The organism is Nocardiopsis codii (genome assembly GCF_036327455.1).
In the GTDB taxonomy this organism is placed as follows: Bacteria; Actinomycetota; Actinomycetes; order Streptosporangiales; family Streptosporangiaceae; genus Nocardiopsis; species Nocardiopsis codii.
Genome location: NZ_JAUZMY010000013.1, coordinates 1 through 57,671 on the forward strand (window position 1 = coordinate 1; position 57,671 = coordinate 57,671).

44 protein-coding genes, 1 tRNA gene and 2 pseudogenes (1 of these 47 running past the window's edge) are annotated in these 57,671 nt (G+C 70.6%); 9 read left to right on the top strand and 38 right to left on the bottom strand.

What is annotated here, in order from left to right; translation table 11 throughout:
- Positions 1–127, top strand: a pseudogene (locus Q8791_RS14515) (IS481 family transposase); the annotation flags it as partial.
- Here Q8791_RS14515 and der read toward each other — a convergent pair.
- The 16 genes and pseudogenes from der to uvrB all read right to left on the bottom strand — a co-directional run.
- A pseudogene (gene der / locus Q8791_RS14520) lies at positions 124–1,566 on the bottom strand (ribosome biogenesis GTPase Der); the annotation flags it as partial. The pseudogenes Q8791_RS14515 and der sit on opposite strands and share 4 nt — an antisense overlap.
- 282 nt (positions 1,567–1,848) lie before the next feature.
- On the bottom strand, positions 1,849–2,565 hold the full coding sequence (gene cmk / locus Q8791_RS14525) for a (d)CMP kinase (RefSeq protein ID WP_330092226.1): 717 nt from the start codon (positions 2,563–2,565) through the stop codon (positions 1,849–1,851).
- A gap of 246 nt (positions 2,566–2,811) precedes the next feature.
- Complete coding sequence (locus tag Q8791_RS14530; RefSeq protein WP_330092227.1) at positions 2,812–4,047, bottom strand: prephenate dehydrogenase; 1,236 nt, start codon at positions 4,045–4,047, stop codon at positions 2,812–2,814.
- 68 nt (positions 4,048–4,115) lie between these two features.
- Positions 4,116–4,478: a chorismate mutase gene (aroH, locus tag Q8791_RS14535; protein WP_330092370.1), complete on the bottom strand. Its 363-nt coding sequence runs from the start codon at positions 4,476–4,478 to the stop codon at positions 4,116–4,118.
- Positions 4,479–4,599: 121 nt separating this feature from the next.
- Entirely contained in the window at positions 4,600–6,822 is a 2,223-nt protein-coding gene (locus tag Q8791_RS14540) for a pseudouridine synthase (protein ID WP_330092228.1), read from the bottom strand.
- Entirely contained in the window at positions 6,809–7,399 is a 591-nt protein-coding gene (gene scpB, locus Q8791_RS14545) for an SMC-Scp complex subunit ScpB (protein WP_330092229.1), read from the bottom strand. Before scpB ends, Q8791_RS14540 begins: the two co-directional genes overlap by 14 nt.
- On the bottom strand, positions 7,396–8,241 hold the full coding sequence (locus tag Q8791_RS14550; RefSeq protein WP_330092230.1) for a segregation and condensation protein A: 846 nt from the start codon (positions 8,239–8,241) through the stop codon (positions 7,396–7,398). Before Q8791_RS14550 ends, scpB begins: the two co-directional genes overlap by 4 nt.
- A 130-nt stretch (positions 8,242–8,371) precedes the next feature.
- Entirely contained in the window at positions 8,372–8,758 is a 387-nt protein-coding gene (locus Q8791_RS14555) for a hypothetical protein (RefSeq protein WP_330092231.1), read from the bottom strand.
- Positions 8,755–9,714, bottom strand: a complete 960-nt coding sequence (locus tag Q8791_RS14560; protein WP_330092232.1) for a ParA family protein — start codon at positions 9,712–9,714, stop codon at positions 8,755–8,757. Before Q8791_RS14560 ends, Q8791_RS14555 begins: the two co-directional genes overlap by 4 nt.
- A gap of 251 nt (positions 9,715–9,965) precedes the next feature.
- Entirely contained in the window at positions 9,966–10,946 is a 981-nt protein-coding gene (locus Q8791_RS14565) for a tyrosine recombinase (RefSeq protein WP_330092233.1), read from the bottom strand.
- A gap of 147 nt (positions 10,947–11,093) precedes the next feature.
- A complete protein-coding gene (locus Q8791_RS14570) occupies positions 11,094–11,762 on the bottom strand; it encodes an NUDIX hydrolase (protein WP_330092234.1) in 669 nt (222 codons plus the stop codon).
- A gap of 40 nt (positions 11,763–11,802) precedes the next feature.
- Entirely contained in the window at positions 11,803–13,443 is a 1,641-nt protein-coding gene (locus tag Q8791_RS14575; RefSeq protein ID WP_330092235.1) for a CTP synthase, read from the bottom strand.
- 436 nt (positions 13,444–13,879) lie between these two features.
- Entirely contained in the window at positions 13,880–14,803 is a 924-nt protein-coding gene (locus tag Q8791_RS14580; protein ID WP_330092236.1) for a hydroxymethylglutaryl-CoA lyase, read from the bottom strand.
- 95 nt (positions 14,804–14,898) lie between these two features.
- The gene (locus Q8791_RS14585; protein WP_330092237.1) at positions 14,899–15,894 is read right to left on the bottom strand and encodes a GNAT family N-acetyltransferase; all 996 of its coding nucleotides are present in this window, start codon (positions 15,892–15,894) and stop codon (positions 14,899–14,901) included.
- A 391-nt stretch (positions 15,895–16,285) separates the two neighbouring features.
- Positions 16,286–16,744, bottom strand: a complete 459-nt coding sequence (locus tag Q8791_RS14590; protein ID WP_330092238.1) for a DUF3060 domain-containing protein — start codon at positions 16,742–16,744, stop codon at positions 16,286–16,288.
- Between the two features lie 193 nt (positions 16,745–16,937).
- On the bottom strand, positions 16,938–19,034 hold the full coding sequence (gene uvrB, locus Q8791_RS14595; protein WP_330092239.1) for an excinuclease ABC subunit UvrB: 2,097 nt from the start codon (positions 19,032–19,034) through the stop codon (positions 16,938–16,940).
- A gap of 163 nt (positions 19,035–19,197) precedes the next feature.
- Here uvrB and Q8791_RS14600 point away from each other — a divergent pair, with 163 nt between their 5' ends.
- A complete protein-coding gene (locus tag Q8791_RS14600; protein ID WP_330092240.1) occupies positions 19,198–20,307 on the top strand; it encodes a hypothetical protein in 1,110 nt (369 codons plus the stop codon).
- Positions 20,308–20,476: 169 nt separating this feature from the next.
- On the opposite strand, the gene coaE is transcribed toward Q8791_RS14600, so the two are convergent.
- The 5 genes from coaE to polA form a co-directional block, all read right to left on the bottom strand.
- The gene (gene coaE / locus Q8791_RS14605; RefSeq protein ID WP_330092241.1) at positions 20,477–21,091 is read right to left on the bottom strand and encodes a dephospho-CoA kinase; all 615 of its coding nucleotides are present in this window, start codon (positions 21,089–21,091) and stop codon (positions 20,477–20,479) included.
- 64 nt (positions 21,092–21,155) lie between these two features.
- Positions 21,156–21,668, bottom strand: a complete 513-nt coding sequence (locus Q8791_RS14610; protein WP_330092242.1) for a GNAT family N-acetyltransferase — start codon at positions 21,666–21,668, stop codon at positions 21,156–21,158.
- A gap of 266 nt (positions 21,669–21,934) precedes the next feature.
- Positions 21,935–23,431 carry a 30S ribosomal protein S1 gene (gene rpsA / locus Q8791_RS14615; protein WP_330092243.1) on the bottom strand — a complete coding sequence of 499 codons (1,497 nt, stop codon included), beginning with the start codon at positions 23,429–23,431 and terminating at the stop codon, positions 21,935–21,937.
- A 439-nt stretch (positions 23,432–23,870) separates the two neighbouring features.
- Positions 23,871–24,338 (bottom strand): alternative ribosome rescue aminoacyl-tRNA hydrolase ArfB, encoded by a 468-nt coding sequence (arfB, locus tag Q8791_RS14620; protein ID WP_330092244.1) that lies wholly within the window; start codon positions 24,336–24,338, stop codon positions 23,871–23,873.
- 40 nt (positions 24,339–24,378) lie between these two features.
- The gene (polA, locus tag Q8791_RS14625; RefSeq protein ID WP_330092245.1) at positions 24,379–27,195 is read right to left on the bottom strand and encodes a DNA polymerase I; all 2,817 of its coding nucleotides are present in this window, start codon (positions 27,193–27,195) and stop codon (positions 24,379–24,381) included.
- Between the two features lie 118 nt (positions 27,196–27,313).
- On the opposite strand from polA, the gene Q8791_RS14630 reads away from it, so the two are divergent.
- Both Q8791_RS14630 and Q8791_RS14635 read left to right on the top strand, forming a co-directional pair.
- A complete protein-coding gene (locus Q8791_RS14630; RefSeq protein ID WP_330092246.1) occupies positions 27,314–27,742 on the top strand; it encodes a PaaI family thioesterase in 429 nt (142 codons plus the stop codon).
- A gap of 500 nt (positions 27,743–28,242) precedes the next feature.
- The gene (locus Q8791_RS14635) at positions 28,243–29,490 is read left to right on the top strand and encodes an ABC transporter substrate-binding protein (protein ID WP_330092247.1); all 1,248 of its coding nucleotides are present in this window, start codon (positions 28,243–28,245) and stop codon (positions 29,488–29,490) included.
- A gap of 293 nt (positions 29,491–29,783) precedes the next feature.
- On the opposite strand, the gene Q8791_RS14640 is transcribed toward Q8791_RS14635, so the two are convergent.
- The 5 genes from Q8791_RS14640 to Q8791_RS14660 form a co-directional block, all read right to left on the bottom strand.
- Positions 29,784–30,641 (bottom strand): ABC transporter ATP-binding protein, encoded by an 858-nt coding sequence (locus Q8791_RS14640; protein WP_330092248.1) that lies wholly within the window; start codon positions 30,639–30,641, stop codon positions 29,784–29,786.
- Positions 30,638–31,507, bottom strand: a complete 870-nt coding sequence (locus tag Q8791_RS14645) for an ABC transporter ATP-binding protein (protein ID WP_330092249.1) — start codon at positions 31,505–31,507, stop codon at positions 30,638–30,640. The genes Q8791_RS14640 and Q8791_RS14645 overlap by 4 nt, the downstream gene beginning before the upstream one ends.
- Positions 31,497–32,486, bottom strand: a complete 990-nt coding sequence (locus Q8791_RS14650) for a branched-chain amino acid ABC transporter permease (RefSeq protein ID WP_330092250.1) — start codon at positions 32,484–32,486, stop codon at positions 31,497–31,499. The genes Q8791_RS14645 and Q8791_RS14650 overlap by 11 nt, the downstream gene beginning before the upstream one ends.
- A gap of 12 nt (positions 32,487–32,498) precedes the next feature.
- Positions 32,499–34,058 carry a branched-chain amino acid ABC transporter permease gene (locus tag Q8791_RS14655; protein ID WP_330092251.1) on the bottom strand — a complete coding sequence of 520 codons (1,560 nt, stop codon included), beginning with the start codon at positions 34,056–34,058 and terminating at the stop codon, positions 32,499–32,501.
- 330 nt (positions 34,059–34,388) lie between these two features.
- Positions 34,389–34,952, bottom strand: a complete 564-nt coding sequence (locus tag Q8791_RS14660) for an ANTAR domain-containing response regulator (protein WP_330092371.1) — start codon at positions 34,950–34,952, stop codon at positions 34,389–34,391.
- 156 nt (positions 34,953–35,108) lie between these two features.
- Between Q8791_RS14660 and Q8791_RS14665 the strand changes: the two genes are divergently transcribed.
- From Q8791_RS14665 to Q8791_RS14675, 3 genes are all read left to right on the top strand, one after another.
- Positions 35,109–35,185 (top strand) — tRNA-Leu (locus Q8791_RS14665).
- A 96-nt stretch (positions 35,186–35,281) separates the two neighbouring features.
- The gene (locus Q8791_RS14670) at positions 35,282–36,082 is read left to right on the top strand and encodes a helix-turn-helix domain-containing protein (protein WP_330092252.1); all 801 of its coding nucleotides are present in this window, start codon (positions 35,282–35,284) and stop codon (positions 36,080–36,082) included.
- Between the two features lie 209 nt (positions 36,083–36,291).
- Positions 36,292–37,251, top strand: coding sequence for a DUF1266 domain-containing protein (locus Q8791_RS14675; protein WP_330092372.1), 960 nt, complete (start codon positions 36,292–36,294; stop codon positions 37,249–37,251).
- Positions 37,252–37,375: 124 nt separating this feature from the next.
- Here the strand turns inward: Q8791_RS14675 and pyk are convergent, their stop codons facing one another.
- Positions 37,376–38,809, bottom strand: a complete 1,434-nt coding sequence (gene pyk / locus Q8791_RS14680) for a pyruvate kinase (protein ID WP_330092253.1) — start codon at positions 38,807–38,809, stop codon at positions 37,376–37,378.
- A gap of 167 nt (positions 38,810–38,976) precedes the next feature.
- Here pyk and Q8791_RS14685 point away from each other — a divergent pair, with 167 nt between their 5' ends.
- Positions 38,977–39,684 (top strand): maleylpyruvate isomerase N-terminal domain-containing protein, encoded by a 708-nt coding sequence (locus Q8791_RS14685; RefSeq protein ID WP_330092254.1) that lies wholly within the window; start codon positions 38,977–38,979, stop codon positions 39,682–39,684.
- A gap of 258 nt (positions 39,685–39,942) precedes the next feature.
- Here the strand turns inward: Q8791_RS14685 and Q8791_RS14690 are convergent, their stop codons facing one another.
- From Q8791_RS14690 to gltB, 5 genes are all read right to left on the bottom strand, one after another.
- The gene (locus Q8791_RS14690) at positions 39,943–41,223 is read right to left on the bottom strand and encodes an MFS transporter (RefSeq protein WP_330092255.1); all 1,281 of its coding nucleotides are present in this window, start codon (positions 41,221–41,223) and stop codon (positions 39,943–39,945) included.
- Positions 41,224–41,348: 125 nt separating this feature from the next.
- Positions 41,349–42,248, bottom strand: a complete 900-nt coding sequence (locus Q8791_RS14695) for a prenyltransferase (RefSeq protein WP_330092373.1) — start codon at positions 42,246–42,248, stop codon at positions 41,349–41,351.
- 74 nt (positions 42,249–42,322) lie between these two features.
- Positions 42,323–42,706 carry a DUF2784 domain-containing protein gene (locus tag Q8791_RS14700; protein ID WP_330092256.1) on the bottom strand — a complete coding sequence of 128 codons (384 nt, stop codon included), beginning with the start codon at positions 42,704–42,706 and terminating at the stop codon, positions 42,323–42,325.
- A gap of 367 nt (positions 42,707–43,073) precedes the next feature.
- Positions 43,074–44,546 (bottom strand): glutamate synthase subunit beta, encoded by a 1,473-nt coding sequence (locus Q8791_RS14705; protein WP_330092257.1) that lies wholly within the window; start codon positions 44,544–44,546, stop codon positions 43,074–43,076.
- Between the two features lie 32 nt (positions 44,547–44,578).
- Entirely contained in the window at positions 44,579–49,135 is a 4,557-nt protein-coding gene (gltB, locus tag Q8791_RS14710; protein WP_330092258.1) for a glutamate synthase large subunit, read from the bottom strand.
- A gap of 574 nt (positions 49,136–49,709) precedes the next feature.
- On the opposite strand from gltB, the gene Q8791_RS14715 reads away from it, so the two are divergent.
- Positions 49,710–51,563, top strand: coding sequence for a bis-aminopropyl spermidine synthase family protein (locus tag Q8791_RS14715; protein WP_330092259.1), 1,854 nt, complete (start codon positions 49,710–49,712; stop codon positions 51,561–51,563).
- A 175-nt stretch (positions 51,564–51,738) separates the two neighbouring features.
- Here the strand turns inward: Q8791_RS14715 and Q8791_RS14720 are convergent, their stop codons facing one another.
- The 6 genes from Q8791_RS14720 to trpA form a co-directional block, all read right to left on the bottom strand.
- Positions 51,739–52,776, bottom strand: a complete 1,038-nt coding sequence (locus Q8791_RS14720) for a hypothetical protein (protein WP_330092260.1) — start codon at positions 52,774–52,776, stop codon at positions 51,739–51,741.
- 156 nt (positions 52,777–52,932) lie between these two features.
- A complete protein-coding gene (locus tag Q8791_RS14725) occupies positions 52,933–54,171 on the bottom strand; it encodes a hypothetical protein (RefSeq protein WP_330092261.1) in 1,239 nt (412 codons plus the stop codon).
- Between the two features lie 96 nt (positions 54,172–54,267).
- Entirely contained in the window at positions 54,268–55,380 is a 1,113-nt protein-coding gene (gene lgt, locus Q8791_RS14730) for a prolipoprotein diacylglyceryl transferase (protein WP_330092374.1), read from the bottom strand.
- A 55-nt stretch (positions 55,381–55,435) separates the two neighbouring features.
- Entirely contained in the window at positions 55,436–56,416 is a 981-nt protein-coding gene (locus Q8791_RS14735) for a DsbA family protein (protein WP_330092262.1), read from the bottom strand.
- Between the two features lie 52 nt (positions 56,417–56,468).
- Positions 56,469–56,990 (bottom strand): MauE/DoxX family redox-associated membrane protein, encoded by a 522-nt coding sequence (locus tag Q8791_RS14740; protein ID WP_330092263.1) that lies wholly within the window; start codon positions 56,988–56,990, stop codon positions 56,469–56,471.
- A 380-nt stretch (positions 56,991–57,370) separates the two neighbouring features.
- Positions 57,371–57,671: the end of a tryptophan synthase subunit alpha gene (trpA, locus tag Q8791_RS14745; RefSeq protein ID WP_330092264.1), read on the bottom strand. It continues 512 nt past the right edge of the window; the window shows 301 of its 813 coding nt (coding positions 513–813); the start codon falls outside the window, past its right edge; it ends in the stop codon at positions 57,371–57,373.

Below are 57,671 nucleotides of genomic sequence, written 5' to 3' on the forward strand. Positions count from 1 at the left end.
GTCCGAGGCCGAAAAGCGGGAGGCGTTCACCGAATGGCTGCACCACTACAATCACCACCGGTTCCACACCGCCATAGGCGGCCCTCCCGCCTCCCGCGTCACCAACCTCTCAGGTCAATACACCTAGCGCCGCCGGTGCTTGCGGTCCGGGCGCACGCTGCCCTTGGAGGCGCGGCCCGGGACGACGCCCTTCTTCTCTCGGATGCGCATGCTGATGTGCACCGGGGACCCGTCGAAGCCGAAGTCCTCCCGCAGGCGGCGCTCGATGAAGCGGCGGTAGTTGTCCTCCAGGAACCCGGTGGTGAAGAGGACGAAGTGCGGCGGGCGCGAACCCGCCTGCGTCGCGAACAGGATCTTGGGCTGCTTTCCGCCGCGCACCGGCGGCGGGGTCGCGGCCACGAGGTCCTTGAGCCAGTTGTTCAGCTGCCCGGTCGAGATGCGCTGGTTCCAGCCCGCGAGGCTGGTCTCGATCGCCGGGACGAGCCGCTCCATGTGGCGGCCGGTCTTCGCCGAGACGTTCACGCGCGGCGCCCAGGAGACGCGCGCCAGCTGGCGGTCGATCTCCTTCTCCAGGTAGTTCCGGCGCTCCTCGTCGAGGATGTCCCACTTGTTGAACGCCAGGACCAGGCCGCGCCCGGCCTCCACGACCTGCTCCACGACGCGGATGTCCTGCTCGGCGAGCGGCTCGCTGACGTCCATGAGGACCACGGCGATCTCGGCCCGCTCCAGGGCGGTGCCCGTGCGCATGGTGGCGTAGTAGTCGGCGCCCTGGAGGGCGCGGAACCGGCGGCGGATACCGGCGGTGTCGATGAACTTCCACGTCTTGCCGCCGAGGTCGATCATCTCGTCGACCGCGTCGCGGGTTGTGCCCGCCACGGAGTCCACGACCACACGGTCCTCGCCCGCGAGGCGGTTGAGCAGGCTGGACTTGCCCACGTTCGGGCGTCCGAGCAGGGCGATGCGGGGCGGACCGTCCTCGCCCTCCTCCTCGGCGTCGCCGACGGGCTGCTCGGGGAACGCCTCCACGACCGCGTCCAGCAGGTCGCCGGTGCCGCGCCCGTGCAGGGCGCTGATCGGGTACGGCTGGTCGACGCCCAGCTGCCACAGGGCGAGGGCGTCGGCCTCCTGCATGTTGCCGTCGACCTTGTTGGCGGCCAGGATCACGGGGCGCTTCGTGGCACGCAGCACCCGGGTGACGGCGGCGTCGGCGTCGGTGACGCCCACCGTGGCGTCCACCACGAACAGGATCACGTCGGCGGTCTGCGCGGCGTACTCCGCCTGACGGGCCACCATGGCGGCCAACCCGCTGACGCTGGTCTCCCAGCCGCCGGTGTCGACGAGCGTGAACTTGGCGTTCTGCCACTCGGCGTCGTAGGCCACCCGGTCACGGGTCACACCCGGCACGTCCTCCACCACGGCCTCACGGCGGCCGATGATGCGGTTGACCAGGCTGGACTTGCCCACGTTGGGGCGTCCGACCACGGCCACCACGGGGACGGCTGCGGGTTCCGCACCGTCCGCCCCCTCGAAGCCGACGTCGGAGATGTCGAAGTCACTCATGTACTGCTCCCGGTTCTGGGTCCCCGCGCGCCCAGGATGCGTGCCGCGAGGATGGGAATGGTCGACCCGCCCCCGGTGTCCCGGGGCCTACGGGTCAGCGCGGACGCCGACGGCGTCCGCGTACTGGCCACGGAGGGGGAAACCCTCCGTGGATGTCCGTGTGTTCCCCCGAAGGGGTTGTTCGCGGCCTGTGTGGCCGGTGTCACCGCGCGGGAGCCCCGCGCCGTGCGCCTGGTCCGCCCCCCGGTGAGGGAGCCGAACCCGCGCCCGGGACGGGCCCGGACCGGATCACTCCTGGGACGACCCCGCCTGGCGGTCGCGGACCTCGTCGGCCAGCTTGACGACGAGGGCGACGACCTCGTCCAGGGTCAGCCCGGTGGTGTCGAGCTCGGTGGCGTCGGCGGTCTGCGTCAGCGGCGAGTGGGTCCGGCTGGAGTCCAGCTTGTCGCGCCGGGCCAGGTCGGCCTGGGTGGCGGCGACGTCGCTGCTCCGGACCTCCCTGCTGCGACGCTGGGCGCGTGCCTCGGGGCTCGCTGTCAGGAACAGCTTGACCGGGGCGTCGGGGGCGACCACGGTCGTGATGTCACGACCCTCGACCACGATACCCGTGCTCTCGGCTCTCGCGGCGGCGATGACCTCACGCTGCGTGCGGACCAGCAGCTCACGGGCCTCCGGCACCGCCGAGACCGCGCTGACACTGCCCGTGACGTCCTTGCCGCGGATCTCGGCCGCCACGTCGCGGCCGTCCACGGAGACCGTGGGGGCCTTGGGGTCGGTGCCCATGGTGATCACGGGGCGCTCGACGGCGGCGGCGACCGCCGCGGGGTCGTCGACGTCCACACCGTTGTCGAGCATCCACCAGGTCAGCGCGCGGTACATCGCGCCGGTGTCGAGGTAACGCAGATCCCGCGCCTTGGCCACGCCCCGGGAGGTGCTCGACTTGCCCGACCCGGAGGGACCGTCGATCGCGATGACGATGCCCTCGGTGCTGCCCTGCGCGCTCACTGCCGTTGACTCCTGGTGACGTTCACTTGTGCCGACGCCCCAGCGTACCCGTGGCCGCGGGCTGCTCTTGACTGGAATCGGCCGGTTCGGGCCCTCCGCGACCGGTCGGCGCCGCGGCGAACCGGTCGCGGCGGTGCGCAGGGCGCCCACCCGGACGGGAGCCGGGCCGCGGCCCTCGCACCCGCGTGCGGGACCGGTCCCGCACGCGGCGTCCAGGAGACGACCGCGTCGGCTCCAGGACGGGCGTCAGGCTCCGGGGTGGACCGACCAGCCGTCGGCGGCGAGCGCCCGCACGAACGCGTCCACGGCCTCGGGCAGCACGTGCAGCTGCGCCACGCCCAGGGGCAGCCCCGGGGTGTGCTCGATGCGCACGTCCTCGATGTTGACCCCCGCGGCGGCAGCGGAGGCGAACAGACGGCCCAGGGTGCCGGGTTCGTCGGGGATCACCACCGGGATTACCGTGTACTCGGGCAGCCGCACCGTTCCGTGCTTGCCGGGGATGCGCCCGTGCCCCGCCCGGCCCCGCTCCAGGAGGTCGCGCACCGGAGCGAGGACCTCCGCTCCGACGGGCGGGCGGCCCGCCCCCTCCGTGCCCGGCACCGGGGCGGCGCCCCCCGCGACCGCCGTGTTCGCGTCCGATCCGCCCGTGCCCGCCTCCTCCGCCGCCCCGCGCAAGGCGTCGGCGGTCGCGGCGAGGTCGGCGGCCACCGCGTACAGCACGTCCGCGACCGGGGCCGCGTTGTGCGTGAGGATCTCCGTCCACATGGCGGGGTCGCCCCCCGCCACCCGGGTGACGTCGCGCACGCCCTGCCCCGCCAGGGTCAGGGCGGCGGCGTCGCCGGACACCAGCCGCGCGGCCACCGCCGACGCCGCCACGTGGGGTGCGTGCGAGACCAGCGCCACGGCACGGTCGTGCACCCCGGCGTCCAGCACCAGCGGATCCGCGCCGCACAGGCGTGCGACCTCCGCCACCGCCGCGACGGTCTCCGGGTCGGCCTTGCCCGTGGGGCACAGCGCCCACGAACGCCCCAGGAACAGGTCGGCGCGGGCCGCGCCCGGTCCCTGCTTCTCCCGGCCTCCCATCGGGTGCCCGGGGACGAACGTGGCCATGTCGCAGCCCAGCCGCTCGGCCTCGGCGAGCACGCTCGCCTTCACGCTCGCCACGTCCGTGTACACGTGGGCCAGCCCCCGGTCCTGGGCGCGGCGCAGTACCGCCGGGACGACCGCGGGCGGGGCCGCGACGACCGCGACGTCGGCGGGTGCGGCCGACGGGTCCGCGGACTCGTCCAGGGGCCGCCCGGCGCCCAGGTCGCAGGCCAGCCGCAGGGACGAGGGGTCTGGGTCCGAGAGCGTGACGTCGACGTCGCGGGCCCTCAGCGCGAGGGCGATGGACGTCCCGATCAGCCCGGTCCCGATCACCGTGACCCGGCGTACCGCGTGCCGGTGCTCCCCGCCCCCGGCTCTACCGCTGGTGTTGCCCACTTCTCCCCCGCCTCCGGTGTGCACTGATCCCCCAAGCCTACGACCTGGACCGGGACACGGAGCGCCGCCTACTGCGCGATGTCCAACCGCAGGGCCTGGGCGCCGCGCAGGTACACGTGCTGCAATTCGGAGCGCGGACGGTCCGTCTCCACGTGCGCCATGAGCCGCACCACGCGCGGCAGGGCGTGCGGGACGGAGATCTCGGCCGCGCAGATGAGCGGGACGTCGGTGAAACCGATCTTGCGCGCCGCCAGAGCCGGGAACTCGCTCGTCAGATCGGGGGTTGCGGTGAAGAGCACACTGATCACGTCGTCGGTCTGCAGGGCGTTGCGCCGCATCACCTCCGCGACCAGTTCGGCCGTGGCCTCCAGCACCTGCTCGCGTTCGTCCGCGTCTACCTGCACCGCACCGCGGATGGCCCGTACCGCCACGTTCGATCCCGCCTTGTCGTCGTACTCGTCGTTCACCGGGCCGCTCCCGGAACGGGAACGGCGGCCGCCGCCCGGAGGATCCCGGGGCGACGACCGCCGTCAACTGTATCTACAGCCGTCCCTACAGACCGGCCGCGGAGTAGAGCTCGCTGACCTCGCGAGAGGTCAGGGCCCGCATCGTGCCCAGTTTGAGGGTGTTGAGGTCGATCGGTCCGACCTGGGTGCGCGCGAGGTCGGCGACCGGGTGGCCGACGGCCTCCATGAGGCGGCGCACGATGTGCTTGCGGCCCTCGTGCAGCCGGATCTCGACGAGCGCCTTGGGGGGCTCGTTCTCGACCACGCGGAAGGAGTCGACCTCGACCGGGCCGTCCTCCAGCTCGACGCCCTTCTGGACCTCGCGCACGACGCGGTGCGGGACCGGACCGGGCACCTTCGCGATGTAGGTCTTGACGACCTTGTAGCGCGGGTGGGTGAGCCGGTTGGCGAGCTCGCCGTCGTTGGTCAGCAGGATGAGACCCTCGGTCTCGGTGTCCAGCCGGCCGACGTGGAAGATCCGCTCCTCGGTCTGACCGGTGTAGTCGGCCAGGGTGGGGCGGCCCTCCGGGTCCCACATGGTGCTGACGACGCCGCGCGGCTTGTTGAGCGCGAAGTACAGCTTGTCCGGGGCGGTGACGACCCGCATGTTGTCCACGCGGATCTCGGACGCCTCGGGGTTGACCCTGGCCCCGAACCTGCGCACGACCTGGCCGTCCACGCTGACGCGTCCGGCGGCGATCATCTCCTCGCTGGCGCGCCGGCTGGCGACACCGGCGGCGGCGAGCGCCTTCTGGAGGCGGATGCCGCCCTCCACGTCGGTGTAGGTGTCGCGGCCCTCCTCGGCGCGGTCCTCGTCCTTGGGGTCGAAGTCGGCGCGCAGGGCGTTGAGTCGCTCGCGTGCCGCCTTCGACAGCTGGCTCTCGCTCTTGGGCCCGCCCGGCGTGCCCTCGCGCCCGCCCTGGGCACGGCGCTCGTCGCGCGCGCGGCTGGCGCGGTCGCCGTGGGAACGGCTGTCGCCGCGCCCCCGGTCGTCGCGTCCACCGCGGTAGCCGCCGGAGCGGTTGTCGTCACGGCCGCCGCGGAAATCGCGGCGGTCGCCCGAACCCCGGCTGTCGCGGTCGCCGCCGAAGGAGCGACGGTCACTCGAACCCTGGCTTCCACGGTCGTCACGGCCGCCGCCCGGCCCGCGTCCGCCCCGCTCGAAGCGTCCGCCGCCGCGCTGGTCGTCACGGCCCCGGTAACCGCCGCGGTCGCCCGCGCCCCGGTTGTCGCGGTCGCCGCCGAAGGAGCGACGGTCACCCGAACCCTGGCTTCCACGGTCGTCACGACCCCGGTAGCCACCCGAACGGTTGTCGCCGGAGCGGTTGTCGCGGTCGCCCCGGAACTCACGGCGGTCGCCGCCGCCCCGGTTGTCGCGGTCGCCGCCGAAGGAGCGGCGCTCGCCCGAACCCTGACCACCGCGGTAGCCGCCGCGGTCGCCCTGGTGACCACCGGAACGGTGGTCGTCACGGCCGCCGCGGAACTCACGGCGGTCGTTCGAGCCCTGCCCGGCGGAGCGGTTGTCGCGGTCGCCCCGGTAGCCACCGGAGCGGTTGTCGCGGTCGCCTCCGAACGAACGGCCGGGCCCCCGGTTGTCGCGGTCGCCGCCGAAGGAGCGACGGTCACCCGAACCCTGGCTCCCACGGTCGTCACGACCCCGGTAGCCACCCGAACGGTTGTCGCCGGAGCGGTTGTCGCGGTCGCCCCGGAACTCACGCCTGTCACCGGCGCCGCGGTCGTCACGGCCCCCGCGGTATCCACCGCGGTCACCCTGGTAACCACCGGAACGGTTGTCGCGCTCGCCCCGGACACCACCGCGGTCGCCACCGGAACGGTTGTCGTCGCGGCCGCCGCGGTATCCGCCGCCCCGGTTGTCGCGGTCGCCGCCGAAGGAGCGGCGCTCGCCCGAACCCTGACCACCGCGGTAGCCGCCGCGGTCGCCCTGGGACCCTCCGCGGTCGTCCCGGCCGCCCCGGTACCCGCCGCGGTTGTCGCGGTCTGCGCCGAACGAACGGCCCGCGCCTCGGTTGTCGCGGTCTGCGCCGCGGTCGTCACGTCCCCGGTATCCGCCGCGGTCGCCGCCGGAGCGGTTGTCGCGGTCTCCGTAGGAACGTCGGTCGTCGCGGCCACGGGGGCCGCGGTCGTCACGCTGACCGCCTCGGGGGCGGTCGTCGCGGCGGCCGTGGCCACCGCGGTTGTCGTAGTCGCCGCGCTCACCGCGCGGGGCGTCGTCCCGCGCACCGCGGGAACTTTCGTTAGGTGTGCTCACCGGTGTCGTCTAGACCTTCGATGTCGTCGGGGAGGAACGGCGCCAGATCAGGCAGCTCGTCGAGGCCTCGTAGGCCCAACCGTTCCAGGAAATAGGAGGTGGTCCGATACAGCTGCGCACCGGACTCTGCGTCATGCCCGGCCTCTTCGATCAGGCCCCTCAGTACGAGGGTACGCATAACTCCGTCACAGTTGACACCGCGTACTGCGGAGACCCTGCCACGGGAGACCGGCTGTCGGTAGGCCACCACCGCCATCGTCTCCAGTGCGGCCTGTGTGAGCCGCACCTCCTGCCCCTCCTGGAGGAAGTGCTCGACGACGTCGGCGCATTCGGGGCGCGTGTACACACGCCACCCGTCGGCCACCGCCCTCAGGTCGAAACCCCGCCCCTGCTCGGTGTATTCCCGTGAGAGGTCCTCCAGGGCAGCGGAGACGACCGTGACGGGCACCTCCAGCGCCTTGGCCAGCTCGTACTCCGACACCGGCTGGTCGACCACCATCAGCACGGCCTCCAGGTCGCGCCGCAGGGTGGGCGGGGCGGAGATCTCAGCCACCCCGATCGTGTCCTCGCTGGTCACTCCGGCTCCTCCCCCGGCTTCACCGGGTCCGTCTCGTCGTACTCGCTCTCCAGCTCGACCCGGTCCTCGCCGCCGGTCCAGGTGACCAGCAGCTCCCCCAGGGGGTCGGGCTGGTCGAAGCCCACGCTGGACGCCCGGTACAGCTCCAGCAGGGCCAGGAACCGGGCGATGACCTCGAAGGTACCGGTGCAGGCCGCTGTGAGCTCGGCGAACGTCAGGCGCCCGTGCTCGCGCAGTTCGGCGACCATCAGCTCGCCCTGCTCCTTGACGGAGGTCTTGGTCTGGTGGATGTGGGTGACGGGCACGCTCGGGGGTTCCCTCGGCGTGAACACCAGTCCGGCCAGTGCCGCGAACTCCTGCGGACCCAGACGGAACAGCACCTCGGGCCGGAGCGCCGCGAACTGCTCCTCCAGGGGGACGGCGCGCGCGTAGCGGCGCCCCTGGGAGGCCAGCCGGGCGCGCATGAACGAGGCGACCTCCTTGTAGGCCCGGTACTGGAGCAACCGGGCGAACAACAGGTCGCGGGCCTCCAGCAGGGCCAGGTCCGCCTCGTCCTCGACGTCGCCGCGCGGCAGCAGCCGGGCCGCCTTCAGGTCCAGCAGGGTCGCCGCGACCAGCAGGAAGTTGCTGGCCTGGTCCAGGTCCCAGTCGTCGCCGAACGTGCGGATGTGCGCGATGAACTCGTCGGTGACCTTCGACAGCGACACCTCGGTGATGTCCATCTTGTGCTTGGAGATCAGCCCGAGGAGCAGGTCGAAGGGACCCTCGAAGTTGTCCAGGTGCACCTGGAAGGCGTTCTCGTCCACCTCTGCGGTGTCCGCCGGGCTCCGTTCAGCCCGCATGGCCTCGGCCCCACGTCGTCTCACTCATACGCACAAGGGTGTCACCGGCCGGAACCCACCGGTGACACCCGTACCCTCCCGTCGTCGAACCGGTACCCCCTCCGGTACCGGTACGCGCGCCGGCCGCCGCTCAGCCCTCGGTCAGACGGCGTACCAGCATGCTGGACTGGCCGTTCTCCTCGAAGTCGGCCAGCAGCACCGCGACGGCCTCACGGACCAGGCGGCCGCGGTCGGCCGACAGCCCGTGCTCCGCCCTCAGCGAGAGCCGCGTCTGCTCCAGGGCCAGCAGTTCGGGCCCGGAGACGTAGACGGTGATCTTCTCGTCGTGGCGCTGCCGCCCGCTCGGTTTGGGTGCTCCGAGCACCTTGGCGCCGGACGAGCCCCCCGACGTGCGACGCGGCGGCGTCTCGTTCCTTCTGCCCTGCTCCGGTGCCGTGTACTGGCGTTCGGTCTCTTCCGGCACCTCTTCGGTGCCGCTGGGACGGAAGAAGAGCTCGTCCGCCCCGGGTAGGGTCACGCGCCGTGACCGCTGAGAGGCCACCTAGCCAGCACCTCCTTGGCCAGGTCCCGATAGGCGTTGGCGCCGGCCGAGGTCGAGTCGAACCTGGTGATGGGCTCGCCCGCCACGGTGGCGTCCGGGAAACGCACGGTGCGGTTGATGACCGTGCCGTAGACCTTGTCACCGAACCCGTCGATGATCGTGGACAGCACCTCGCGCGCGTGGAGCGTGCGAGGGTCGTACATGGTGCCCAGGAACCCGTCGATGACGAGGTCCTCGTTGAGCCGCTCCTGGACCTTCTGGATGGTGTCCATGAGCAGTGCCACACCGCGCAGCGCGAAGAACTCGCACTCCAGCGGCACGATGACGCCGTCGGCGGCGGTGAGCGCGTTGACGGTGAGCAGACCCAGCGAGGGCTGGCAGTCGATCAGCACGACGTCGTAGTCGTTGATCACCGGGCGCAGCGCGCGGCCGAGCATCTGCTCGCGCGCCACCTCGCCCACCAGCTGCACCTCGGCCGCCGACAGGTCGATGTTGCTCGGGATCAGGTCCAGTCCGTCGATGTCCGTCTTGAGCAGGACGTCCTCGACCGTCACGTCCCGCTGCATGAGCAGGTTGTAGACGGTCAGGTCCAGCTCGCGCGGGTCGAGCCGGCCGAGTCCGACGGACAGGGCGCCCTGCGGGTCGAAGTCGACCAGCAGGACGCGTCGGCCGTACTCGGCGATGGCCGCACCGAGGTTGATGGTGGTGGTGGTCTTACCGACCCCGCCCTTTTGGTTACAGAGTGCTACAATCCGTGCCGGGCCGTGTTCGTCCAACGGCTCTGGCTCCGGATACTTGCGTTCCGGTCTCTTGCTGTGCAGGTCGGCCCCCGTGTTGCGTGTCGTCCCCCAGGGGTTGGTCACCGGGTCGGCGAGTACCTCCTCGCCGACGGGTGCGGTGTTCGCAGCCACGTCGTCCTCCGCCCAGTTCACAACCCTTGACCTCCCCTACGGGCCGACCGGGCCCGAAGGTGCCACACCCCCTGCGCCCGGCGGCCGTCGGAAACTCAATATGTCGACAGCAACGTACCTCTGTGCGGCGACTCTAGATCGCCGACACGGCGCACTTCAACGAAACGTATGCGTAGAATCCCACGCCTTCGGCTCCGGGGGAAATCGAACGGGAGAACCCCGTTGTTCCACTTCTCCCGCAGGGCAGGCCTTTCCGCCGCCGTTCGGCCACGTCAGCGCCGCGCCCGCGGATGACTCGACGCGTACACCTCACGCAGCCTCTCCACTGTCACAAGTGTGTAGATCTGGGTGGTGGTGACCGAACTGTGCCCCAGCAACTCCTGTACGACGCGGATATCGGCACCGCCGTCGAGGAGGTGTGTGGCGAAGGAGTGCCGCAGGGTGTGCGGTGAGACCCCTTCGACCCCGGCGCGCGTCGCGACCGCCGCCAGCACCCCCCAACCGCCCTGCCGGGTCAGCCTCCCCCCGCGGGCGTTGAGGAACAGCGCCGGACCGCCCCGGCCGGAGGCCGCCACGGAGGGCCTGGCCCGCACCAGGTACGCGGACAGCGCCCGCCGCGCGTAGGAGCCCAGGGGCACCACCCGTTCCCTGCCGCCCTTGCCGCGGAACCGCACCAGGCCGACGGCGTCGTCCCCGTCCACGGCGTCCACCACGTCGTCCACGTCCAGCCCGACCGCCTCGGAGATACGCGCGCCGGTCCCGTACAGGACCTCCAGCAGGGCGCGGTCGCGCAGGGCGAGCAGGGCGGAGCGGTCCCCGGCGGACGGGGCCCCCTCGGGACCGGAGGGGCCCGTGGGGGTGCCGGAGCCGGAGGGGCCCGCAGCGGCCAGGATGCGCTCCACCGCGTCCAGCGGCACCGCCTTGGGCAGCCGCATCGGCGGCGCCGGCGGGGACACGTCCACCGCCGGGTCGACCACGGCCCACCCCTCGCGCACGGCGAACCGGTGCAGGCCCCGCACCGCGGCCAGGGCCCGCCCGGCCGACGCCGCGCCGAGCGGCGGATGCCCGCCCTCCCCCTCCCTCAGTGCGCGCAGGAAACCGCCCACCTGGGCGGGGCCGACGCCCTCCAGGGAGGCGACCCCGGCGCACTCCAGGTGTTCGGAGTACCTGCGCAGGTCGCGGCGGTAGGCCAGCAGGGTGTTGGCGGCCAGGGCGCGCTCGGCGCTGAGGTGGTCCAGGAACGCCGTGCACACGTCCGCCAGCGGTCCCGTGTCGGAGGGCGCCGCCGGGGCGCCCTCCGTCCCGCGTGCGCCGGAGGACGCCTCCGACCCCCGGGACGAGGACGGTGCGGAAGACCCGGGTCGCGCGGGCGGGGCGGTGTCCGGTTCGTCGCCCACGGGTCAGCCGGCGGGGAGTTCGCGCAGGGACGCGAAGCCGTCGGCGGAGGCGGCGTGCGCGGCGAGGACGCCGATGACGGTCGGGCCGTTGTGCAGGCGACCCTCCATGACCAGGCGCACCGCCTCCCCCAGGGGGACCCACTCCGCGGCCAGGTCGGTCTCCTCGTGCTCCCGCACGAAGTCGATCTCCTCGGGCGGGACCTCGGACAAACCCCGGGCCAGGAACACGTGGATGCGCTCGTCGGAGAACCCCGGGCTGGGGAAGAAGTCGGGCAGTTTGTACCAGCGCTCGGCGCGCAGCCCCGCCTCCTCGACCAGCTCCCGCCTGGCGGTGGGGAGCGGTCCCTCGCCCTCCACGTCGATCATGCCGGCGGGCATCTCCCACAGGGTCTGCCGGACGGGGTGCCGGTACTGGCGCAGCAGCAGCACCCGGCCGTCGTCGTCCAGGGCCAGGACCGCGGCGGCCCCCGGGTGCTGCATGTAGTCGCGGGCCGCGACGCTGGTGCCCACGCCCCCGGCCCCGGGCATCTCCACCCAGTCGGTGCGCATCGCGACCTTGGCACTGCGGTAGCGCACCTCGGACCGGTCCACCGGCCACGACTCGGGGGCGTCCGCGACCTTCGCGTCCGCCCCCGTGGTCTCGTGCTCGGCCGGGTGGGTGTCACTGGGCATGGGATCGCCTCTCAGGATCGTGCCCCGCCCGGTCCGGCGGTCAGGAGACCTTGTGCTCCAGAGCCGCCGAGACCAGCCCGCGGAAGAGCGGGTTGGCCCTGGTCGGGCGGGAACGCAGCTCCGGGTGCGCCTGCGTCGCGACGAAGAACGGGTGCGCGTCCCGGGGCAGTTCGACGTACTCCACCAGCTTGCCATCAGGGGAGAGCCCGGAGAACACCAGACCCGCCTCCTCCAGCCGGGGGCGGTACGCGTTGTTGACCTCGAAGCGGTGGCGGTGCCGCTCGGAGGCCTGCTCGGCGCCGTCGTAGAGGCCGCGGACCACGGTGTCCTCGCCCAGGGCGGCCGGGTACATGCCCAGGCGCATGGTGCCGCCCATGTCCCGCTCCCCGGCCACGACGTCGGTCTGGTCGGCCATCGTCGCGATGACCGGGTCGACCGCCTTGTCGTCGAACTCGGTGCTGTTGGCGCCCTCCAGCCCCAGCACGTTGCGCGCGTACTCGATGACCATCGCCTGGAGGCCCAGGCAGATGCCCAGCAGCGGCACCCCGTTCTCGCGGGCGTAGCGGATGGCGCCGAGCTTGCCCTCGATGCCGCGCACGCCGAAGCCGCCGGGGATGAGAACGCCGTCGGCGCCGTCGAGCTCGGAGGCCGCACCCGAGGGGCTGGCGCAGTTGTCGCTGGCCACCCAGCGCAGGTTGACGCGGGTGTCGGTGGCGAACCCGCCCGCGCGCAGCGCCTCGCTGACGGACAGGTAGGCGTCGGGCAGGTCGATGTACTTGCCGACCAGCGCGATGGTGACCTCGTGCCCGGGCTGGTGGACGCGGCGCAGCAGCTCGTCCCACTCGGTCCAGTCGACGTCCCGGAAGGGCATGCCCAGGCGGCGGACGACGTAGGCGTCCAGGCCCTCGCGGTGCAGGACCTTGGGGATGTCGTAGATGGAGGGGGCGTCGGGGGTGGAGACCACACCGGCCTCGTCCACGTCGCACATGAGGCTGATCTTGGACTTGAGGCTCTGCGTGATGGGGCGGTCCGACCGGCACACGATGGCGTCGGGCTGGATGCCGATGCTGCGCAGCGCCGCCACCGAGTGCTGGGTGGGCTTGGTCTTCATCTCCTTGGCCGGGCCGAGGAAGGGGATGAGGGAGACGTGCAGGAAGAAGCAGTTCTCCCGGCCGATCTCGTGGCGGATCTGGCGGACCGCCTCCAGGAAGGGCTGCGACTCGATGTCGCCGACCGTGCCGCCGATCTCGGTGATGACGATGTCGACGTCGGGGGCGTCCATCGCGTAGATGCGCGCCTTGATCTCGTTGGTGATGTGCGGGATGACCTGCACGGTGTCACCGAGGTAGGCGCCCTGGCGCTCCTTGGCGATGACGCTGGAGTAGATCTGTCCGGTGGTGACGTTGGCCGTCGCGGACAGGTCGACGTCGAGGAAGCGCTCGTAGTGGCCGACGTCCAGGTCGGTCTCGGCCCCGTCGTCGGTGACGAAGACCTCTCCGTGCTGGAAGGGGTTCATGGTCCCCGGGTCGACGTTGAGGTAGGGGTCCAGCTTCTGCATGGTGACCCGCAGGCCGCGCGACTTCAGGAGTCGTCCCAGGCTGGAGGCGGTGAGGCCCTTGCCAAGACTGGAGGCGACGCCGCCAGTAACGAAAAGGTGCTTGGTACTCGCGGCGGATGCCAAAGTGTTGCTCCCGTGGGTTGAGTGGCTACGGCGGGCTCGGGACGAGCTGAGCGGCCGTGCGGCGGTCCGGTCGCGGGCGTTGGGATCTTCGCTCAGGCAGCCGGACTCCACGGGGCACCAGGATAACAGGCCCCCCGTCTGCACTCACCTGGGAACGCCCGGCCCCGCACCGGTGTTCCCGGGCCCCACCAGCGCGCATCCCCTGCACGGAAGGGGCTTCGCGCCACGTCACGGCCTCCGCACCCCCTGTCCCCGGGCCGGAAAAATCATCTGATCCGACCCGGGGCGGGTGCTTGGGCGGCAGCCCACGCGCCCCTCGCGGCGACGAACACCACACCCGGGAGCGACCCGGGCCACGGGCCGGGACCAGGCACCAGCCCTCCCCGGCCGGCCCGCTCAGGACGGGCCGGGGCGACTCGGGGGCAGGGACGGCGGGTCAGGCCGGGAAGCCCCCGGCGCGTCCCAGGTAGGCGGGCGGCTGCTTGCCCAGGCGCTCCCCCATCCACTCCCCCAGCGCGGCCGCCTCCGACAGGCTCACGCCCGTGTGCAGGCCGCTGCGGTGCAGCATGTACAGCAGGTCCTCGGTGGCGATGTTGCCCGTCGCGGCGGGCGCGAACGGGCACCCGCCGAACCCTCCCAGGCTGGAGTCCAGCACGCGCACCCCCTGGTCCACGGCCGCGAGGGCGTTCGCGTAGCCCGTGTTGCGGGTGTTGTGGAAGTGGCAGCGCAGGGCGCGGCCGTCCGCGACCTCGGCGACCCGGCCCAACAGGTCCGTCACCTGGCGGGGCACACCCACACCGATCGTGTCGGCCAGGGCGATCTCCACGGCGGCCGTGTCGGCGATCCGGCGGACGACCTCCACCACCCGCTCCGGCTCCACCTCACCGTCGAACGGGCAGCCGAACGCGGTCGAGACGGTGACGCTCAGCGGGATCCCCGTCCCCGCCAGCGCCGCGTCGATACCGGCGAGGGCGTCCAGCATCTCGTCCACCGTGCAGCCCTGGTTGCGGACGCAGAACCCGTCCGTGGCGGGCACCGCCACGTTGACCTCCGACACCCCGGCGGCCACAGCGCGGTCCAAACCGCGCCGGTTGAGCACCAGCCCGATGTGGGAGACCCCCGGCGCGCGCCGCACGCCCGCCATGATCTCCTCGGCACCGGCCATCTGCGGGACGCGCTTGGGGTTGACGAAGCTGACCGCCTCGATCCGCCTCGCCCCGGCGGCGGCGGCACGGTCGATCAGGTCGATCCGGTCCTCGACCGACAGCGTCGTCGCCTCGTTCTGGAGGCCGTCGCGCGGCCCCACCTCGACGATCTCGACGTGCTCCGCACCCTCGGGCCCACGGTCGTCCGTGCTCATCGTCCCCGCCTCTCCACGCCCCGTCGCGTTCTGCGCCCAGGCTAGTGGAGCCCGGCCCGCCACCCCGGAGCCGGGGTGGCCCGCGCCCGCCCTGGTCAGCGCAGGGCGAGCGCCGGACGGACCTCCCAGGTCGTCCACACGGGGCGGTACCCCATCCGGTGCCAGAACGGACCGGACAGCGGGTTCATCGCCGCGTAGTTCAGCACGGACACACCCACGCCGTGGCTGTCCAGGGCCTGGTGCGCCTGCCCCACCAGGGCGGTGCCGATCCCGTTGCCGCGCTCGTCCGCGCTCACCACCCCGTAGCCGATGTGCGCGATCGGCCGGGCGTTCACCAGCGGCTTGGCCCAACGGGAGCGCTCGGGCGGCGACACCCACAGCAGCCCGACGGCCCGGCCGCGGCGCTCCGCCAGCCAGATCCACGAACGCGAGCGGTTGAGCGCACGCGCGGCCACCTCACGGGTCTGCTCGGCGGTGTCCGGTTGCAGGAACACCCCGCCGAAGTGCTGCTCGTACCGGTGCTCCTCCATCAGCAGGCCGACCACCTGGGTGAGGTCGCTGCGGTCCGCCAGCCGTATCGTCACGTCGCGCGGGGGCAGCGACGGGGGGACTCCGCGCCGACGCTGCCGGGCGGCCAGCACGGTGTAGGGCTGGAGGCCGTGGCGCTGCAACGGGATGATCCCGCACACGTCACGGGCGGGCCAGCTCACCAGTGCCGCCGACTCCGAGCCGGTGCCGGTCGGCAGGTCCTCCAACTGGTCGCGCCAGCTGGTCAGCAGCGAGTCCAGGGCGCGGCCGGGGTCGGGGCCTCCCACGATGGGGGTGAGCCAGTGCTGGTCGGGCACGCCCCAGATCCGGCCGACCTCGCCGGGCTGGTACCAGGTGTAGTGCATGGTGCCCGCCGCGACCGTGCGTCCGTCCTCGTCGCTGACGGTCAGAAGCGGGTAGGAACCCGGAGCGAAGCTGACGGGTTCGGGCAGCAGCGGGTCCGCGGCCGCCCAGCGCTGCGCGGCCGACTGCACCAACGGGTCCAGGCCGACGTCGCCTCCGGGCGACTCATCGTGCCGCACCCGCGCGACATAACCGCTCATCCACCCCTCCCCTAGCGGGTCCTCACGTCAAGCGCGCGTCCCCTGACCGGTCGGCCGAACGGTGCGCGGCGCCGCCCGTGGCCGTCGTGCCGCACCGACGGGACCGGATTCACCGCGGGCGGAACGAAACGACCGTACCGCCTCAGAACCGAACGGGAGAACGAAACCGTGAACCGCCACCGAAAATTCACTCCGTGCGGCCGCACCCGCCCGAAACTTTCGTCCCCGCCCCGCGCGGGGGGCGAGTGGACGCGCACCACGGTAACGGATCGAAGGTCACTCTCGGATGCCGGGGCGGTCAACGCACCGACACGGAATCCGTCCGCACCGTCACCGGCACCCGGCCGAGGGGCGGAAGACCGCGCGGGCCGGCCGCCTCCACCGCCCCGGGTCACTCGTCGGCGGAGCCGCCCTCGGTGACGGTGGTGTTGCGACCGTGGTTGATCACCTCGGGGTCGCCCGAGGCGAAGGAGACGGTGTTGTCCACCCCGACCAGCACGATCTTGTCCGCGGAGCCCACGTCCACGGTCGACCCCCGGCCGGTGGCGCGCACCAGGCCGCAGTCCCCGTCCAGGACCACGACCGCGTCGTCGGCGGAGACGACGACCTCGCGGTCCCCGCACTCCTCGCTGACCTGGGCGCCGTCGTCCACGATGATGAGGACGTCGTCGTTGATGACGTTGTGCTCGGGGACCACGGCCTCCTGGGCGGCCCCCTCGGGGGTCGGGGCGCCCTGGGGCTCGTCCGGCCCGTCCTGCCCGAAGGCCAGTCCACAGCCGGTGAGCAGGGCGGTGGACAGGGATGCTGACACCAGCGCACCGCCAGCCCCCAGCAGATACCGAACCCTCATGCGTCCCCCACAGCCGAATACCCGGCAATTACGACATACGTCCTGGGCAAGGCCAAGAGTATGTCACGCGGAGGTAACTACGCGACCTCATCGTATTCCAAACGTGCCCCTTCCGAGACGGTGAGGGGTGCTTCGGATGGAGCCTCCCGCCGCCGAAACCCCTGACCACCAGGGGTCGGACACCGCCTTCAACTCACTTCACACCAGCCGCGTCCATCCCGCGAAGCTCCCTCTTCAACTCACCGATCTCGTCCCGCAACCGGGCCGCGAGCTCGAAGTGCAGGTCCGTGGCCGCCTGGTGCATCTGCGTGCCCAACTGGTCGATCAACGCCGCCAGCTCCGCACGCGGCATCGACGACACGTCCGCGCGCTCACCCAGCGCGGGCACCGGAGCCCGGCCCCCCTGGGGACCGCTGGAACGGTACCCCGTGGCCATCAGCTCCTCGGTGTCCACGTCCTCACGGTTCAACGAGTCCAGGATGTCGGCGATCTGCTTGCGCAGCGGGGTCGGATCGATCCCGTGCTCGGCGTTGTACGCCAACTGCTTCTCCCGACGCCGGTCGGTCTCGTCCAGAGCCGCCCGCATGGAGTCCGTCACGTTGTCCGCGTACATGTGCACCTGGCCGTCGACGTTGCGCGCCGCACGACCGATGGTCTGGATCAGCGACGTCTCCGAACGCAGGAAACCCTCCTTGTCCGCGTCCAGGATCGCCACCAGCGACACCTCCGGCAGGTCCAGGCCCTCCCGCAGCAGGTTGATGCCCACCAGCACGTCGAACTCCCCGACCCGCAGCTCCCTCAGCAGCTCCACCCGGCGCAGCGTGTCCACCTCGCTGTGCAGGTACCGCACCCGGATGCCCAACTCCGCGAAGTAGTCGGTGAGGTCCTCCGCCATCTTCTTCGTCAGGGTGGTCACCAGCACCCGCTCCTGGCGCTCGGCCCGCACCCGGATCTCGTGGACCAGATCGTCGATCTGCCCCTCCGTGGGCTTGACCAGCACCTGCGGGTCCACCAGCCCGGTCGGGCGGATGACCTGCTCCACCACGTCGCCGGCGCTCTGCCGCAGCTCGTAGCGGCCCGGCGTCGCCGACAGGTAGACGCTCTGACCGATCCGCCCGGTGAACTCCTCCCACTTCAGCGGCCGGTTGTCCATGGCCGACGGAAGCCGGAAACCGTGGTCGACCAGCGTGCGCTTGCGCGCGGCGTCCCCCTCGTACATCGCCCCGATCTGCGGAACGGTCACGTGCGACTCGTCCAGCACCAGCAGGAAGTCCTCAGGGAAGTAGTCCAGCAGCGTGTTGGGCGCGCTCCCCGGCTCACGGCCGTCGAAGTGCCGCGAGTAGTTCTCGATACCCGAGCAGGTGCCCAGCTGCCGCATCATCTCCAGGTCGTGGGTGGTGCGCATGCGCAGCCGCTGCGCCTCCAGCAGCTTGCCCTGACCCTCCAGCTCGGCCAGGCGCTCCGCCAGCTCCGCCTCGATCGTGGCGATCGCCCGCTCGGTGCGCTCCTCACCCGCCACGTAGTGCGACGCCGGGAAGATGAACATCTCCTGGCTCTCCCCCAGCACCTCACCGGTGAGCGGGTGCAGCGTCAGGAGCCTCTCGACCTCGTCACCGAACATCTCGATGCGGATCGCCAGCTCCTCGTACACCGGGATGATCTCGATGGTGTCCCCGCGCACCCGGAACGTGCCCCGCGTGAACGCGGCGTCGTTGCGCGAGTACTGCATCTCCACCAGCCGGCGCAGCAGCTGGTCGCGGTCGACCTCCATGCCGACCGACAGCTGCGCCATCCGGTCCACGTACTCCTGCGGGGTGCCCAGGCCGTAGATGCACGACACCGACGCCACCACGATCGTGTCCCGGCGGGTGAGCAGCGAGTTGGTCGCCGAGTGGCGCAGCCGCTCCACCTCGTCGTTGATCGAGGAGTCCTTCTCGATGTAGGTGTCGCTCTGGGGGACGTACGCCTCGGGCTGGTAGTAGTCGTAGTACGAGACGAAGTACTCGACCGCGTTGTCGGGCAGCATCTGACGGAGCTCGTTGGCGAACTGCGCCGCCAGGGTCTTGTTGGGCTGCATCACCAGGGTCGGCCGCTGGAGCTGCTCCACGGTCCACGCCACCGTCGCCGTCTTACCCGTACCGGTCGCGCCGAGCAGGACCGTGTGCTGGTCCCCCTCACGCACCCTCCTGGTGATCTCCGCGATCGCCCCCGGCTGGTCCCCCGCGGGTGTCATGTCCGAGATGACCTCGAACGGTGCCTCACTGCGCTTGATGCCGCTGACCGGTCGCACGTCGCCCTCTTCTCCCGCTCCTACCGGTGGGGCGCTCCCGCGCCGCGCCACCCCTGTCCCCTCACCCCTAACGCTACAGACCGCCCATGACATCCCTGGGCGGCCCGGAGGCCGGGGATACCATCGGAGCCAGCGCCCTGCGCCCCGAGACGAGGTGCCAGTCGTGTCCCACCCCTCCAGACCCACCTTCGACCCCGGCCTCCCACCGCGCACGGTCGCGCGCCTGAGGGCCCGTCCCGAGAAACTCCTCCCCTCCTCCGCCGGACCGCCCGGCCGGCCCACCTGGAGGCAGCTCGCCCTCCTCACCGCCACCGGGTGCACCTCCCTGTCCGCCGTCGCCCTGCTCACCCCCGCCCTCGGGACCGCCCTCCTCGCCCTGCTCTGCCTGGGCACGACGATGACCGTCCTGGGGCTGGTCTCCCTCAGGAGCTCCTTCGCCGACGACTGGGCCGACCTGGTCGTGCACTCCTTCTGGGCCCTGCCCGTCTCGGCGGCCGGGGTCCTCCTCGCCCGTGTGCTCCTCGAACAGCCCCTCGGACCGCTCCACGCCCTCGTCCCCGGCGACCCCGCCACCGCCGCCCTCTACCTGGCCGCCGCGGCCGGAGGCGCCGGCGCCATCATGCGCCCGGGCATGGCGGCCCGCCTGGCCGCCGAACACCACGACCGCTACGCCCTGCCCGGGGACTTCGGCCGCCCCTACAGCTACGCCACCCGCCACGAGGAGCCCGAGGCCCACCTCCTCGCCCGCGTCCAGCGGGCGACGGACCGGGTGGAGGAGGCCGCCCGCGTGCTCGGCGGCTCCTTCGACGCCGACCACACCCTCCCCCTGCTCAGGGAGGAGGAATGGCGGCTGTCCCAGGAGCTGCTGCGGCTGCGCTCCCTGCGCAGGGAACTGGTGCAGCGCACACGCGAGGCCGTGTCCCCACAGGTCACCAAGGCGCTCCAACCGCAGAAGGAGGCGGTCGAACGCGCGCACCGGTCGATCGACGCCCGCATCGGGGTGCTGACCGCCTACGGGGAGCGCGTCCACGCCGCGGTCACCGCCCACCGCGAGTGGGAGCAGTGCCAGGCGATCGCCGACCGGGCCGGGGCCTACGCCGACCTGGCGCTGTCCTCCTCCAGGGACACGATGCACACCGAGGAACTCGACGACAGCCTGCTCAGCGTCGAGGCCGCCCGATCCGTCCGCGAGGAACTGGTCCGCGAGGCCGTCGACGCGGGCTCCTCCCTGACCGAGACCCTCCACCGGGGCGGGAAGGACGACACCCCCTGAGCCGCGCCCGCGGTGCGGACGCCCGGAGCGCCGCCCCGCGGGCCGACCCGGACCGCGGCCCCCGCGGCACGACGGCACGCGGCCCCGATGAGCTCCGGCGCCCGAACCGCCACGGGTCCGGGGCCACGGCGGAGTGGCGGGCGTGCCCGGGGCCCTGGCGGTCGCCGGGCTACCGGTCGCCGCGTCGGACGCGCGCGAGGAGGTCCTCCCACAGCCGGGCGACCCGCTCGCGCAGCTCCTCCGGGGTGCCGGAGTTGTCGACCACCAGGTCCGCGGCGGCCAGCCGCGCGTCCCGGTCGGCCTGCGCCCGGATCCGCGCCCGCACCTGCTCGCGCGGCACACCCCGGTTCTCGGCGACCCGCTCCACCCGCACCCCGTCGGGGGCGTCCACCACCACGACCACGTCGTAGAGGGGGCCCAGACCGTTCTCCACCAGCAGCGGGACGTCGTAGACGACGACCTCCACCCCGGACGCCACCGCCTCCTCCATCAGCTCGGCGCTGCGCCGGGCCACCAGCGGGTGCACGATCGCGTTCAACGCGGCCAGCCTGTCCCCGTCGGCGAAGACGACCTCGCCCAGCCTCGGCCGGTCCAACCCTCCGTCCGGGGCCAGCACCTCCTCCCCGAACTCCGCGACGACCGCGGCCAGCCCCGGCGTCCCCGGCTCGACCACCTCCCGGGCGATCGCGTCGGCGTCGACGACGGCAGCACCGTAGGCGGCCAGTGCGGACGAGACCGTGCTCTTGCCCGAGCCGATCCCTCCGGTCAGTCCCACTTTCAGCATGCTCCGAACCCTAGACGTCCCGTCCCGCCCCGCCGCGGCAGGCCCCTCGGAGACGGCCGGCCCCTCACCCCCGCGCGCCCACCGCGCCGGACCGCACGCCCGGGACGACCTCCTTGCGCATGTGCACCATCACGAGGTGCTCGGCCACACGCTCCCGCGAGGTCTCCGCGTACCCGCGCTCGCGGTAGAGGCGCTGCTCCCCGGCGCTCTGGGCGCCGGTGGACAGGGTGAGGGACGTCAGCCCCGGGTGACGGGCCCGCAGTTCCTCCTCGACCCGGGTGAGCAGCGCCCGCGCGATGCCCCGCCGGCGCTGGTCGGGGGCGACCGCCAGACGCACGACGACGGCGTTGGTCCCGGCGACCGCGGCACGGACCGCCCCGACGATCCGGGTCCCGTCCACGGCTTTGAGGACCAGGGCGTCCTCCTGTGCGAGGACCCGGCCGATCCGCTCCAGGCTCTCGGTGAGCGGGAGGACGAACGGGTCGCCGTAGGTCTGCGCCTCGTCGACGAACGCCGCCCGCTGGAGGGTGAAGACCTCACCGGCGTCCGCGGGGGTGGCCGGGTGGATGTCGAACACGTCGTCTCCTCACACGCCCCGCGCACCGGGGCACGCCACCGACCCTAGCCCGGCGCCGCCGGGGCGGCCGGTGTTCCGCGCGGGCCCGGCGCAAGCCGGGGTCGTGGTGAGAGGGGAGGCCGCGGTTCCGCCGGGTACCCGGCGGAACCGCACCGGAACGCGTCAGGGCCCTGTGACGGACCCGACGGGCCCCGGGCACGACGAAGGGCCGCCCCCACCGGGGACGGCCCTTCACCGCTGTCAGAGGATCCTAGAGGACCACCTGGTTAGGCCTCGCCACCCGCGAGCTTCTCGCGGAGAGCGGCCAGAGCCTCGTCAGAGGCCAGGGCGCCGCTGTTGGAGGACTCGGAGCCGGACGAGCCGGCGCTCGGGGCGCCACCGTCCGTGTACTCCTCTTCCTCCTCCGGGGCGGGCGCGTTCGCAGCGTCGGCCTCGGCCGCACGGGCCTCCTCGACCTGCTTGCGGTGCGCCTCGAAGCGGGACTGCGCCTCGGCGTAGCTGCGCTCCCACTCGTCCCTCTGAGCCTCGAAGCCCTCCAGCCATTCGCCGGAGTCCGCGTCGAAGCCCTCGGGGTACTTGTAGTTGCCCTGCTCGTCGTAGTCCGCCGCCATGCCGTACAGGGTGGGGTCGAAGTCCACCTGGTCGGGCGAGACGCTCTCGTTGGCCTGCTTCAGCGAGAGGCTGATGCGACGACGGTCGAGGTCGATGTCGATGATCTTGACGAAGATCTCGGTGCCGACCTGGACGACCTGCTCCGGCACCTCGACGTGGCGCTCGGCCAGCTCGGAGATGTGGACCAGGCCCTCGATGCCCTCTTCGACGCGCACGAACGCACCGAACGGAACCAGCTTGGTGACCTTGCCGGGAACGACCTGGCCGATCTGGTGGGTCCGGGCGAACTGCTGCCACGGGTCTTCCTGGGTCGCCTTGAGCGACAGGGAGACGCGCTCGCGCTCCATGTCCACGTCGAGAACCTCGACGGTGACCTCCTGGCCGACCTCGACAACCTCGCTCGGGTGGTCGATGTGCTTCCAGGAGAGCTCGGAGACGTGCACCAGGCCGTCGACGCCGCCCAGGTCCACGAACGCACCGAAGTTGACGATCGAGGAGACGACGCCCTTGCGGATCTGACCCTTCTGGAGGGTGTTGAGGAACGTCTGGCGAACCTCGGACTGGGTCTGCTCCAGCCAGGCGCGACGGGACAGGACCACGTTGTTGCGGTTCTTGTCCAGCTCGATGATCTTCGCCTCGAGCTCGCGGCCGACGTACGGCTGCAGGTCGCGCACACGGCGCATCTCGACGAGGGACGCCGGCAGGAAGCCCCGCAGGCCGATGTCGAGGATGAGACCGCCCTTGACGACCTCGATGACGGTGCCGGTGACGACGCCGTCCTCTTCCTTGATCTTCTCGATCGTGCCCCAGGCGCGCTCGTACTGGGCGCGCTTCTTGGACAGGATCAGTCGACCTTCCTTGTCCTCCTTCTGGAGAACGAGGGCTTCGACCTGGTCGCCGACAGCAACGACCTCACCGGGGTCGACGTCGTGCTTGATCGACAGTTCCCGGGAGGGGATCACACCCTCGGTCTTGTAGCCGATGTCGAGCAAGACCTCGTCTCGATCGACCTTCACGATGGTGCCCTCGACAATGTCACCGTCGTTGAAGTACTTGATGGTCTCGTCGATCGCCGCGAGGAAGGCTTCCTCGGACCCGATGTCGTTGACCGCTACCTGGGGTGTCGAGGTGGCCTCGGTGCTGCTCGTCATTTGTGGGTGGACTCCGGATACGGACAGATTCAGAAAATGGGCATGCCGCGGGTTCGAGCCCGTCGATCCGTCATCCAGAGGCAGAAAGCAAGGTCTCGACGGAACCGAATCCGTCGGTGAACACCAGCCGTCTGGTTCCAGAGTGGTGACCGGAGCGGTGCGACACCTCAGCCCCCTACTCGGAGACGGCAGCCGCCCGCACGAACCCACAACGGTCCCGCCAGAATATGAGACAAGGGCGTCCTGGTCAATCGGAACCCCGGGCCGCCAACCCGGCGAAGGGCACAATGGCCGCAACTTACCCGAGCATGCCGGTCAAGATCAACTGGACGGTACACCCACGTCCGCACGGGCGCACCGCCCCCCGCGGGGAGCTGTGCGGACATCCCCGGGACACCTGTCGGACACCCGCGAAAAAAGTTCCAGACGCCGGTTCCGGTCAGTCCGAAGAGGGCCGAGAGCGCGTCCGTTTGACGTCACCGCGGCGCCGCTTGGCGTCCAACCGGCGCTGCTTGGCCCGCCGCCCCGGCTTGGTCGCCCGCCGCCCGCGCGCGGGCGGCGACGTCGCCTCGGCCAACAGCGACTCCATCCGCTCCCGCGCCTCGGCACGGTTGCGGACCTGCGACCGGTGCGTCTGCACCGTCACCGTCAGCACCCCGCCCACCAGGCGCCCCCGCAGCCGCTCCAGGGCACGCTCGCGCCGCACCTCGCCCAGCACCTCACAGGCCGCCACGTCCAGGGACAGCGACACCCGGGTGTCGGAGGTGTTGACATGCTGCCCGCCCGGCCCCGAGGACCGCGAGAACCGCCACACCAGGGCGTCCGCGGGAACCGTGACCGATCCCACGGTCAACCCGCCACCCTCGGCCGCCCCGCTCCGCACCGCCACCGTCCCCGCCTCCCACATCCCTCACGGCGGCCCCGGACCGGGGCCGCCGGAACACCGCTCAGTGCGCGGCGTCGTGCCAGTTCTGCCCGCTGCCGACAGAGACGCCCAGCGGGACACGCAGAGCATAGGCCGAGCCCATCTCGTGCGTCACGAGGTTTTCGACCTCCTCGCGCTCCCCCGGGGCGACCTCCACCACGAGCTCGTCGTGCACCTGGAGGAGTACCCGCGAGGACAGCCCCCGATCGGTGATCGCCGCGTCCACCTGGAGCATCGCCACCTTGATGATGTCGGCGGCCGACCCCTGGATCGGGGCGTTGAGCGCCATCCGCTCCGCCATCTCCCGCCGCTGCCTGTTGTCGCTCGTCAGGTCCGGCAGATAGCGGCGCCGCCCCAGGATCGTCTCCGTGTACCCGACACGGCGCGCCTCCTCCACCACCGCGTTGAGGTAGTCGCGCACCCCGCCGAACTCCGCGAAGTAGTCCTCCATCAACCGCTTGGCCTCGTCCGGGGCGATCCCCAGCTGCTGGGACAGGCCGTAGGCGCTCAACCCGTAGGCGAGGCCGTAGCTCATCGCCTTGATCTTGGAACGCGCCTCCCCGTCGACCTCCTCGACCCCCACACCGAACACCTGCGAGGCCATCTGCGCGTGGAAGTCGTAACCGCTGTTGAACGCTTCGATGAGCGCCTTCTCACCCGACAGGTGCGCCATGATCCGCAGCTCGATCTGGCTGTAGTCCGCCGTCAACAGCTCGTCGAACCCCTCGCCCACCACGAACGCCCGCCGGATACGCCGGCCCACGTCCGTGCGCACCGGGATGTTCTGGAGGTTCGGATCCGTCGAACTGAGCCGCCCCGTCGCCGCCACCGTCTGGTTGAACGTGGTGTGGATGCGCTCGTCGTCGGCGATCGTCTTGATCAGGCCCTCGACCGTCGTCCGCAGCTTGGTCTGGTCCCGGTGGTGCAGCAGCACCCCCGGAAGCTCGTGGTCGGTCTGCGTCGCCAGCCACGCCAGCGCGTCCGCGTCGGTCGTGTACCCCGTCTTGATCTTCTTGGTCCGCGGCAGGCCCAGATCCTCGAACAGGACCTGCTGGAGCTGCTTGGGCGACCCCAGGTTGAACTCCCGGCCGACCACCTCGTGCGCCTTCTCCACCGCACCCCGCGCCTCGGACGCGAACTCGCCCTGAAGCCCCTCCAGGTACTCGCGGTCCGCCGCGATCCCCGCCCGCTCCAACCGCGCCAGCACGTCCACCAGCGGCAGCTCCACGTCGGCCAGCAGGTGCGTCCCGCCCCGCTTGTCCAACTCCGCCGCCAGGACACCGGCCAGGTCGCGGGTGGCCGCCGCGCGCACCGCCAGCAGGTGCTGGCGGCCCGAACCCGCGCCACCGTCCCCGCCCAGGTCCAGGGACAGCTGGTCCCCCGCGGTGTCCTCCTCCAACTCCCGGCCCAGGTACTTGCGGCACAGGTCCGCCAGGTCGAACCGGCGCTGCCCCGGCTGCACCAGGTACGCGGCCAGAGCCGTGTCGCTCACCACCCCGCCCAGCGTCCACCCGTGCGCGCCGAGCGCCAACAGGGCGCCCTTGTACTCGTGCACCGCCTTGGGGCGGCCAGGATCGGCCAGGAACCCGGCCAGCGCCTCGGTGTCGGCCGGGTCCAGCGCCGTCGGGTCCACGAACACCGCCGCACCGGACGGCACGCAGATCGCCAGCGCGTCCACCCGGCCCGTCCCCCGCCCCCAGGCCGCGTCCAGCGCGAGCCCCGCCGGGGCCTGCGCCGTGAGCGTGTCGTCGGTGGGCGTGTCAGCGGCGGCGTGCTCCCCCAGCCACGCAGCCAACTCCCCCGTACCGGCCACCGTCACGTCCACCGAGAACCCCTCGGAGACACCGTCCCCGCCCTCGCCCGGGCCGCCGCCCTCATCGATCCGCAGAACCGCGTACAGGCGCTCACGCAGGTTGGAGGCGAACTCCAGATTGTCGAAGAGGGCGTCGATCCCCGGCCTGTCGACCGCGCCCAGCACCAGCGAGGCGACGTCCGCGCCCAACTCCACGTCCGTGGCGAGCAGGTTCAGGCGCTGGTTGCGCAGAACGTCGTCCATGTGGTCGCGGAAGTTCTGCCCCGCCTTGCCGCCGATCTCGTCCGCGTGGGCGATCAGCTCGTCCAGGGACCCGTACTTGGCGATCCACTTGGCCGCCGTCTTGGGCCCCACCCCCGGCACGCCCGGCAGGTTGTCCGCCTTCTCACCCACCAGCGCGGCCAGGTCGCGGTAGCGCTCCGGGGAGACCGCGTACTTCTCCTCGACCGCCGCCGGGTCCATCCGCCGCAGGTCGGACAGGCTCTTGCCCGGGTACAGGACCGTGCAGGAGTCGGTGACCAGCTGGAACGCGTCACGGTCACCGGAGGCGATCAGCACCTCCATCCCGGCCTCACCGCCCTGGCGGGCCAGGGTGGCGATGACGTCGTCGGCCTCGAACCCCGGCACCGACAGGTTGGCGACACCGATCAGCCGCATCAGGTCCTGGGTGAGGGGCACCTGGGACGGGAACTCGGGCGGGGTCTCGGACCGCCCCCCCTTGTACTCCTCGTACTGTTCGTGGCGGAACGTCGGGCCCGACAGGTCCCACGCCACGGCGACGTGGGTGGGCTCCTCGTCCCTCAACAACTTGACCAGCATCGACGCGAAACCGTAGACGGCGTTGGTCGACTGCCCGGTACTCGTGCCGAACTTGTCCACGGGCAGCGCGAAGAACGCCCGGAAGGCCATCGAGTGGCCGTCGAGGAGAAGGAGGCGGGGGCGCCCACCGCCACCGGCGGAGGCGGAACTGCCCGCCCCGGCGCTGGCCTGGGATGTCTGGTCGGGGGTCTCTCGATTCGTCACCACAGACGAATCCTAGGATGCGGAGCGGACACTTCGCGGCCACCGCCGTGAGGACCCGCCCCCGGACCGGAGGGATTCGCCCCGACCGGGCTCGTTTAGACCGAATCGGAAGGCACACATCATGACGACGGACTCCGAGGCGCTGCGCCGCATGCTCGACACCGGCGCCCTCGCCGGCGGCCTGGACCAGACCATGGGCATCGAGGTCACCGAGGTCTCCGCCAAACGCGTGGTGGGCCGCATGCCGGTCGAGGGCAACGTCCAGCCGTTCGGCCTGCTCCACGGCGGCGCGTCCTGCGTCCTCGCCGAGTCCCTGGGCTCCATCGGCTCCACGATCCACGCCCAGCGGTTCGGCCGGATCGCCGTCGGCATCGAGATCAACGCCACCCACCACCGCTCTGCCACCGAGGGGCACGTCACCGGCGTGGCCACCCCCGTCCACCTCGGCCGCACCCTGGCCACATGGGACATCACCATCACCGACGACAAGGGCCGCAAGGTGTGCACCGCCCGGCTCACCTGCATGCTCCGCGACATGCCCAAGGAGTAGCGGCCGAACGGACGGCGGAAACTGCGGATACCCAGCCGACGGAGTACGCACCGCGAACACGTGCGCGCCCGCGCCAACGGCGCCCACGACACCGCGGCGCATAACGGCCAAGGGTTTTCTCCAATTCAGTAAGGACCACTTCAGGCCACCGCCCGGAACTCCTGTGACATTCCCCCAGCCCGACCGCAAGCCTTGACGGTCGGGCTCCGTCATGCCTGGTCATCGCGACAGAATGCTTTCTTCCGTGTGCGTACAGCTGCCGACCGTCCAACCGGAAGCACTGAGATCCCCGCGATGACTACAGAGCCATAACAGCATGACGGCGAGTCGGCACCAACGCCCGAAATGTTCTTTCCGCGGTAGAACATCCATGATTAAGCTCCGCTAACGCTCCTGATTAAGTCATGCCACACACCGCGGGCATCAGGGCGCACACGCAACAACGGCACCGCTGCGACACGCGACGCGTGCATCGCCGGTTGAACGGAGCGACCACCATCATGGCAAGCAAGAAGGTCCTAGGCCTCACCGCCGCAACCGCGGCCCTGGTACTCGGGCTGACCGCGTGTGGCAGCGACGGCGGAGGCGGCGACGACGCCAGCGGCGGCGGCGAGGAGTTCACCTTCGGCGTCCTCTACCCGCAGACCGGCAGCCTCGCCTTCCTCGGCCCGCCCCAGATCACCGCGGCCCAGTACGCCGTCCAGGAGATCAACGACGCCGGCGGCATCCTCGGCACCGAGGTCCCCGCCATCGTCGAGGCCGACGAGGCCGGCGACAACGCCCAGGCCAACGAAGCCGCCAACGCCCTGGTCGCCGACGAGGTCAACGCCGTCATCGGCGCCGCCGCCTCCGGCATGACCCAGGCGACCTACGACACCATCACCGGTGCCGAGATCGTCCAGTGCTCCGGCTCCAACACCGCCGCCGAGCTCAGCGACATCGAGGACGGCGGCTACTACTTCCGCACCGCGCCCAGCGACGCCCTCTCCTCCATCGTGATGGCCCGCACCATCGCCGACGCCGGCCACCAGAACGTCGCCATCGTCTCCCGAGGCGACGACTACGGCCGCGGCTACGCCGACGGCCTCCAGACCGAACTGGAGAACCTCGGCGCCCAGGTCACCGTCAACGAGACCTACGACCCCGAGGCGACCACCTTCGACTCCGTCGTCAACGCGGTCAGCGGGGACGAGCCCGACGCCGTCGCGCTCATCGCCTTCGAGGAGGGCGCGCAGGTCATCGCCCAGCTCCTGGAGTCCGGCATCGGGGGCGACCAGCTCTTCATCACCGACGGCCTCAACGACACCGGCCTCGGCGAGACCGTGAACGCGGACGACCCCGACAGCGTCAACGGCATCACCGGCGTGGCGCCCAGCGCGGACAACCCCGAGTTCACCGAGGGCCTGACCGCCTTCAACGAGGACCTGGACGTCTTCCAGTTCGCCCCGCAGGTCTACGACTGCGTCACCGCCATCGCCCTGGCCGCCGAGGCCGCCGACAGCGTGGCCCCGTCCGACTACGTGGCCGAGCTGCCCAACATCAGCCGCCCCGAGGGCACCGAGTGCGGCAGCTTCGAAGAGTGCCGCGACCTCCTCGCCGACGGTGAGGAGATCAACTACCAGGGCGTCAGCGGCAACATCGACTTCGACGACAACGGCGACCCGACCGCCGCCACCTTCGAGATCTTCCACTTCGGAGACGACGGCCACGAGATCCTCGCCTACGAGGAGCACTCCGTCGAGGGCTAACCCCCACAGTGGCGACACCGCACGGTGACCCGCCCCCGACGACCGGCACCACGAAGGCGCCCCGGGAACCACCCGGGGCGCCTTTCCCGTTCCCCCCACACGCCCCCCAGCACCCCGCACAGGCGCCCACACACCCGGCCCCGCCACCTCCCGCCGGCGCACACCCACCGGCCCCTCCGGAGCAGCGCCCACCCCCACGGCGCCACCCGACCCACCACCCCCGGCCCCGCACAACCCCCGCACACGACGAAGGGGCGGAGCCACCAGGCCCCGCCCCCACACCACAACCCCGGTCAGCCCTTCGCGAGCGTCCCCAGGTACAGCTCGATCACGTTCGGATCGTTCAACAGATCCCCACCCGAACCCGTGTACGCGTTACGGCCCTGGTCCAGGACATAACCCCGATCACAGATCTGCAGGCACCGGCGGGCGTTCTGCTCCACCATGACCACCGAGACACCCGTCTCGTTGACCTCCTTCACCCGCTGGAACACCTCCTCCTGGTAGATCGGGGACAGACCCGCCGTCGGCTCGTCCAACAACAGCACCGACGGGTTCATCATCAACGCACGACCCATCGCCACCATCTGGCGCTCACCACCGGACAGCGAACCCGCCTTGGCCTTACGCCGCTCCCCCAACAACGGGAACAGGTCAGCCACCACCCCGAACCGCTCCGCGAACGAACGGGGCCGCAGATACGCCCCCATCTGGAGGTTCTCCTCGATACTCAACGACGGGAACACGTTCTGCGTCTGCGGCACATACCCCACACCGCGCTCCACCAGACTGTGCGCCGGCAGACCCGCGATACTCGCACCCCGCAGCGTCAGACCGCCCTCACGCACCGGAATCAACCCGAAGATCGTCTTGATCAGCGTCGACTTACCAGCACCGTTCGGACCGATGATCGCCACGACCTCACCCTCGGTGAGAGTCAGGGTGCACCCGTTCAGGATGTTCACCCCCGGCACATAACCCGCCACCAGATCCCGGGCCAACAGCAGGTAGTCCTCCGGACCACCCACCTCCACGGCCTCCGCCCTCGCCTGCTCCAGGACCTCCTCACGGTGCTCCTGGGCCACGGCCGCCTCCTCGGCCTCCGCCGGCACCTCGTCCGGACCCGGCCTCAGATCACCGTTCTCAGTCATTCGTCACTCCCCTGGGCCTCGACCGTCTCCTCCTGGGCACCCAGGTAGGCGTCGATCACCTGCTGGTTGGCGCGGATGTCCGAGGGACGGCCCTCAGCGATCACCTGCCCCTGCGCGAGCACCACGATCCAATCGCTGATGCCCATGATCACGTCCATGTCGTGCTCGACGAACAACACGGTCTTGCCCTCGTCGCGCAACGCCGTGATATGCCCCAACAACGACTGCACCAACGCCGGGTTCACACCCGCCATCGGCTCGTCCAACATGATCATGCTCGGATCCGTCATCAGCGAGCGCGCCATCTCCAACAGCTTCCGCTGACCACCGGACAGCGAACCCGCCATGTCGTCACGCTTGTCGATGAGCTTGAAACGCTCCAGCAGATCCAGCGCACGCGCCGTGTTCACCCGCTCCTGCCCCTGCCACACAGGACGCAGGAACGCACCGGCCATCCGCTCACCGAACTGACCCGGCGCACCCAACAACATGTTGTCCAACACCGTCATACGGGTCAGCGCCTTGGTCAACTGGAACGTGCGCACCATCCCCGCACGCGCCACCTGGTGCCCGCGCTTGCCGTTGATCGCCCGACCCTCGAACGTCCACCGGCCCTTGTCCACCCGGTCGAACCCGGTCAACAGGTTGAACAGCGTCGACTTACCCGCACCGTTCGGACCGATCAACGCCGTGATCGTCCCCCGCTGCACCTCCACATGCCCGACGTCCACAGCGGTCAGACCGCCGAACGAACGACGCACACCATCAGCCACCAGGATGGGATCCGACTTCACCGAACCCGGAACCGGCTCCGCGCCGACCATCCGGTCGACACCCGCGCCGACGTTCGCCTCGTCACTTGACATTGACCAACATCTCCTTACGGTCGCCGATGATGCCCTGCGGCCGGAACACGATCAGCACCACCAGCATCAACCCGGCGAAAGCCAGCTGAATCGCACCGTAGTCCGGGCTGTCCAGGAACGGCAGCCACCCCAGAGCACCCATGCCCTGGAGCACACCGTCCGTGAAGGTCATCAGGAACCAGAACGCCATCGCACCCAGGATCGGCCCGAACACACGCCCGGCACCACCCAGCAACAGGATCACCCACAGGAAGAACGTCACCTGCGGCTTGAACTGGTCCGGCTGGATCGACGCCTGGTACACCGCCAGCATGCAACCCGCCAGCGAACCGATCAGACCACCCAGCACCAGCGCCTGCATCTTGTACGCGAACACGTTCTTGCCCAGGCTGCGAACCGCGTCCTCGTCCTCACGGATGCCCTTGATCACACGACCCCACGGGCTGTGCATCAACATCCACGTCAGACCGGCCATCACAGCCACCAGACCCCACGTCACCACCAGAACCCACAGGTGGTTGCCGTTGTAGGCCAACAGACCGAACCCGTACCGCTCACCCGCCTCGAACGGGTTCAGCGTCCGGAAATCCGCCGACAGGTTCTGCAGACCGAACGCACCACCGGTCAACGGCTCCGCGAAACCCGCCCGGTACACCAGACGGATCACCTCCGCCGCCGCGATCGTCGTGATCGACAGATAGTCCGCCCGCAACCTCAACGTGGGAATACCCAACAGCAACGCCAACACGAGCGCGCACAACAGGCCCACACCGAAACCGGCGGCCAGCGGAAGATCGAACACCGCCACACTGATCCCGACGCCGTACGCGCCCACCAGCATGAAACCGACCTGACCGAAGTTCAGCAGGCCCGTGTAACCGAAATGAATATTGAGACCGATGGCGGCGAGCGCGTAGATCGCCGCGATCGGACCGAACGCCGAACGGGTTGATTCGGCGAGGATCGAAAGGATGTCCATCGTCTACCTCTCCTAGCCGACCCGCTCGCGCCGACCGAGCAGGCCCTGAGGCCTGACCAGCAGCATGAGGATCATCAGGGCCAGAGCCCACGCTTGCATGAGCTGGGACGGGAACCACAGGGTGGACAGCATCGCCACCAGGCCGACGGCCAGACCACCGACCATCGCGCCGTACGCCGTGCCGAGACCGCCCAGAATGACCGCGGCGAACATCAGCAACAGCAGGCGGAAGCCCATCTCGTACTCGACCACCTGGTTGAGCCCGTAGAGCACACCGCCCAGGGCCGCCAGACCACCGCCGAGACCCCACACGTACAGGGTCACCCGGTCCACGTTGATACCCGACGACTCCGCCAGGTCCCGGTTGTCCGACACAGCGCGCATCGCCTTGCCGATCCGGGTGAACTGCAACAGGCACGCCACCGCCACCAGCACCGCGATCGCCACACCCATGATCACCAGATCACGCGGCGCCATCGCCACCGGACCGAACTGGACCAGCTCCTGGATCTGGTAACCCGCGTAACGGTTACGACCCGCACCGAAGATCACCAGGATCACGTGGCGCAGAATCAGGGCAAGACCGATCGACACGATGAACATCTGGATCAACGCCACGTTCCGGTGCCGCAACGGACGCCAGATGTACCGCTCCATCGTCCCGCCCAGGACAGCGCCCATCACCACGGCGATCCCGGCGGCCAACCACAGCGGCACCTGCCACTGGATCGAGTCGCCCATGACCCCCAGCGTCGTCGCCAGCGCGATACCGCCGAAGATCGCCACCCACTGGGCGACGATCAACGTCGTCCGGGGAAGCCTGCTCTCCAACAACCCGCCGATCAGGACCGCGATCCCGATACCGGCGAAGATCGCCAACAGGGAGTTGCCCAACCCCGCCGCACCCGTGCTGAACAGCAACGCGACCATCGCACCGAAGGTCACCATGTCACCGTGCGCGAAGTTGATCATCTTCGTCGTACCGAAGATCAACGACAGGCCGATCGCGGAGATCGCGATCACCAGGCCGAAGAGGATCCCCGACACGGTCAACTGGAGGAACTTCGCACCGAAGGAGTTGCCACCGCCCGTCGTCGGCGCGATCGCCCCGTCCTCCCCCGCGGCCTCGCCGCCGGAGTCGTCGGACGCGTCGTCCGAGGGGGTCGCCGAGGCGCCGCCCTCATCGGCGCCCACGCCCTCCAGTGCCACGATGAGGGGACGTCGATCGTCGGCCTCGACGTCGACCTCGGTCTCGCCGTCGACGACGATGCCCTCTCGTACGACGAACTCGCTGGGGACGGACTCCTGGTCCACCACTACGCGGTAGGTACCCGGTTCGGGTAGCTCCACTTCCCACATTCCATCAGAGTCGGTCTCCGCCGCCCCGATCTCGTCCTCACCGTCGTAGACCGTGATCCCGATGCCTTCGACACCTTGATCGCGGTTGTCCGGGTTGAGGATCCGACCGTGCAGCGCTTCACCGCCCTGTTCGTCTGCCGCTGCCACTGGCCCGGGGATCACCAGGATGGCGGTGATCAGGGCGAGCAACACGGTCACGAGACGTGTGCGCACGCGCGCTCCTTGCGCATCTGAGGGTGGCGGCACCAAATGTGAGCATTCGGCACCGCTTGTCCTTTGCTGTTCGGTGCGGCGAGTTTAGCCCGGTTTAGGCTGATCATTCAGCACGGCTAAAGCCACGTGACCCAACCGTCACCCCATTGTGCGCAAACGAGATCCAACTGGTACTCACTACCCATTGACGGTGACCATTCGCCTCGTTTCCGACCCCCGGCGCACCGCTCCCCACCTGCTCCCCGCCCGCAACACCCCCGGAACGACGCCGGGGCCGCACCCGGTCGGGTGCGGCCCCAGTTCAGCGTCGTGGGGGTCGGCCTGGTCGGCCTACTGCCCCCCGAGGGTCTCGACGACCGTCTCGGCGACCTTCCTCATGGTCAGTCTCCGGTCCATCGAATTCTTCTGGATCCACCGGAACGCCTCGGGCTCACTCATCCCATGGCGGCTCTGGAGAAGCCCCTTGGCCTGCTCGACCAGCTTGCGGGTCTCAAGACGGTCCTGGAGGTTGCCGACCTCCGACTCCAGCGCCGCCAGTTCGGCGTAGCGGGAGGTGGCCATCTCGATCGCCGGCACGAGATCGGACTTGTTGAAGGGCTTGACCAGGTAGGCCATGGCCCCGGCGTCCCGTGCGCGCTCCACCAGCTCACGCTGGGAGAAGGCGGTCAGGATGACAACCGGGGCGATGCGCTCCCCGGCGATGCGCTCGGCGGCGGAAAGGCCGTCGAGCACCGGCATCTTGATGTCGGTGATCACCAGGTCGGGTTTGAGCTCCCGGGCAAGCCGGATAGCGGTCTCCCCGTCCCCGGCCTCGCCGACGACGGCGTAACCGTCCTCTTCCAGCATCTCCTTGAGGTCCAGGCGGATCAGGGCCTCATCTTCCGCGATCACCACACGGCTCTGCGTCCTCGTCACGTACACGAGGTTACAGAGATCCGCTAGGATGCTGAGCGTCGGGACCGGCATGCGCGCCAATCGTGACACCACCGTTGGCCGAGCATCACCCTCCGGCCTGGAAAACTTCAGAGTATGTCTTGATCAATACTCAGAGCCCTGGTATTCCAATCGGCAGAGAACGCGAGCTCAAACCTCGTACAGTGTGGGTTCGAGTCCCACCCAGGGCACCACAGCCACCCCCACGGGTGGCCTTCTTGCTCTCGGGGGTGCTTTCACAGACACCTCCAGAAGGTCGAATGTCACACGCGTGAGCAAGCATTCACGCTATGTACTCATCACACGTCCGCCAGTCGGCGGTATCCATGCTCGACTCCGGCATCTCCTACAGCGAGGTCTGTCGCCGTACAGGCATCAACCGGTCAACGCTCCGTTCCTGGGAGCGGAATCGTTCCCTCATCGAGAAGTACCGGGACAACGGTGACTGCCCCCGCTGCGAACCCATTCCCCGCCCACCCGCCCAAGCCGGTCCATACAGCTACCTACTGGGGCTCTATCTCGGCGACGGTGCAATCAACCTCGCGGGCGACCGGAGCAGGAACGTGTGGCGGCTGCGGATCTACTGTTCCGACTGCTGGCCGGGGCTCATCCGTGAGTGCGAGGCCAACATGGCGAAGGTGCTCCCCGGTCACAAGATCGGGCGGATCAACTGTGTCGGGTGCACCGAGGTCTACGGCGACTGGAAACACTGGCCGTGCCTGTTCCCCCAATTCGGCCCCGGCAAGAAGCATGAGCGACCTATCGTCCTGGAGCGCTGGCAGCAGGCGATCGTGGACGAGCACCCCGAGGCGTTCGTACGGGGCCTGATCCACTCGGACGGGTGCCGGATCGACAACAAGGTACGCAGGCGAGTGGGCGATGAGTGGAAGTACTACACGTATCCCCGCTACCAGTTCTCCAATGCGTCCGGGGACATCGTCGACCTGCTCACCCGTGCCCTGGATCGTCTCCAGATTCCTTGGAAGGGTCATGTCAGCCCCCGACCTCCGAGGCAGGACAAGATCGTCGTATCGGCGTCGACGCGGGCCGCCGTGGCGCGGATGGACGAGTTCGTCGGGGCCAAGTACTGAGGTGCGGCCAGGCGGGCCAGAACCTGCATAGCTACCCGGCCAGTACGACCCTAAATAGGCCTTTTGTCACTTGATCCCGGGGCAAGGCGGGCCGAACCGGTCACATCACGGCCACAACCTGAGTACAACCCGTGGGTTCGGTCGCCCCAGCGACCGCTCGTCCCCGATCCTTGAAGATCAGGGACGAGTTCTCAGGAGAGGAGCAGCAGGTGCTGACCGCTGTGGCCGGAATCGTCGGCGCACTGGTTATCGGCGCCTGGGTCGTGGTGGCCTGGGGTTCCCAACGCCGCCAGCCGTGGCTGCTGACCCCGTTCGCGCTGCTCGTCGTCCTGCTCGTGGCCGTCGGAGAACCCGGCTGGTCCTTCCTGCCCGTGGCCGCCCTGGTCGCCGGTTCCTTCGCGGAGCTGGTCATCGGCGCCCGGGAGTCCCCGACCGTCCGCACCAAGGCCCCGGACGCGCCGCTGAGCACGGAGCGGTGGGCCGCCGCCGTGGCCGCTCCGTTCCGGGTGGCGCTCGCCGAGCCCTGGGACGTGGTCGCCCGTCCGTCCCTGCGGGGCCGGTACCGGCGGCTGCTCGAACGCCAGTGGCAGGTGACCGACCGCGAGTCGCTCCTGGCCGCGGTGGACGGGCTCCTGGACGAGCTGCACACGAGTCCGACGCTGGACCTGGTGGTGGACCTGGGCGGCGGGATCGCGCGGTCCCGGTTCCCCCAGGGCGAGGGCGGCCAGGTGACGGGCGAGCACGTTGTGCTGACCCCGGAGCAGGTGTCCCGGTTGCGGGCGGTCACGGAGGCCGGTGAGGCCGACGAGACGGTGATCATCGGCGCGTACCAGTGGTGGCGGTCCGTCCATGTCATCCGGCTGGTGTGCGGGGGTGCGACCTTGGACTGGCTGAGCCCGGTGGAGACGCAGACCCTGTTGCGGCGGGTGGCGTCCGACCTCCAGCGCCGGTACTCGTCGTGGCAGCAGCTGTCGACGGCCTTCCACGCGGGGTATCTGCTGTGGCAGGACAAGGGTGTGGAGGGCGACCACGGCGGTACGGACCGGGTGTGGGCGGCGTTGGGGCTGCTCACGGAGGAGGTTCGGAGTCCGTGGAACCTGTTGCCGTGGGACATGCCGTTGGAGCGGGTCATTCCCGAGGGTGGGCTGGCGGCCAACCAGGAGCCGTAGGGGCCCGGATGCACGTCGGCCGCACCTGGTCCTGACCCGGTGGTCGGCGCGGCTCATACGCCGTTCCTCCGGGCCGGACCTGATGCGGCACGTCAGCGGGCGCCTGTCGTCGGGCGCCTGGGTCCTACGGGGTTCCGAGCGCGACGGCGTCGCCGAGGCGGTGGACGCGCAGGGAGTTGGTGGAACCGGTGGTTCCGGGCGGGCTGCCGGCGACGATGACGACCTTGTCGCCCTTGGTGTAGTCGCCGAGCTGGAGGAGTTCGGCTTCGACCTGGCGGATCATGTCGTCGGTGTTGTCGACCCAGGGCACCAGGTTGGTCTCCACTCCCCAGGTGAGGGAGAGGGTTCCGCGGGTGGAGTTCTCTGTGGTGAACGCCATGAGCGGGATGGGTGACCGGTAGCGGGCCAGGCGTCGGGCGGTTTCGCCGGACATGGTGAAGGCGACGAGGGCCTTGGCTCCGATGGTGGCGCCGATCTCGGCGGCGGCGCGTGCGATGGCTCCGCCTGTGGTCTCGGGTACCCGGTTGAGGATGTGCGAGGCGCGCAGGGATTCCTGTTCTGCGGCGCTGACGATGCGTGCCATCGTCTCGACGGTCTCGATGGGGTACTTGCCGACGCTGGTCTCGCCGGAGAGCATGACGGCGTCGGCGCCGTCGAGGACGGCGTTGGCGACGTCGGAGGCCTCGGCGCGGGTGGGCCGGGGTGATCCGATCATGGATTCGAGCATCTGGGTGGCGACGATGACCGGTTTGGCCTTGTCGCGGCAGCGTTCGACGGCGCGTTTTTGCACCATGGGGACGTTTTCGAGGGGGAGTTCGACGCCGAGGTCGCCGCGGGCGACCATGACTCCGTCGAAGACCTCGATGATGTCCTGGAGGCGTTCGACCGCTTGGGGCTTCTCGATCTTGGCGATGAGGGGGACGGTGATGCCCTCTTCGTCCATGATGCGGTGGCATTCCTCGGCGTCCGCGGGGCTGCGGACGAAGGAGAGGGCGACCATGTCGACGCCCTGGTGGAGGGCCCAGCGGAGGTCTTCTTCGTCTTTTTCGGTGAGTGCGGGGACGCTGACGGAGACGCCGGGGAGGTTGAGTCCCTTGTGGTTGGAGACCGTTCCGCCGTAGATGACGCGTGTGTGGACGTCCGTGCTGGTGGTCTTGGTGCATTCGAGGACGACGCGGCCGTCGTCGATGAGGACGCGGTCTCCGGGGCGTACGTCTCCGGGGAGTCCCTTGTAGGTGGTGGAGACGCGTGTGGCGTCGCCGGGGACGTCGTCGATGGTGACGGTGAACTCGTCTCCGGCTTCGAGTTCGACCGGTCCGTCGGGGAAGGTGCCGACGCGGATCTTGGGTCCTTGGAGGTCGGCGAGGACGCCGACTGCTCGTTGTGCTGACTCAGCGGCTTCGCGCAGGTTGGCGAGGCTGGCGCTGTGGTCGTCGTGGGTTCCGTGGCTGAGGTTGATGCGGGCGACGTCGAGTCCGGCGTCGACGAGCTTGCGGAGTACTTCCGTGCTCGACGTGGCCGGACCGAGGGTCGCGACGATTTTTGCTCGACGTGTCACGCCTATCACTTTAGAGCGTCTGGGGGATGCAGTGGTCTAAACCAGGTTGCGAATGGACGTATCTCAGGCTGCGGGAAGACGAACTGGGGCGTTGCACGAACCGGGTTGCGGTTGGTGTGGGGGCTTTCTGTAGGTTGCGGGTGCCGGTCGGGATTTTGGGAGGTTCTGTGTTCTCGCGTGATGTGGTGCTGGGTGCGTTGGCGGTCGAGGTGGCGTTGTTGGACGCGGTGTTGGGGGGGTTGTCGGAGGAGGAGGCGGTGGTGGCGACGCGGTGTGTGCCGTGGGATGTGGCGGCGTTGGCGGTGCACACGGTGGGGTCGGTGTTGCAGGTGGAGCCGATGTTGGTTGGTGAACGTCCGGTGACGGGTGGGGCGTTGGTTTCTGTTGGGGGGTATTACCGGCCGGAGGTGCGGTTTTCGGCGGAGGTGGATGCGCGGCGGGTGGGTTCGGCGGTGGAGGCGGCGGCGCGGCGGGTGGATGCGGGTGAGCCGGGGAGGGTGTTGCGGGGGCGTTGGTCGGGGTTGGTGGCGCGGTTGGCTGCTGAGCCGGTGGATCGGGTGGTGGTGACGCGGCACGGGGATCGGATGCTGTTGTCGGATTTTCTGGTGACGCGGGTGGTGGAGGTGTCGTTGCACGGGTTGGATCTGGCGGATGCGTTGGGTCGGGAGCCGTGGCTGTGCGGTGGGGCTCTGGATGTGGTGCGGGGGTTGTTGTTCGGGGAGGCGGATCCGGTGGTGGTGGAAGGGCTTGTGCCGGGTGCGTTGTCGGGTCGGTCGGAGGGGGTGGCGGCGGTGCGTGCGGTGACGGGGCGCGGGGGTGTTGTGGATCGGGGGGTGTGGGAGGCGGCGGGGGTGCGGTTTCTGGCGTTGGGGTAGGTCGTGGTGTTCGGGGTGTGTGGTGGCCTGCCGTGGTGTTGGGGGCGCGGGGTTGCTGCGCGTGGTCTGGTGGCCGGTGGTGTGGTCTGTGTTCTCCGGGCCCGGGGCGCGGGCTTGTGGGGTGCGGGTTGTGCTTCGATCGCTGGTCGGACGCCGGGGCGGGGGCCCTGTGGGCGCCCGTGTCTCCCGTGGTCGGCGATAAGGCCCGTCCGGGCGGGCGGGTCTGGGGTGTAGCGGCCCTGGGCGGTGTGGCGGGTGTCAGTGGGCGGGGTCGGCGCGGGCGGCTCGTTCGTTGGCGTCGGCGCGGTCGGTGGCGGCGCGGAGGTGGCGGAGGATCAGGAGGGTGGCGGTGGTGAAGACGGCGGCGCCGAAGAGGGCGGGGAGGCGGAGGTCGGTGCGGGCGAGGAGGCCTCCGAGGAGTGCGCCTGCGGGGGCGAGTGCGAAGCCGAGCGTCTGTTTGGCGCTGCTGACTCGTCCCAGGAGGTGTTCGGGGACGATCTGCTGGAGGATGCCGCTGGAGAGGACGGTGCCGTAGGCGCTGGCGGCGGCGACGAGGGTCCAGGCGGTGGCTGCGACGGGGGCGTTGGGGGCGAGGGCGAAGAGGACGCAGAAGGCGGCTTGGGCGAGGAAGCCGAGGGTGATGCCGCGGTGGCGGCCAATGTGGTGTGCGGTGTTTCCGGCGAGGAGTGCACCGAGGATGGCGCCGAGGGCTGCGGTGGCGAGGAAGACGCCGAAGAGGTGTGGGGGGACTCCGTGGTGGTCTTGGACGGTGAGGACGAAGACGGCGGTGACCGCGGCTGCGCCGAGGTTGATGGCGGCGCCGAAGAGGATGAGGGCGCGTAGGGGCGGGTCGGTGTGGATGTGGTGGAGGCCTTGTGCGATGTCGTGGAGGACGGCGCGGACGGGGTTGGGGGCGGGGTGGGTGGTGGGTTGGTCGGTGGGTGGTGTGGGGGCGCGTCGGGCGGTGAGGGGTAGTCCGAGGAGGATGAGGGCGCCGAGGGCGTAGGCTCCGGCGTTGGCTGCGAGGGGTAGTGCTGCGGCGATGGCGAAGAGGAAGCCGCCGAGGGGGGCTCCGGCGAATTCCTGGGCGACTTCGCGTCCGCCGACGAGGCGGCCGTTGGCGCGGTCGATGCCGGTGCGTGCGAGGGAGGGGAGGATGGCCCTTGCTGCGATGTCGTAGACGATTTCGCAGGTCATGGCGGCGAACATGACGATGTAGAGGGTGGTGACGGTGGCGTTGCCGGTGGCGGTGAGGATCGCGAGGGCGGTGATGGCGGCGGCGCGGAGGAGGTTGGCGGCGATCATGGCCCTGACGCGGTCGACGCGGTCGACGAGGGCTCCGGCGAGGAGTCCGAAGAGGAGCCAGGGCAGGTAGCGGGCCGCGGTGAGTCCGGCGACGGCGAGGGGGTCGTTGGTGAGGGCGGCGGCGAGCATGGGCAGGGCCGTGAGCATGATGCCGTCGGCGAGGTTGCTGGAGAGGCTGCCGGCCCAGAAGCGGTGGAAGGCTGCGCTGAGGGGTGGGGGTGTGTTGGTGGTCATGTGCCTTCGGGTCGGGTGCCGGTGGGTTGTCGGCGGGTGACTTTATCGAAGGCTGTTGTGGTGTGGGGCTGGTTTTCGGGTGTGGGTGGGGCCCGGTCGGTCGGCCGGGCCCGGTGGGTGGGTGTTCAGCGGTCGCGGCGTGGTGGTGGGAGGAATGCGGCGACGCGGCCGTAGGCGCGGAGGATGCGCAGGCGTTGGATGGTGCGCATGCCTTCGCGTTCGATGGTGGCGGCGGTGTCCCAGTGGTCCCAGGTGGCGTCCCAGCCGCCGTCGGGGCGTTGGCTCTGTTCGAAGTAGTCGAGGGTGCGGTTGATCTCGGCTTCGGTGAAGAGGGGTCGGGCGATGTGGCTGGGGTCGTTGGCGAGGTCGAGTGCGGTGTGGACGTGTTGCTGTCCGCTGGGTTTGGTGTTGACGTCGATGACGGCGCGGATCATGACGTAGAGGCGGTTGATGGTCTGGATGGCGCGGTGGCGGTCGGGTGCGTGCTGGAGGAAGGTGCAGATGCCGATGGCTTCGTGCGGGTTGGTCCAGTGCAGGTTGTCGATGTGTTTCCAGCACCAGGCGGTGGCGAGGTCGCGCCAGGGGTGGCTGATGTGGTGTTTGTGGAGGTAGCCGGCGATGAGGGCGGTGAGGCCGAGGTCGGCGGTGTAGTCGTCCCGGTGTTGCCACCAGGGTGCGGCTTCGCTGTAGCGGACGCTGGGCAGGACCGGTGGGATGCCGCCGTCGGGGTCGCTGACGGTGGCGAGGTAGCGGCAGATGCCGAGTCCGATGTTGGCGGGTATGGGGCCGAGTTCGTCGAGGTAGCGCAGGGCGATCTCGATGGTGGCGGGTTGGCTGGCGTGGCCGCGGAGGTCGGGGTCGAGTCCGTTGCCGTATCCGCCGTCGAGGTTGCGGTAGGCGGCGAGTGCTTGTCTGACGGGTTCGGTGGGGCCGTTCTGGAAGAGGTGTGCGAATCGGTGCCGGTCGATGAGTCGGGCGTTGCGCATGGTGAAGTGTTCCGCGGTGCGGAAGGAGTCCCAGGTCACGACGATCATGTCTTCGACGGTACGTCCGGGGTGGGGTGCGGAGAATAGTCCGGGGGGCAATCCATTCGCGATCTTTACGCTCGGTTCGGGGCTGTGTGGTGTTTGCGTTTTCGGTGGTGGATGAGGTGTCCGGCCCAGGATGCGGCGATGGTGGCGGCGACGGCGAGTTGGATGGTGAGGAGGTGTTGGGGCGGGTAGATGACGCCGGTGAGGTAGTGGTCGATGAAGCCGGTCGGGGGGATGCCTGCTTGTCCGGCTTGTTGGCGGCCCCAGGTTTCGAGTGTGGTGAGGGGGCACCGCCATCCGACGAGGGTGACGCCGAGGCCGTAGAGGGCGCAGGCGATGTGGGGCCAGATGGTGTGGGGCCAACGCCAGGCGAGGAATCCGCCGAGGGTGATGTAGGCGAGGAAGAGCAGGTGGGCGACCATGGCGGTGTCGCCGATGAGCCGGTAGACCATGTGTGCGTCCTCGGGTGGCGTTGTGCGGGGGCGCCTGTGGGGGGCCGGTGGGGGCCTGGTGGGGGTTGGTGTGGGGTGTCCTGGGTCCAGTATCGCTGTGGGCGCCTTGGCGGGCCAGGGGGTGCTGTGGCCTGTGGAGGAGGGCGCGGGACGTCCTCGGATGCGGCTCCCGGTCGTGCGGGGCGCCTGCGGACACCTGCGGACACCTGCGAGCGCCTGCGAGCGCCTGCGAGCGCCTGCGAGCGCCTGCGAGCGCCTGCGAGCGCCTGCGAGCGCCTGCGAGCACGAACGCGTGGGGGGGGGGGGGTGGCCCCCCCCGCCCCCGACGCGTGGTGTGTGCCGTGTGTGCCGCTGAGCGGTGCTCCCCCTAGACCAGGGGGCGCTCGGTCGGCGGGATGGCCACCGGCAGGGCGGTGCCTCCGGGCAGGTCGCTGCCGGTGGTGAGGTAGCGGTCGACGCCGGCGGCGGCGGAGCGTCCCTCGGCGATGGCCCACACGATCAGCGACTGGCCGCGGCCCATGTCGCCGGCGCAGTACACGCCGTCGACGGTGGTGCGGTAGTCGTTGTCGCGCACGACGTTGCCGCGTCCGTCCAGTTCGACGCCGAGCTGTTCGAGCATGCCCTCCTTCTGCGGGCCGACGAAGCCCATGGCGAGGGTGACCAGGTCCGCGGGGATCTCGCGTTCGGTGCCCTCGACGGGCTCGAACCCGTTGGGTCCGCGCTTGACCTCGACCAGCTTCAGCGCGCGGACGTTGCCGTCCTCGTCGCCGACGAACTCGAGGGTGTTGACGGAGTAGAGCCGCCGTCCGCCCTCCTCGTGGGCGCTGGTGACCTTGTACAGCATCGGCATGGTCGGCCAGGGCTGGTGGTCGGGCCGCTTCGCCGGGGGCTTGGGCATGATCTCCAGCTGGGTGACCGACGCGGCGCCCTGGCGGTGGGCGGTGCCGACGCAGTCGGCGCCGGTGTCGCCGCCGCCGATGACGATGACGTGCTTGCCCTCGGCGTGGATGGGGGCGCGGTCGTAGTCGCCCTCCTGCACCTTGTTGGCGAGGGGCAGGTACTCCATTGCCTGGTAGATGCCCTTGAGTTCGCGTCCGGGTGCGGGCAGGTCGCGCCAGGCGGTGGCGCCGCCGGTGAGGACGACGGCGTCGTGGTCGGCTCGGAGCCGGTCGACGGTGATGTCGGTGCCGATGTCGACGCCGGTGCGGAAGGTGGTGCCCTCCGCGGTCATCTGGGCGAGGCGGCGGTCGATGTGCCGCTTCTCCATCTTGAACTCGGGGATGCCGTAGCGGAGGAGGCCTCCGATGCGGTCGGCGCGTTCGTAGACGGTGACGTCGTGTCCGGCTCGGGTGAGCTGTTGTGCGGCGGCGAGTCCGGCGGGGCCGGAGCCGACGACGGCGACCTTCTTGCCGGTGCGGGTGGTGGGGGGCAGGGGCTTGACCCAGCCCTCCTCCCACGCGCGGTCGATGATGGAGACCTCGACGTTCTTGATGGTGACGGCGGGCTGGTTGATGCCGAGCACGCAGGCGGATTCACAGGGTGCGGGGCAGAGCCGTCCGGTGAACTCCGGGAAGTTGTTGGTGGCGTGCAGGCGTTCGATCGCCTCGGCCCAGTCGTGGGTGTGGACGAGGTTGTTCCACTCGGGGATGAGGTTGCCGAGCGGGCAGCCGTTGTGGCAGAACGGGATGCCGCAGTCCATGCAGCGTGAGGCCTGCTTGGTGACGGTCGCGCGGTCGAAGTCCTCGTACACCTCGCGCCAGTCCTGGATGCGGACGTCGACGGGGCGGTGCGTGGGGAGTTCCCGCTCGGTGATCTTCAGGAAACCCTTGGGGTCGGCCATGGTGTTTCTCCTCCTCTCGTGTGGGCCGGCGCTCAGGACTGCGCGGAGGCCATGACGGCCTCGTTGACGTCGCGGCCGTCTCGTTCGGCCTCGGCCTGGGCGAGCAGGACCCGCTTGTAGTCGCGAGGCATGACCTTGGCGATCCGGGCGAGTCCGGCGTCGCCGTCGGCGAGGAGCCGTTCGGCGACGGCCGATCCGGTCTCGGCGAGGTGTCGGGTGAGGACGTCGGTGAGGTAGGTCCGGTCCTCGTCGGTGAGGGTGTCGATCTCGACCATCTCGGCGTTGACGCGTTCGGTGTCCAGGTCGAGGACGTAGGCGACGCCGCCGGACATGCCGGCCGCGAAGTTGCGTCCTGTGCGGCCGAGGATGACGGCGCGTCCGCCGGTCATGTACTCGCAGCCGTGGTCGCCGATGCCCTCGACGACGGCGAGGGCGCCGGAGTTTCGGACGCAGAAGCGTTCGCCGACGATGCCGCGGAGGAAGATCTCGCCGGAGGTGGCTCCGTAGGCGATGACGTTTCCGGCGATGATGTGGTCCTCGGCGACCAGCTGGGAGCTGGTGGACGGGCGGACGACGACGCGTCCGCCGGAGAGTCCCTTGCCGACGTAGTCGTTGGCGTCGCCGGACAGGCGCAGGGTGACGCCCTTGGGCACGAAGGCGCCGAAGGACTGTCCTGCGGATCCGGTGAAGGACACGTCGATGGTGTTGTCGGGGAGGCCGTCGGCGCCGTAGCGCTTGGTGACCTCGTGTCCGAGCATGGTGCCGACGGTGCGGTTGACGTTGCGCACGGGCAGTTCGAGCTTGACGGGCTGGCCGAAGTCGAGTGCGCCCTCGCTGAGTTGGATGAGGGTGTTGTCCAGGGCCTTCTCCAGGCCGTGGTCCTGGGTGCGGCGGCGGGTGCGGTGGTCGCCGGCGCGGGGTTCGACCTCGTGGAGGATGGGTGCGAGGTTGAGGCCCTGGGCCTTCCAGTGGGTGACGGCTTCGGTGGTGTCGAGCAGGTCGACGGCGCCGATGGCCTCGTCGATGCTGCGGAAGCCGAGCTGGGCGAGGTACTCGCGGACCTCTTGGGCGATGAACTCGAAGAAGTTCACGACGTAGTCGGCCTTGCCGGAGAACCGTTCGCGCAGGGCGGGGTTCTGGGTGGCGACGCCGACGGGGCAGGTGTCGAGGTGGCAGACGCGCATCATGACGCAGCCGGAGACGACGAGGGGTGCGGTGGCGAAGCCGAACTCCTCGGCGCCGAGCAGGGCGGCGATGACGACGTCGCGTCCGGTCTTCATCTGGCCGTCGGCCTGGACGACGATGCGGTCGCGCAGGCCGTTGAGCAGGAGGGTCTGCTGGGTTTCGGCGAGGCCGAGTTCCCAGGGGGTGCCCGCGTGCTTGAGGGAGGTGAGCGGCGAGGCGCCGGTTCCTCCGTCGTGACCGGAGATGAGGACGACGTCGGCGTGGGCCTTGGAGACGCCCGCGGCGACGGTGCCGACGCCCGCTTCGGAGACCAGCTTGACGTGGACCCGTGCGGACGGGTTCGCGTTCTTGAGGTCGTGGATGAGCTGGGCGAGGTCCTCGATGGAGTAGATGTCGTGGTGGGGCGGCGGGGAGATGAGTCCGACGCCGGGGGTGGAGTGCCTGGTCTGGGCGATCCACGGGTAGACCTTGTGGCCGGGCAGTTGGCCGCCCTCGCCGGGCTTGGCGCCCTGGGCCATCTTGATCTGGATGTCGTCGGCGTTGCTGAGGTAGTGGGAGGTGACGCCGAAGCGGCCGGAGGCGACCTGCTTGATGGCGCTGCGCCGCAGGTCCCCGTTGGCGTCGGGGGTGAAGCGGGCGGGGTCCTCGCCGCCCTCGCCGGTGTTGGACTTGCCGCCGAGGCGGTTCATCGCGATGGCGAGGGTCTCGTGTGCCTCGGCGGAGATGGAGCCGTAGGACATGGCGCCGGTGGAGAAGCGCTTGACGATCTCGGAGACGGGTTCGACCTCGTCGACGGGGACGGGTTCGCGCACGCCCTCGCGGAGGCGGAAGAGCCCGCGGAGGGTCATGAGCTTCTCGGCCTGGTCGTCGACCTTGGAGGTGTACTCCTTGAAGATCTCGTACGTGCGGGTACGGGTGGAGTGCTGGAGCTTGAACACCGTTTCGGGGTTGAAGAGGTGGGGTTCGCCCTCGCGGCGCCACTGGTACTCGCCGCCGACGTCCAGGCGCCGGTGGGCGTTGGGGTTGGCGGCGTGGGCGCGGCGGTGGCGGATGGCGACCTCTTCGGCGAGGACGTCGAAGCCGACGCCGCCCAGGCGGGAGGTGGTGCCGGTGAAGCAGCGGTCGATGACGTCCTGGCCGAGGCCGAGGGCTTCGAAGATCTGGGCTCCGGTGTAGGAGCTGACCGTGGACACGCCGATCTTGGACATGACCTTGAGGACGCCCTTGCCGAACGCCTTGACGGTGTTGCGGACGGCGGTGTCGGCGTCGACGCCGCCGAGGGTGCCGCGTTCGACCATGTCGCGGACGGTGGCGAGTGCCAGGTACGGGTTGACGGCGGAGGCGCCGTAGCCGACGAGGAGGGCCACGTGGTGGCATTCGCGGATGTCGGCGGCCTCGATGAGGAGGCCGACCTCGGTGCGGGTCTTCTCGCGTACCAGGTGGTGGTGGACGGAGCCGGTGAGCAGGAGCGAGGGGACGGGTGCGCGGTCGGCGTCGGCCCGGCGGTCGCTGAGCACGAGGATGTGGGCGCCGTCGGCGATGGCCCGGGTGACCTCGGTATTGATCTGGTCGAGGCGTGCCGAGAGGGCGTCGCCGCCGCCGTCGACGGGGTAGGTGCCGTCGACGGTGTAGGTCCGGAGTGCGGGGTTGTCGCGGCCTGCGGCGACGATGGCGGCGAGTTCGGCCTGGTCCACGACGGGTGTGGGCAGGACGAGTCGCTGGGTGTCGCCGGGTGCGGCGTCGAGGATGTTGTGCTCGGCGCCGAGGAGGGTGGACAGGCTGGTGACCATCTCTTCGCGGATGGCGTCCAGGGGCGGGTTGGTGACCTGGGCGAAGTTCTGCGAGAAGTAGTCGAAGAGCTGTCGGGAGCGGTCGGAGAGGGCGGCGACGGGTGTGTCGGTGCCCATGGAGCCGATGGGTTCGGCGCCGGTGCGGGCCATCGGGGTGAGGATGATGCGGAGTTCTTCCTCGGTGTAGCCGAACACCTGCTGTGCGAGGTTGAGTTCGGTGACCGGGACGGGGTCCGCGGCGGGGAGTTCGGCGAGGCGGAGGACGCCGGAGTCGATCCACTCCTGGTAGGGGTGTTCGGCGGCGAGTTCGGCCTTGATCTCCTCGTCCTCGATGATGCGGCCCTGGGCGGTGTCGACGACGAAGATGCGGCCGGGCTGGAGTCGTCCCTTGCGGACGACGGTGGCGGGGTCGATGTCGAGGACGCCGGCTTCGCTGGCGAGGACGACGAAGCCGTCCTCGGTGACCCAGTAGCGGCCGGGGCGCAGTCCGTTGCGGTCGAGGACGGCGCCGACGACGCTGCCGTCGGTGAAGGACACCGAGGCGGGGCCGTCCCAGGGCTCCATGAGGGTGGAGTGGTACTCGTAGAAGGCCCGGACGGCCGGGTCCATCTCGGTGTGGTTCTCCCAGGGCTCGGGGATCATCATGAGCACTGCGTGGGGGAGGGTGCGTCCGCCGAGGTGGAGGAGTTCGAGGGCGTCGTCGAAGGACGCGGTGTCGGAGTCGTCGGGGTCGACGATGGGGAAGATGCGGTCGAGGTCGCCGGGGATGAGGTCGCTGGCGAGCTTGGCCTCGCGTGCCCGCATCATGTTGCGGTTGCCCTTGACCGTGTTGATCTCGCCGTTGTGCGCGACGTAGCGGAACGGGTGGGCGAGGGGCCAGGACGGGAAGGTGTTGGTGGAGAACCGGGAGTGGACCAGGGCGAGGCCGGACGCGTAGCGCCGGTCGGACAGGTCGGGGAAGAACGGTTCGAGCTGCGGGGTGGTGAGCATGCCCTTGTACGCGATGGTGCGGGGGGACAGGCTCGGGAAGTAGACGTCGGTCTCGTGTTCGGCGCGCTTGCGGACGCAGTAGGCGTGGCGCTCGAGTTCGATGCCGGTGAGGCCCTCGGTGGGTGTGCCCTTGGTGCCGGTGATGAAGATCTGCCCGAAGTAGGGCATGGCTTCGCGGGCGGCGGGGCCGCTGTACTGGGGTTCGAAGGGCAGTTCGCGCCAGCCGAGGAGGGTCAGGCCCTCGTCGGCGACGATGGCGTTGATGGCTTCGACGGCGGTGGCGCGTTCGGCGGCGTCGACGGGGAGGAAGCCGATGCCGGTGGCGTAGGCGCCGGCTTCGGGGAGGGTGAAGTCGCAGACCTCGGTGTAGAGCTCGTGCGGGATCTGGGTGAGGATGCCCGCGCCGTCCCCGTCGTCGGGGTCCGCTCCGCTGGCGCCTCGGTGGTCGAGGTTGCGGAGTACGGTGAGCGCCTGCTCGACGATGTCGTGGCTGCGGCGGCCGGTGAGGTCGGCGACGAAGCCCACACCGCAGGCGTCGTGCTCGAAGGCGGGGTCGTACAGGCCCTGAGAAGTGGAATCTGCGTTCGTTCGGACGGACGAACGCCGCACCTGACCAGCGGGCATCTACCCTCCTGTCGTCTTTGATCGGCTTCGTGAAAAGCGCATCTGGGACGACATTGGCCCTGCTGCGTGCGGATGGAGTTGTGTCGCCGCGGAGGCGGCGGTTCCCGGCTGTGGGCGCCGTGTCCGCTACCGTCGCGCGTCCACGTCCTCGTGGTCGCCGGTGGCGGTTGGGTCGCCCGTTGCGGGCAGGTTCTCTTATACATGCTGGTCCAGCCGCGATGCGAATCGCAGGTCTAGACCATGTGGCGCCGCGGTGCGCCGTTGGTCGCGGTTCGCCCCCCTGGGGGGCGGTGTGCTGTCCCTCTCGGTTGTCCCCGATGAGGGCTGGCCTAGCCGGTTTTTCCACGAGGGAACCCCGCTAAACCTCCCAAAGTGGATAAAACCCCGACTGTGGGTCGGCGTTCCACTCCGGGACCGCATGACGTTGTGCGCCGCTGACACACATTACCCCGGTGTTAACGCACCCCCCAAGGGGACCCGGGCCCCGGAGGGGAGTGATATCTCCCTCACCCGTGATCGGGCGCCCTGACCTGCGCGGCCACGGCCACCCGCCGACCCGTGGGACGATCGGTGGATGGCAGGCCACCCGACTTCCCCCGGCCCGGACGACCTCGGTTCCGCGCCCCCCGACCACACCACCCGCGCCCCTGGCGTCACGGTTTCGGACACCTCCGCCGCGCACCCGCCAGGCGGTGGTCCGCCGCTGCCCGCGGCCGCGTCGCGGCTGGTGCACGAGCACGGCGTGAACGCGCCCCGGCCGCGCCGGGTCCTGGCCCTGCTCGCGGACGGGCGGTGGTGGAGCGCCGACGACCTGGTGCAGGCCACGGGTGTCGCGTACACGCTGGTGTCGTCCCTGCTCAAGGAGCTGGGTGAGGCCGGTGAGCTCGTGACCGGGGACGAGGGCCGCCGGGGACGCGTGCGCCTGGTGAGGCCGGACGACTACGCCGGCGCGGCCTCCGACGCCCTCGCCGACCCCGTCGCCCACCTCCTCCCCCGGTACGCCCGCGCCCTCGCCGAACTGGCGAGCGCCGTGGAGGAGGGTCCCGCCTCCGACCTCGACCTGGACCACGTCACCGCGACCGCCGAGACGGCGCTGCGGCGGGCCCTGTTCCTGGCCACGCGCTTCGACCTGCACGACCGGGTCCTGCTGTGCGTGGGAGACCACGACCTGACCTCGATCGCGCTCACGCTCGTGTGCCCCGGGGCGCGTGCCGAGGTCGTCGACATCGACGAGCGCGTCCTGGCGCACATCGACGCCGTGGCCGCCCGGCTGGACCTGGGTGTGCGGACCCACACGGCCGACCTGCGCCTCGGGCTTCCGTCCACGGTGCGCGGCGTCGCGGACGTGGTGTTCACCGATCCGCCGTACACCGCCGACGGTGTGGAGCTGTTCGTGCGCCGGGGTGTGGAGGGCATGGCCGACCCCCGCCGGGGGCGGGTCCTGGTCGCCTACGGCGCCAGCGAGACCACCCCGAAGCTGGCGGCCACCACCCAGTCCCGGCTCGCGCGCATGGACCTGCTGTTCGAGGCGGTGTGGCCGGACTTCAACCGGTACCACGGCGCGGAGTCGATCGGCGCCGCCTCCGACCTGTACGTGCTCCGGCCCCTCGCTCGCACCCTGCCCCCGCCCTCGGGTGACGCGGCCCGCGTGTACAGCCAGGGGGTGAACGCCAAGGAGGCCCGGGGCGGACTCGACGCGGAGCGCGCCCGTGCGGTGCTCGACCGTGTCCGCGAGGACCTGGGCGGGGAACGCGGGGACGGCGGCGGGGACGGTGGTTCGGCGGCCGTCGCGGGCGCGGAGCCGACGCTGGTGGGCGAGTGGCCCGCCGAGGTGTCGGAGTCCGGCCGGGTGCGGCTGTCCACCTGGATGGACGCGCCCGCGCCCGGCGGCCGCTGCGCCGTGCTCAACCTGACCGGCGGGTGGGAGCGGCTGGCAGCCCGGGCCGCCCTGGCCTCGGCCACGGACACCGTGTATGCCCTGGTCCCCTCGTCGGCGGCGTGCGTGCGCGACGCCGCGGGACAGCGGGGGCTGCGCGCCCTGGTGGAGCCCAGGTTCCGGGTGCGGTTCCTGCGCGGGTTCGGGGCCGACGACCTGACCGCGGTGCGCCTGACCCGGAGTCCGCTGTCCCGGGACGACGCGGCTCCGGCGGACCCGGGGGCGGCGGACGCCTCCGGGGGTATGGAGGCCGCTGTCGACCTCCTCCTGGTCCACGTGCAGGAGCGGGCGCACGGAACGCTCACCGCCACGCTGCGGGCGGGGCTCACCGAGGTGTCCGCGTGGAGGGGACGTCCGGTCAACAAGCGCACCGCCCGGCAGGCCGTGTCCACGGCGCCGCGGTGGCTGTCCGGCCACACCCTGCTCGACCTGCCCGAGCACCGCTTCGCGGAGCTGCTGGGCGTGGCCGCCGCGCTGCTCGCCCAGGTGTAGGGCTCCGTCCCGGGCGGGCCCCGGGGTGGGTGACGGGCGGGGCGGGCCGGTCGGAGGGCGAGGCGTGGTCCCGGCCCTGCGCCGACCACGCCAGGGCCGCGAACCCGTCCCGGGCGGCCCCCGGAACGCCGGAGGGGCTCGGAGGACATGTCCTCCGAGCCCCTCCTCACGCGCTTCAGCCGATGCCGTCGGTCCCGGCGGGGTCCTGCACGGTGCCTTCTGTGCCGGCGGGGTCCTGCACGGTGCCGTCGGTCCCCGCGGGGTCCTCCACCACACCCTCGGTTCCGGCCGGGTCCTCCACGGTGCCTTCCTGCGTACCGGTGTCGGTCCCCGTGCCGTCGCCGTCCAGCTGCACCATCCGGCGGTAGAGCGGGTCGCGGAAGTTCGCGAGGGCCACGAGCGGGCCGGAGAGGCTGACCCTCTCGTCGACCGAGTCCGACCCGGTGGGCTGGACCCACACCACGACCAGGTAGTGGCCGCTGACGATCGCGTCGCTGGCGCTGTAGCCCTCGCCCAGGCGGTCGAACGGGTCGGCGCCGGAGGGCGGCAGCACGAACCCGGCGCCCGCGGACTCCGCACCGTCCTCCCCGTCCCCCGCGGCCTCCTCGGGCGGGTTCATGGCGGCGGCGACGGCCCGGCTGCCCTCGACGTCGGCGAGGTTGAACACGGCCGTCACACCGAAGTAGGTGTCCGACACGTAGGTGGCGCGCCCGGCCTGGGTGCAGTCGGCCTCGGCCAGGGCCGTCTGGACCTGTTCCCCCCACACGGCGGTGGAGCAGTCCTCGCTCAGGTCGGCGTCGCGGAGCGCGAAGTCGATCTCCTGGCTGGAGATCTCCGCGTTGCGGCTCTCGAACAGCTCTCCCGCGTTGAGGGCCCGGCTGTCGGCCTCACGGGTGGCCAGCACGTCGTTCATGCGGCCCGTGTCGATCACCCTGTACATGACGGGGCGGGTCTCCTGGGCGGCCTGGCCCGCACCGTCGTCCTCTCCGAGGCCCAGGTACAGCACGGTGCCGAGGACCGCCAGGGCCACGACGGCCACTCCGGCCACCACGAGGAGGGGGCCTCGCCGGCCCTTGGACTCCTGCTTCCTCCGGCCTCCGGACCGGCGGCGCCCACCCGTGCGGGAGGACCGCCCCGCCGACACCTCGTCGGACTCGCTGTTTTTCCTCCGGCGTCCGGCGGGGCCGGACGCCGACGGTTCAGATGGGGACACCCAGTGGACCTTTCCTCGGATGCGGGCCGGCCACGCACACGTGGCCGGCCCGGTTCGCTTGGGGAGAGGGGCGGAAGCACCCCGCCCAGCACGACCCTGGCGGAAGGGTCGATCTGTCCGAGATCCTATCGGGGCGTTCGACAGGGCTTGACAGGCCTACTCCTCGGTCCGCTGCGCCGCCACGACCTCCTCGTAGACGAAGCTCATGGAGTTCATGGAGGCCACACTCAGCTTCGCCATGTCGGCGTTGTCACCGGGCTCGGCGCCGTCGGTGTCGGCGACCCAGAACACGGCCAGGTAGTGGCCCATGACCTGGGCGTTGGCCTGGCTGTAGCCGTCCTGGAGGCCGGGGATGTCGTCGCCGTTCTGCGTGAGCAGGAATCCGGCGCCGCTCTCGGCGTTGGTCGGGTCCAGTGCGGCCTCGACCTTGGTGGCCTCCTCGACGTTGGCCAGATCGAACACCGTGACCTGCGCGATGTGGTCGTCGCCGGAGTCGGTGTACACACCGGTGGCGGCCTGGACGCAGTTCGCGTCGATGAGGCTCTGGCCCAGTCCCTCGCCCCACACGAGCGACGTGCAGGAGTCGGTGACGCTGCTCTGTCGCAGCTCCAGCGTCATGTCGTCCAGCCCGATCTCACCGACGGAGCCGAACACGGATTCCTCCGTCATCGGCTCGGCGTCCTCGGGGCGTTCGTCGATGGCGCCGAACACGTCCTCGCGGTTGGGTTCGGAGAGGTACAGCTCCGGTGTGAGGGTGCTGTGTCCCTCGGGCGGTGCCACGACCGTCTCGTCCCCGCCCGAGACGGTGCCCCCCGAACCCGTGAAGAGCTGGAAGGACAGCAGTCCCAGGAGAGCGACCAGCGCGATGCTGAACGCGCCCAGCAGGACGCCGAGGACGGCGGTGCCTCGCTTGCGCTTGCTCTGCTCGGCGAGGGTGTAGACGATCTGGTTGGGCCGGTCGCCCAGGACCGAGACCTTCTTGATCGCGGACGCGGAGAAGGCCGAGACCTTGCCGACCCCGCCGCGCCTGGCGCCGGACGCCTTGCGCCGCGACGCTCCGATCGCGAACGCGCCGCGCCCCTTGCGCCGGCGGGAGGACCGCCGGGCGCCGGTGTCCTCCTCGGCGTCCGCGGCGTGCGCCCCGTCGCCGTCCTCGTCCTCGTAGTCGTCGTACTCGTCGTACCCCTCGTCGTCACCGGCTCGGTCGGCGGTGTCCTCGGAGGGTGTGCGGGTGTGACCGTACTCCGCGGAGAAGTCCTCCTCGGGGTCGTAGTCGTCCTCGCGGCCCTCGTCGTGGCCGTAGTCGTCGGCGTGGTCCTCGGTGTAGGCCTGCTCGGCGCGGCGTGAACCGCCGCGGCGACCTCGGCGGCCGTACCCGGACTCAGCTCTGCTCACGGTCTTTCTCAATCGTCAACCCGTGGTCTGCTCGAAAGGTACAGGGCGTTCTCCGCTCCGCGGCCGGACACGGCCGGCACGCGTGGGAGCCCTGCTCTACTCGGGCTTCGCCCCGGAATCGGTTCCCGTGTCTCCGGCGTCGTTCTCGGTCGAGCCCTCGGTACTAGATCGCTCAGGGCTCGGGTGGTATTCCGTCCCCGCCCCTTCTGAGCTGCCAGTTCGGCTTCCGAGATCGGATTCTTCGCTGTCCACGGCGCTGTAGACGGTGCTCTCGTCGGTGACCTCACTGCCGGCTGTGGCGCCGAACACCTGGGTTCCCGCGTCGTGCCCGGGGGGGACGACCGCGGTGGAGAAGGAGTCGATGCGCCGTCCCGCCCACACGAAGTAGGCGAGCGCGCCGAGGAAGACGACGATGGAGGTCCAGTTGTTCAGGCGCATGCCCAGGAAGTCGTTGGCGGGGTCGACGCGCAGGTACTCGATCCAGAACCGGCCCACGCAGTAGCCCATGACGTAGAGCGCGAAGAGCCTGCCGCCCTGGAGGGAGTTCTCGAAGCGGCGTCCGGCCCAGGCCAGGAGGACGGCCAGGAGCAGGCACCACAGGGACTCGTAGAGGAACGTGGGGTGGTACGTGGTGACGCCGAACTCCATGCCGGGGCGCAGGTGGCCCTCGGGGTAGGGGGAGATCTCCACGGCCCAGGGCAGGTCCGTGGGCGCCCCGAACAGCTCCTGGTTGAAGTAGTTGCCCCAGCGGCCGATGGCCTGGGCGAGGGGGATGGTGGGCGCGATGGCGAACGCCAGCTTGGACATGGACAGCCCGCGCCTGCGCGCCACCAGCCACACGCCGACGGCGCCCAGGGGGACGGCACCCCAGATGCCGAGGCCGCCCTCCCACACGTACAGGGCGCGGATGGGCTCGCGTCCCTCGCCGAAATACAGCTGGGCGTCGCTGATGACGTGGTAGAGGCGGCCTCCGATCAGACCCAGGATCACGGCCCAGACGGCCATGTCCATGATCGTGCCCTTCTCACCGCCCATGGCCGCCCAGCGGCGCTCGCTCCAGACCACCGCGACAACGACGCCGGCGAGGATGCACAGCGCGTAGAAGTGGATCTGGAGGGGGCCGATCGGGATCGCGTTGATCTGCGGGCTGGGGATGGCCGCGAGGGCGCGGCCGAGCTCGGCCGCGCCCTCGGAAGCTGTCGACGACAGTGTCACTGCTCTGCTCTCGGGTTCGCCCCGCATGCGGGGGGTGCTGTCAGGGGTGCTACTCCGCGCCACCCCCGTCACCCATCGGCTGGGTGTCGACCTCACCGGCGTCCGCCGAGGCGATCGCCTCGTTGAGGCCCCTGACCGTCATGGCGGTGTTGTTGTCGAGCAACTCGCCGTTGATGTACACGGAAGGCGTGCCGCGGAACGTGTTGTCTCCGCTGTAGCGAGTGTAGGCCGTTCCCGTGGCGGTGATGATCTCGCCCGTGTAGGTGCCGTCGAGGAACGAGGGGTCGTGCCCGTTGTCGGCTCCCCAGGCGATCAGGTCGGACAGGACCATGGTGCCGAGGGTCTCCTCGCCGATCTCCGCCATGGCGTCCTCGGTGAGGGCGGGCAGGTAGTCCTCGGTGAAGGTGGTGACGACGGCCGCCTCCTCGTCGATGCGCTGATCGAACTCGCCCTCCTGCTCGGCGGAGGCGTCGGTCTGGCGGTACCACTCCTTGAGCTCGTCGACGGTGAACCCCTCGTTGCCCTCGGTGGGCTGGTTCTCGAAGAGGATGTCGTTGTACTCGACGAAGTAGCCGTGCTGGGCGGCGGCGCGGGCGGCGGCGCCCCCGCGCAGCGAGTTGCTGCTGATGGGCACCGGCTGCTGGGCGAAGATGCTCACCGGCCGGTAGTGCACGATGGCCTCGCCGTCGGCGGCGTTCTGCTTCAGGACGTCGCCGTTGAGCAGTTCGAACTGGCGGCAGGCCGGGCACTGGTAGTCGGCGTAGACCTCGACGACGGGGGCCTGCACGCCCTCCTGGGCGAGGACGACGCTGCCGTCCTCCTGGAGGACCTGGGGCGGGAGGGCCCCTTCGAACCCGGCGTCCCGCCGGTCGGCGTTGAGCACGGCGTAACCGACGCCGACGATCAGGACGACGACGGCCGCGGCGGCGCCGAGGACGATGAGGGTCTTGGTGCGCTTGGCCGCCCTCTTCTCCCGTTCCCGGAGTTCCTTGAGCTTCTCGCGGGAGCGCTTGCGCGCTTCACTCCCCATGCTTTCCCCTGTTTCTACTGCTGGAGGTGGTCGACCGTGGTGGGTTCCGGGGTCACCGGAACAGTCCGATGGCGCGGTCGAGGGCGAAGGGTGATCGGGGCCGGGCTGCGATGAAGGCGCCCATGGCGGCGAAGGCGATGTCGCGGGCGATGGAGAGCCCGTAGGTGGTCTCCCCCGGGTCGACCTGTCCGCCTCCGCCGAAGCAGCCGCAGTCGATGTTGAGGCCCCTGGCCATGGCGGAGACGATGCCTGCGATGAAGAGGACCATGAGGATCGCGCTGACGGCTCCGACGTAGCGGGTGGCGAGTCCGGCGAGGAGGAGGACGGCCAGGGCGAGCTCGAAGAGGGGGAGCGTGTAGCCGATGAGCATGGCGATCTCGACGGGGAAGAGGTCGTAGGCCTCGACCGCCTGGACGGAGAGCGCGGGCGGGAACTTGGAGACGGCGGCGAAGACGAGGACCGCCGCGAGTCCTACCCGGCAGGCGAGGGTGAGCCAGGGCTGGACGGCCTCCCAGCGGGATCGGGGGGCCGGGGGCGCGGCAGGGGTGGCGGGGGATTCGTCAGGTGTGTCCATCGCGTGGGCCTTCAGGGAGTAGGGGGCGCTATGTCGCGTTCGGTGTCCGCTCCGTCGCTCTGCGTATCGCGTCACATCCTACTGACTGTGGCGAGTCCGTGACGCTGTGCCCGGACCCGGGGCGCACCGTCGGGCGCCCCGGAGAAGCGCGGCACCGCCATCACATCACCGAAGCGGGCTCCGCAAGGGCGTTTCCGGGGCCCCGGAGCGGGCCTCTCACCCGATTCTCACCCTCTTAACCCTGCTTTTGACCAGGCGCGAAGAGCGGTGGGCCGTCCCCCTCGGGGAACGGCCCACCGCCAGTGCCGAACGTCTCCTCGGGGCCGGCGGACGCCGCGCCCCCGTGCCCGGAGGTCCCCCGCGTGTGCTCCGCGGGCGCCCTACCTCCCGCGGACGCCCCCCGCGAGTTCCTCGGCGAAGGAGCGGACCGCCGTGAGCCCGGTCTCCAGGTCCGGGGCGTCCAGGATCCGCTGGCAGAACCCCGCCCCGACGATGACGCCGTCGGCGTAGGCGGCCACCTCGGCCGCCTGGGCGGCCGTGGAGATGCCCAGGCCGACGCAGACCGGCAGCCGGGACTCGCGGGTCACCTCGCGGGTGCGCCGCACCAGCGTCTCGGCGGTGTCGGCGACCTGGGTACGGGTGCCGGTGACTCCCATCAGCGAGGCCGCGTACACGAACCCG

Coding starts and splice junctions, on each gene's coding strand:
- Q8791_RS14550 (WP_330092230.1), bottom strand. CDS start 8,241: ATGCGGGCTGAACGGAGCCCGGCGGACACCGCAGAGGTGGACGAGAAC.
- Q8791_RS14570 (WP_330092234.1), bottom strand. CDS start 11,762: ATGCCCAGTGACACCCACCCGGCCGAGCACGAGACCACGGGGGCGGAC.
- Q8791_RS14580 (WP_330092236.1), bottom strand. CDS start 14,803: ATGAGCACGGACGACCGTGGGCCCGAGGGTGCGGAGCACGTCGAGATC.
- Q8791_RS14585 (WP_330092237.1), bottom strand. CDS start 15,894: ATGAGCGGTTATGTCGCGCGGGTGCGGCACGATGAGTCGCCCGGAGGC.
- Q8791_RS14590 (WP_330092238.1), bottom strand. CDS start 16,744: ATGAGGGTTCGGTATCTGCTGGGGGCTGGCGGTGCGCTGGTGTCAGCA.
- coaE (WP_330092241.1), bottom strand. CDS start 21,091: ATGCTGAAAGTGGGACTGACCGGAGGGATCGGCTCGGGCAAGAGCACG.
- rpsA (WP_330092243.1), bottom strand. CDS start 23,431: ATGACGAGCAGCACCGAGGCCACCTCGACACCCCAGGTAGCGGTCAAC.
- arfB (WP_330092244.1), bottom strand. CDS start 24,338: ATGTGGGAGGCGGGGACGGTGGCGGTGCGGAGCGGGGCGGCCGAGGGT.
- Q8791_RS14630 (WP_330092246.1), top strand. CDS start 27,314: ATGACGACGGACTCCGAGGCGCTGCGCCGCATGCTCGACACCGGCGCC.
- Q8791_RS14635 (WP_330092247.1), top strand. CDS start 28,243: ATGGCAAGCAAGAAGGTCCTAGGCCTCACCGCCGCAACCGCGGCCCTG.
- Q8791_RS14640 (WP_330092248.1), bottom strand. CDS start 30,641: ATGACTGAGAACGGTGATCTGAGGCCGGGTCCGGACGAGGTGCCGGCG.
- Q8791_RS14645 (WP_330092249.1), bottom strand. CDS start 31,507: ATGTCAAGTGACGAGGCGAACGTCGGCGCGGGTGTCGACCGGATGGTC.
- Q8791_RS14650 (WP_330092250.1), bottom strand. CDS start 32,486: ATGGACATCCTTTCGATCCTCGCCGAATCAACCCGTTCGGCGTTCGGT.
- Q8791_RS14670 (WP_330092252.1), top strand. CDS start 35,282: ATGTACTCATCACACGTCCGCCAGTCGGCGGTATCCATGCTCGACTCC.
- Q8791_RS14690 (WP_330092255.1), bottom strand. CDS start 41,223: ATGACCACCAACACACCCCCACCCCTCAGCGCAGCCTTCCACCGCTTC.
- Q8791_RS14700 (WP_330092256.1), bottom strand. CDS start 42,706: ATGGTCTACCGGCTCATCGGCGACACCGCCATGGTCGCCCACCTGCTC.
- Q8791_RS14705 (WP_330092257.1), bottom strand. CDS start 44,546: ATGGCCGACCCCAAGGGTTTCCTGAAGATCACCGAGCGGGAACTCCCC.
- gltB (WP_330092258.1), bottom strand. CDS start 49,135: ATGCCCGCTGGTCAGGTGCGGCGTTCGTCCGTCCGAACGAACGCAGAT.
- Q8791_RS14715 (WP_330092259.1), top strand. CDS start 49,710: ATGGCAGGCCACCCGACTTCCCCCGGCCCGGACGACCTCGGTTCCGCG.
- Q8791_RS14735 (WP_330092262.1), bottom strand. CDS start 56,416: ATGGGGAGTGAAGCGCGCAAGCGCTCCCGCGAGAAGCTCAAGGAACTC.
- Q8791_RS14740 (WP_330092263.1), bottom strand. CDS start 56,990: ATGGACACACCTGACGAATCCCCCGCCACCCCTGCCGCGCCCCCGGCC.